The sequence below is a fragment of the Paenibacillus sp. SAFN-117 genome, from assembly GCF_051966115.1.
In the GTDB taxonomy this organism is placed as follows: domain Bacteria; phylum Bacillota; class Bacilli; order Paenibacillales; family NBRC-103111; genus Paenibacillus_L; species Paenibacillus_L residui.
In genome coordinates this window covers 115,343-161,706 of sequence record NZ_JBQCLK010000007.1, presented here as the reverse complement: position 1 = coordinate 161,706, position 46,364 = coordinate 115,343, and the positions used below count along the sequence as shown (strand labels likewise).

Genomic DNA, 46,364 nt, shown 5'->3' with positions numbered 1-46,364 from the left:
TCATACTGGTCGCCTCCCTAAGAAATACAATAATATATTGTAGGGTAGGACTCCAGTTTCGTTAGGGGGCCGTGGAGCTTTCGCCGCCTTTTCTCCGGAGTGGTCCAAATCGAGCCAAAATTGATGTATTATCGCAGGAATTTTGTCCGCTCTAATGCATCTAAGCCTAATCAAGATCACCCCCGCCTGGACCAGCGTCTAAACCAACGCCAAAAGCGATCTTCCCTTCCTGCCCCTCCTTCAAAAATACGTTACTTTGCCGTGAACCCCTCGCAACTCCACAACGTGACGGGTGGCCTTCGAAGTTTATTCTGTCCGCACCTGCCCGGACCCGCGTCTAAACCAACGTCAAAAGCGGTCTCCCCTTCCTGCCCCTCCTTCAAAAAATACGTTACTTTGCCGTGTACCCCGCAACTCTTCCACAACGTGACCGATGGGCTTCGATGGAGCCCCGGGAAATCCCCCACGATAGTGACGCATGCCTTCGAAGCTTACTCCAAATACTTTGCAGAGTGCCCCAATGCCAAAAAAGGACAGCCGTCAATCACAGCTGTCCCTCGTGCTCACCCTGCTCCGGATTCGTTATGACTAATTTTAACATATGCGTCCGTCCATGAATGTCGAATTTTGTCAGCGATCCTCAGTAATTATTGGGGCAGCGATAGCCGGCCGGCCTGGATCAGATTCCGGTACTGAATGGGAGTCACTCCTTCGAGCTTTTTGAACTTGCGGATAAAATTGGTCGGATCAATATAACCGACCCGCTCTATAATCTCCCCCAAATTCATATCGGTCGTCCTCAGGAGCTCCTTCGCCTTCTCCATCCGGATTTGGTCGATATAGCGCATCAAGGAATCCCCGGTTTGGTTTTTGAAGAAGCGGGTCAGATAGGATGGGGAAAATCCGAATTCCCCAGCAATCTGCTCCAGGTTGATGGTATTATCATGATAATGCCGGTCCACATAGGCGACCAATTGATCTAACAAGGCTATATTTTTGCTTTCCTTATGCCGCTCCACGTACTCGCATACCCGGTCGCAGAATTCGATCATTTTATGCTCCAGCGCCTCTACCGTTTCAAACCGGGACACGAAAAAACGCTCCATCGCCAGATCCGCTGCCTCGATTTTCATATCCATTTCCAGCAAGGTTTTCATGACCGTGTTGATCATATCGAAGCCTATAAACTCGACCTTCTCAATCGATATAGGCTGGTTGACCATGCTGCTCATCATATCCCGGATGACGGTCTGGACCTCATCGCTATTCCCCTGCTTAATCGCTTTGACAAGAAGCTTCTCCGACTCCAACGGATACCAGATGATGCTTTCCTTCGACTTCTCGACTTCGCTATAGCAGATGACCTGATTGCCTCCCTTGACCAGCCGGCATCGGGCCGCATGGTCCGCCTGCGTCAAAGATTGCGGAAGCTTGGTGATATTATTGAACATCCCGCCGATTCCAACCGTGACGCCAACCTGGTAGTGCTGATTGGCAAACAGCCTTACCTTCGTCCCCAGGTCGGCCAAATCGTTAAGCTCGTCCAAGCCTTCGCGGATATTGAGCAGGATGACGATGCCCCGCCCTTCCTTGTATTCCGCCCCCCATCCGGCGCCCAGCCTTTGGGACAAATTCTCGGCCATCTGGATCAAGCTGTACTTGATTATATCCTGCATAGGCTTTGTATTCTCTCCGACAAACCGGTCGTAATTATCAATCAGCAGCAGCATAACGGCATAATGAGGGTACTCCGCAGGCCAATCCAGAGCTTCCCGGATTTCATCCCATTCTTCGGTGCTTTTCACCTTGCCCTCTACAAGTGACAGAACATAACTCGCCTTTAACAAACTGGCTTGGCTGTTCAGCTTCTCCAGCAGCCCTTGGTTCTCCCGGGTCACCTCGCCGATCGCTTTCGAAATCAGGCTGATTTCATCGGTTTTCCTCGGCCATTCCTTGATGATTCGTCTGTCGGCCAGCCCGCCGGCCAGCTTGAGAAGAGGCCGGTAATTCCGGATCGAGAAAGCAAGGGCCAGCAGCAAGCCCAGCAACAGGACAGCGACCACCGTGTAGTGAAAAATAGTGCGGGTTTCATTCACCTTCCCCAAAAATTGATCCGTCGGCATAACCGTAATATAGGACCAGCCATTGGTTTCGGATTTCAGTTGAACCATGGAGTAATCCGTTCGATTGACGGATACCGACTGGATGGCCTCACCGGATTCCGAAGGCGGGAACGCTTCGAGAATGCTGCCCGCCTGCTCTTCCGAAATGTTGGACAGCACTTTCGTTACGGGTCTGCCGTTCTCGTCCAGTATGAATGTAAATCCGCTGTAATCCTTGAGAACCTTGCTGATCATCGAATTCAATTCGTCTTCCTTGATGATAAACAGAACAACCCCATACCCTCGGCTGGCATCGACCGACAACGGATGCAGATAAAGCACATAACCGGAGGAAGGCGCCCCTCCGGCGGCCGCTTGCTCCACGGAACGGATCACGGGCTTCTCCAGGGAAGACAAGGTGGAGACGAACTCCTCCTTGCCCCACTGGCTAAACGGGTAGGCGAATCTAAAGAAATAATCGATGCTGTGAATGCCGCTTGCCGCATACATCGTGGAGGCCTGCCCATCTCCATAGTACAGAACGACTTCATGAACAAAGTCATTGGCCGACCGGTATTTTTTCAAATCCTGAACCGCCTGATAAGTTCCGTAACCGCCTTCGGCAACCATGAATGGGGTCAGCAGGGGATTGGCGGCAATTTGCAGAGCCATCCGGTTCATTTCACTCGTTCTTGTGTCCATCGCCTCTTTAATTTGGGTCAAGGTCGCAATGACCGAGCCCTCGACTTCCTCCCGCAGCACCGAAATAAAGGAACCGTATATGACGCTGCCGACGATAACCAGCAGCATCACGATCAGTAATATATAAGAAAACAAATACTGATAGAAGCGTCCGGACCATGAGGGCACGCGAAATATCCGTTTCAGAACCGCTCGCATCATGAGCGCTTTCCCCCTTTTTGCAGCCTGATATTGGTCTTCTGTTGACTAAGGTTATAGATGAGAGCAGGGATGGCCTAAAAACTTTTTACCAGATTATGTAAGCGTATACACATGTAAAAACACGGGCTACAACAGGTATAATACACCACGAATTTGTAACCCATGTCAATTTTATGTTTAGATTTCGTTAAGATTAGCCTTTTAGTGATCCTATGAAAATCCCTTTGACGAAATATCGCTGCAGGAACGGGTACAGCACAAGCACCGGCAGATTGGCGGCAATCACGACGGCATACTTGATCGATTCGGCTTCCATCAGCTTCTTGGCCATGCCCTCCTGTGCACCGATATCCACCATTTGCGCGGTCTGGCCCTGGATGAGAATTTCCCGCAGAATGATTTGCAGAGGGAACTTGTCTCTTTCCGTCAAATAAACCAGCGCGTTGAAGAAGGCGTTCCAATGCCCGACTGCGTAGAACAAGACCATAACGGCCAGAATCGGGGTCGAAAGGGGCAGTACGATTTTAAATAATATTTTGATGTTGGAGCAGCCGTCGATCTGGGCGGCCTCCTGGATTTCGTGAGGCAGGCTCTGCTGAAAGAACGTCCGCATAATGATGATATTCCATACGGACACCGCATTGGGAATCACCATGGCCCAGATCGTATTGATCATCCCCAGGTCTTTCACCAGCAAATAAGTTGGAATCATTCCCCCGCTAAAAAACATCGTAAACACCAGAAACGCCATCACGCTGTTGCGGCCATACAAATCTCTTCTGGATAACGGGTAAGCGGCCAGCACAGTCATCACCAGGTTGATCGCCGTTCCCAGAACCGTGTAGAGAAGCGTATTTCCGTATCCTTGCAAAATATCTTTATTCGCGAACACTTTCTCATATCCGACGAGTGTCAGGCCTTGCGGCCATAACCATACCTTGCCGTTTAAAACGGCCATCGGGTCGCTGATCGAAGCCATGGCCACGAACCATAACGGGTACAGCACGACAATGAGTACCACTGCCAGCATGAACCCGTTGATGAGCCCGAACAGCCTGTCTCCCCATGATTCTCTGTCCAATACTGCTCTTCCCTCCTTACCACAAGCTCGTTTCACTCACTCTTCTGGACAGGTAATTGACCGAAACCAGCAGAATGAAATTGACTATCGCATTGAACAGGTCTACCGCTGCGGAGAAGCTGTACTGCGCCTCCAATATCCCGCTCCGATAAACATAAGTCGATAGCACGTCCGAAGCTTCCATATTCAAATCGTTCTGCATCAGAAGCACCTTCTCGAACCCGACTCCCATCAAATTTCCCACGTTCAGAATAAGCAGGATGACGATGGTCGGCATAATGCCCGGAAGGTTGATATGCCAAATTCTCTGCAGCCGGCTGGCCCCATCCACCTTGGCGGCTTCATGCAGCTGAGGATCGATGCCGGTCAGAGCGGCCAGATAAATAATAGAGCTCCAGCCCATATTCTGCCATACGCCCGATAACACAAAAATTGATTTAAACCACCCTGGCTCGGTCATGAACGAAACCGGTTCCAATCCGAACAGTTTGATTAACTGATTGATCAGTCCGCTGCCCGGAGACAGGAAAATAAATACCATCCCCACCATGACGACGGTAGACAGAAAATGCGGCGCGTAGGTAACAGTCTGTACCGTCTTGCGGAACCATGCAGCCCTTACTTCATTAATCATCAAGGCGAGAATAATGGGAACCGGAAAGCCTACCACCAGCTCGTAAATTCCGATGCCAAGCGTATTCTTGATGAGACGCCAGAAGTAATAGCTGTTGAATAATCTTTCGAAATGATCCCACCCGACCCAGGGGCTGTCCCAAATCCCTTTGGCCGCCATAAAATCTTTAAAAGCAATTTGCACGCCATACATAGGAACATATTTAAAAATGACGAAGTAGGCGATCACCGGAAGGAGCAGCAAATAAAGCTCCCAATTTCTCCAGACCGACCGGATCGCAGGATGCCGGCGGTGTTTCCGCGGAGGCATGGAGTTAGCCGTCTTGCGGATATTCGAATGCGTATAGGCCAATGACTCGTTCTCCTCCTATATATTTTCGTAGAAAACTATCCCCAAAGGTTTCAGGTTTCCACCCTTGCCCCCTAACCCGGTTCCCTTGACCATACGGACATCAAAGGAACCGATAAGTAGTTATAGGGGCCGCCCGGTGCTTGTCCATTGGCACTTAGCGTCCGGACAGGGCGGCCGGAAAGTCTTGGTTCAGGTCAGGATTAGCCGTTCTTGTATCTCTCATAGGCCGACTGATAAATTTTCATATACTCCTCTAGCCCCATCTTCTTGATGGTCTGTACATATTCATCCCATTCGGACAGAGGCTTGGCTCCGGTAATGAACTTGGCCCGCATCTCCGTCACATAAGTCCCGATATCCGAGCTCAAGCCCGCCATTCGGCTGTTTTCCTCCGAGGTGAAGGAGAAGGGCGGCCATACTTCGCTGCCGGCATAGGGCTCCAGCAGCTTGGCTGTCTCCATGGAGGTCGGCAGGCTCTCTCCCCCTTTGAAATACTGCTCGGAGATGATTCCCGGGGTTCCGCCTCCCGGCCAAATCAAATATTGCGAGACCGCCTCGTCCAGCGACAAGCCTCCCGGATGATTGGAGATTTCGTCCAGATATTCCGCCTTGCCGTCCGCCCCTTCTTTGTAGGTCACTCCCTCGAAGCCCATGAAGAACATCTTGCTGCCTTCCTCCCCGAAGAAGTGGTCGATCCAACGCATCGTCGCTTCAGGATGCTCATTCTTGTTCGTGATAACGAAGGTTCCCAGCGTAACCAGAGAGGAATTTTTGACGACCGTCTTATCGCCATGCGGTCCCTCCAGCGCCGGCGCTCCTTCAAATTGCTTGAGGTTCGCCCAGCCTACGGGGTCCCAGCCGATATAGGATCCGTACCGGCCCGACTGCATTCTCGCCAGAAACTCCGCGGAATTCATCGTGAAGATATCCGGGTCAATCAGCTTCTCCTGATATAATTTTTGAACATATTCCAGCATCTCTCTATAGTTGTCGTCGATGGGGAAGAAGCGCAATTCGTCCGTCTGCGGATTCACGTCCACATAAGAATGGCGCGACCCTCTGTTCTGCAAGCCCCAAGGGCCGTAAAACCATTTGATCAAATAATTGATGCTCTCGGACCCGAGCGGAATCTCGTCGTCCTCCCCGTTTCCGTTCAAATCCTGCCCCTTCATGGCTTTGAGAAATGAATACAGCTCCTCGGTCGTTTCGGGCTTCTGCAATCCCAGCTTGTCCGTCCACTCTCGATTAATCCAAGACTTCGGGTTAATCAGTACCGAGGTGAAGCCCGGATCATACACTCTCGGGATCGAGTAGATATTGCCGTCAGGCATCGTCAGCCCCTTCTTGATGTCCGGATTTTCGTCCAGCAGCTTTTTGATATTGGGGGCATATTCCTCTATCAGCTCGTTAAGCTTGATAAAGACACCCTGCTCTCCATATTTCATTACATCTTTATCCGACAACAGCGCCGCGTAGAAAGCATCGGGGAGGTCTCCCCCTGCCAGAATCAGATTCCGCTTCTCGCTTAAAATCTCTTTATTAATCATCTGCCATTCGACATCGATGCCGGTCATCTTCTCATATTCGTTAAACAGCATAATGTCATTCCAGTCCGGGCCGTTCGCCGTAGCCTTGCCCGCTACGATATTGAGCTTGATCGGCTCGTTCACGATTGGAAACCCGGTCTTGTTAACAGCGGCACCTGTGCTTTCCTGTTCCGAAGGGCCCTCCCCCTTCTTCTGGCCGGCTGCTCCGCCACCGCTTTGACATGCAGACGTTAATAACAGGACCGCCGCCATGGACAGCGACATCCAGCCTGCTCTTTTCCCCCTCATTCCTATCCTCTCCTTCTCAAAATTCATCCGGCCGGCCGTTGGCCAGCCCGTTAGCTTCGTTACGTAATTCACTGTGTTTTTCTTCCGCAATCCGGCTTTATCCGCGGCTCTTTATACTTGCTGCCGCCCACGCGCCCAGACCCTTATTCACCAGCATTCACAACGGATTCCTGCACTTTACCCGGTTCATAACGGACACGGATCTCTGCCGCCGAAGCCACCCCGCCGCTCCCCTCGGTCGCTTCCAAGCGAAGATATCGGGTGCCCGGAGCGAAGAATTCGATCTTCTTCAGATAGTAATCACGATCCCATACTCCGGAAGCGACCTCGGCAAATTGGGCTCCATCAGCGCTGGCAAGCACCCGGTAACCCGTAATGATGCCATCTGGCTTGAAATCCGCGCGAGTCTGGTAGTCCAGGCCGGTAACATCGTAAACTCCTCCGAGGTCGAGAGTAATCGATTGCGGCAGAGGGTCTTTCGGAGCCCACTCTGAATGCCACATCGTCTTCAGATTCCCGTCTATCGCTTTGGAGGCTTCGTAGCCTACATGCTCGCTGGTGGAGTAGGCCGTCATTTGACTATGCGGCACATAGGACGGCTGCGGCTCCGGCGGATCGGGAAGAGTATTCGAATTCCGAATGATCAGATCGGTGATGACCGCGGCATGATCGGAATAGAAGAGGCGATCCGTCCCATGCTCCGGCAGCCGCTGATCCCGGGTATGCGAGCCGAGGATCCTCATCTCCTGCCCGTAGGCCCATATGTAATCAATGCGTCCCGGAGCCATGCCATACCCGTGGTAAGGGCTCCAGGTGCTTCCGGGATAACGGGCCGCATCCGGGTTCGCCCAGCGGTACGAGTCGATAAATCCGGCTTCCTCCATCAGCGAAGTGACCGGCCACTGCAGCACAAGCCCGGCATGGCCCGGCGCATCGGCAAACCTCTCGCTCCAGTCTGTACTGGACAGAGTGTTGAAGTCTCCGGCCAGCAGAATCGGCGAAGTATCGCCCTGCAGAAGAGTGGGAAGATTGACCGTAAGAATCTTGCGGATATGCTCTATCCGGCGGACCAAGTCCGTAGCCACAATCTCCGCATTGGTGTAAGTACGCGGAAGTCCGTACGTAATTTCGCCCACTGTGCGGTTCACATAATCCCAGGCCCAGCCCTCATGGTAGATCCAAGTATTGAATACGTTCACCTCTTGCCCGTCGGGAAGCTGTACCTTGATTCCGCCGAAATGGAAGCTGTTCATCAGTCCCGGATGCTTCATAACGGGATACTGCTTGACCACCGGAAAACGGCTGAAAATCCACAGGTTATCATTATCCGGCTGATGCACCGGCTCATTCGTTACCTGGACCGCCGTATATTGCTGATCTTCAGGCAATCCTTCATTTAGCCCCGCCAATATTTTCTCCCCGGACCGGTAGGTCTCTACAGTAAACAGAATGTCCGGATTCTCATGGCGCATCACATCAATGATCTGCTGAACGTTCTCTTCCCCGCCGGCGGACCGGCCTCCTCCCCACAAATTCCAAACCATGGCGCGCACCGGAGTGCCCAACGGTCCCTCGGTGAATTCATGAGATACTTCTACGGTTAATTCCCCATGCGGAACATGGAAGTCGGTCGAAACAGCCTGCTGCCCATCCGGATAGACTACACGCCGGGCGAGAACATCCTCGTCTTGTCGAATCGTAAAGACAACTTCATTCCCCAGCACAGCGCCTCCATCGGTAGAAGCCTGGACAGTACAGAGCTGCCCTGCGGCATGATGCGGCAGATTGACCGGAGCCTTGCTCTGGGAGTTCAATACCGCCAAGGCTTCTGTTCTGCCGTTACACACCAGCTCCAGCTTGAAGCGGGGATTGCGGGGAACCGAGTCGCCGTTTAGTTCGACGGAGAAATTGACGGTGTCCTTGCCCGGGGCTGCCCCTGCTGCCGCCAGCCCTATGGCAGAATCCGTCGCCAGCATGCTGATCATCAGGATGAACGCAAGAATGGGCATAATTATGAAATTCATTCTGTTCTTACACATTGTTCTTCCTCCTAATCCATGGATAGGTCCATTCCAATCAGTTCGGTCACCTATTCCCTCCACTATCCATCGAAGGCATGATGCTATATTTGCTCTCCTCTTTATTTCTCTTTATCATTTCATCTTTGAGATTTCTTCTTTGAGATTTCTTCTTCGACTTTTGTTCCCTAAGAACTCCGCTCCCCCTTTCATGTTTCCACCACTGTACCTTGCATCGCGTTTTTTTGTCCATCGGCAGCACGGACGCCGATATGCAATTCTTTACAATGCCCGTCATTCCTGGCATTTCGCATCTTTTTTGCGGAGCCCGCCGCTTCGATGTTTCTTTCCTCCGTTCCTCCTTGAGGCGGCGAGGGAGCATTAATATCGGAGGTGGATTTTCATCAGAGAACAGACTATGAATTGCACATATTGATTCTCTGGACCAGTCTCTCCATCACATTACCTATCGCATCAGGCAAAATAGACAAAAAAATACCGGGAACCTGAATGGCCCCCGATTCAACAATCTTTGAGCATCTTCGAACGGCTGCGAAGAAGCGATCATATAATAATCCAATAATGCACGTTAATCAGCCCTTTTACTTATAAGCGGATTTTCTCTTAAAAATTGGAAGGAACGGCCAGAAAAAAAGCAGATTAAAGTGCACCAATCGTCAAAGTATGGACATACACCTCGAGTTGCGCGAAGCTCATTTTTGCCGACGGTTTTTCTCAGTTTCCCTGGTCTTTCTCGTTTTTTTTCGGTGCCCTTTGGTTTTTCCTTGTTTTTCCCAGTTTTTCTCAAATTACACCGGAATCCCTGATTTTCCCCGGTTTATCCCCGCTTTATTACTGGTTCTCCGCTAACCTCACCCGGCCGGAATCACGCCGTTAGCCTTCCGCACTACTCTATGAAATCTTCCACTTCATCAAGTTTATAAGTGTATACCTTCTTCTCATCCACATGATAGATGGTCAATAAGCGGCTGCTTTCATCGTAATTTAGTATCCGACACGGAATCCGTCCTCTCGCTTCGCTGTTCCGGTTGACTACCAGCCAAATTAGCCGGCCGCTGGCCATCCAACCGCGAATCCGTTCCTTATTCCGGTCCTCCTCATGATGCTGTTTAGATGCCTCGGCATTCTCCGCTCCTTCAGAGATGCCGTCGGGACGGTCCGGGATAATCTCCACATCTCTTACGCCCGCATGACGAAAGAGAACATGGAGATAATCTATCGCCTGCTGTTCATCCATGTTCTCGATCGATACATGAATGTTAAATTTATGAAACTTTCCGTTCGAACCACTGCTCTTTGTCATCTGATCCCGTGATGCCTGCCCTTCTCTGGATGAATTAATAATATTTGCGGTATAGCTCTTGCTTGGCCATTCCACGGGAATTCTCCCCTTTCCGTTGCCAGCCTCATTAACCCCCATTGTTTTCCTTATTGGGGAATTTTCCCCTCTATACACAAGATCAAAGCAAACCGGATTTGTCCGCAATAGCATCCGTCCGCCTGCTCTCAGCTTAGTAGTCCCATAGACTCAATAATACCCTTAAGGCCTATTATCCATCTTCTTCCCTACTTTAGCAAGACAACATTTTCCTGTCCTTCTTTGTCGAAAAAGGTCGATTTATAATCAATTATCAAAAAAATTCAAACTCTAACTGACCAAAATAAGTGATAAAATAACATTTTTTTTGCTTTCATTACAAAAGTCCTAGAAATAAATAGTTCTCAATGACTGTCACATTCTGGTATATTTTCCCCGATAATAGAATCTAGTGTTCATTCATAAATTCTAGGTATAGAAAGGACAACGGTCTATGGCAATGGAAAGGGCATAGGACAACGGACCTGCGCCCGGTTTTTTTTTGCAAATTGGAAAACATATCAGTGGAGGGTTTAACCAGAAAATGAAGATCATTCGAAGCACACGTATTTTTTTACACCTTATTATGCTTACCTTGGTAACGACATTATGGCCGGCTGCCGCATTCGCCGAGACAAGCAGCAATGATATCGCGGCAAAGCTTTCAGCTCTGAATTGGGTGGAAGGCAGCGGGCAAACAATAGAAATGGGCGATGGCCTCGCCGAACTGAAATTGAACGAAGGTTTCCTGTTTTTGAACAGCACCGATGCCAGAAGCTATCAGACAATCACCGGCGGCATGCCGTCCAACAAAGAGATCGGGGTTGTCTTCCCGGAAGATGAGAATCAGCTATGGGCAGTGTACTTCGAGTATGAAGAAACCGGCCATATCAGTGAGAAGGAAAAAGACAAGATCGACGCTAAGAAGCTTCTAAAAAGCTATCAAGATGGCACAGAAGAGAGCAACAAGTCATTATCCGAAGAAAACCGCTTATATGTAGATGGCTGGGATACTCCCCCCTTCTATGACGAGAAAACGCACAACCTATCGTGGTCCTTGCTGGCGCGCGACGGCATGGGGAATAAGCTGATCAACTACAATTCCCGTATCCTGACTCGCGTAGGCGTAGTTTCTGTCATCCTCGTATCGGATCCCGACAATTTGGAAGCCGATCGCAAAGTGATGGAAGAGCAGGTGCTTTCCGCATTCTCGCTGAAGGAAGGACACAGATATGACGACTTCGATCCAAGTACGGACAAAAAAGCAGAGTACGGATTGAGCGGACTCATTCTTGGAGGGGCCGGAGTTATGGCTGCCAAGAAATTAGGTCTGCTGTCAGCCCTGCTGCTGTTCCTGAAAAAATTCTGGATTGTCGTTATCGCAGGAATCGGCGCACTCTGGGGACTGTTCAAGAGATTCCTGGGCAAGAAGGAGACAGCGGAAGAAGCAGGGGGTTCATCTTCTGCAGATGCTTCCCTCGACCCTAATTCCGATCAGCGCGAAGATCGGCCATTATAAGGTAAGACAGGGGGTCCCGGCTAAGGGATCCCCTTATTGTTTCTTGCCAATAAAGCATCGGCCTCCATTGTCCCCGCCGGAAAGCCCGGCGCCTACCAGTAAAGCTTCCAATCCTTGAGCACACGTACGAGTGCCTCGAAATAATAGTAATCCCCCCAGATGCAGCACTCATCCACCCCGTTGTTTAACGGTTTGCCGTAAACGGCATGGAGGAGGATTCCGTTCGAATGGGGAGTGCTCTCCGTCGTGTAGCGCTCTGCCAGCGATTTTATAATATGAAGAGAAGCATTCTCATACAGGCGCCTGTTCTCGTTAATAACGGGAAGATGTCCGGCAAGCTCCAGCATCCCGCATACGGCTATGGCCGCAGCCGAGCTGTCCCTCTCCTCTTCTCCCTCGGTAAAAATCAGATCCCAATAGCAAACGTAATCTTCCGGAAGCCGGTTCAGGAAATAATGAGTCACTTTCTGCCCTAGATCGATGAGCGACGTATCCCCCGTATAACGGTAGCTCAGAGGAAAGCCGTAGACCGCCCAGGCCTGCCCTCGTGACCAGCACGAATCGTCGGAGTAGCCCTGCGCCGTTCTGCCGTATTTCGGCTCGCCCGTATCGACGTCCATATAGAAAGTATGATAGCTGGAGGAATCGTTCCGGATCAAATACCGGGCCGACTGCCGGACATGCCTCTCAGCCGCGCGATAATAAGCCGGACGCCCCGTTTCTTCGGAAGCCCAATAGAGCAGCGGCAGGTTCATGCAGCAATCGATAATCATCCGCCCGCGCTGCTGCGGATTATTCAGATTTCCCCATGCTTGAATGATACCGGCGGTTTCGAAATAACGCTCCATCAGCAGATCCGCCGCTTTAAGCGCGGTTTCCTTGGCCTGCCCGTTGCCTGTAAGCTTATAGGCGGCAACACAGGACAGCGAATAAATAAACCCCAGATCGTGGGTTTCGGTGCCGATCCTTTCATCGACCCGTCTGCGATACGTTTCCAGTTGGATTTCCGCTGTTCTGCGGTATTTGTCGTCCCCTGTCACCTCATAGGCAAGCCACAGCATACCCGTCCAGAATCCGGGAGTCCACTCGATATTTTCCCACGGCTCGTAGACGTTTCCCTTGCTGGCCGGGGACGGAAACCTGTCCGTAAACACGTCCAGATTGCGGTCTATTTGCGCAAGAACATAGTGGATCGCCCTTTCGACTGATGCCTGAGTCCATACGGGAGGCTCCGCATATTTGCTTCTGTCCAAAATCCCTTCATCCGCCACATGAGTTGTCAATGTCCTAATCCCCTCCATTATTTATGCCATAGAAACTTCCGCGACCCTTACGACATAATTGACTCCATAGGGATAACCGGTAGCATAGAAACGGAGCGTTCCGGCTTCCTCGTCTTGGGTGAATGACAGCTCTTCCCCGTTGTCCAGCCAACGAATGGACGCGACTTTCCGCTTCAGGCCGGTGAATGTTTTCTCCCCGGCCCCGCCCCCGTTAACGGTTACATTTGCGTGGCCGCTGATTTTAAGATGGTAAATGAACAGGTAGAGCTTCCCGTCGGGGGTCTCCAATACGAAATGATCGCCTTCCCCCTGTACATCGCTGGGCTTGCCTTCATAGATCGGCTTGCCGAATACGTTCAGCCAGTCTCCGATCATCTCGAGCATCGCTTGTTGAATCGGAAGAATGGCCCCCTCGGCGGTCGGGCCGACATTGAGTAAATAATTCGCTCCCACTTTGCGGCATGCGCACAGGTTCTCGATAAGTGCCGGCACCGACTTGTACATGAAATCGGCTCGGCCGATTCCCCAATGATCGTTGATCGTCTCGCACATTTCGGCAGCCACATACTTGCTCATTCCTCTGCGGTCCATCGGCTTCGGGCGCCCCTGCTCATAGGTGACGCTGTCGATCTCGGGATGCCCTACCTCGCCCCTATGCTCCAGTCCCGTGTTGTTGATGATCATCGCTTCCGGCTGCAGCCTGCGAATCATTCCGTACAGCCGGTCCAGCTTCCAGTCCGCATCGGGTCTGTCCCAATTCCCGTCAAACCAGAGGCCGCCTATGGGCCCGTAATGGGTACACAGAACTTCCACCGACCGGTACAGATAATCCAAATAAGCGTCAAAATCTAACTTATAGCTCTCCTGATGCCAATCGAGCGTCGTATGGTAGAAGACCGGCAGCAGCCCCTCTTCCCGGCAGGCGTGGACGAATTCGGCAATCAGATCGCGCTTGGCGGCGCTGTGGGGAGCATCATACTCGCTCAACCCCCGGGTATCATACAGAGAGAAGCCGTCGTGATGCCGGGTCGTGATCGTAATATAATTCATCCCGGCGCTTTTGGCCGTTCGTGCAATCTCCCGCGCATCAAATTCGGAGGCGGTAAAGCTCTCCTTCAGTTTCGCATATTCCGCTCCGGGAATGCCGCCGATCTTTTGAATCCATTCGCCCTGCCCGAGCTGGGAATACAATCCCCAGTGAATGAACATGCCGAAGCCCAGCTTCTCGAATCGCTCCACTCTCGGCTCCGGTACCGGAACCGCTTTCTCGCCCATTCCATCCATTCAAGCTCATTCCTTTCCTTGGATTTCCCCCTATTCTAGCATAAGCATCCGTACAAGCCATTGATGATTCCCTGCGGATAAAAAGATACCCGGATTTAACCCGTTTAAATCCCCTTATATCCGAACAAGCATGACCGAGCGCAGCTTCACCGGATCCGCCTGCCATATCTCGGTGAATTTCGAATGGCGCTCTTTGATCAAGGCCGATTTCAGCGTTAACGAATAGAGGCCCGGCCGAGGAATCTCCACTTCTCCCATTACGGAATGGACCTCCGAATAAGGGTGCTGGCAAGCCGGAGAATCCGTGATGATCCGGTCCTCCTTCGGAATGCCGACGAACGGCCGATCGTTCATGACAAGCTCCACTCCAGCCTTGAATCCTTCCTCCAGCACGGCATCTGTCCGCCTGAAGCTGACCAGCGACAACCGATAGGTTCCCGGCTGCGGAACCATAACGCTCCATTCAGCATTCCTCACCGGACCACCGCCTTCGAAACCTGCTATTACATACCCTTCCGTCAGGCGGCCGGACGGGATATCCATTTTGAGACTTCCGGAAGGCAGTACCGTAAATCCGCTGTCGATGTCGTTCTCTCCCTCCAGCTCAAGAACGACAACGGAAACATACGAATCCGGCGCTTGCGCGGGAAGGCCGATCGCAAGCGTATGAAGCTGCAGGCCATCGTCGAAGGTCTGCTCCGTCTCCAAGGCCCGCTTCCCGGGGTCGGCCAGCAGATACGCATGGCTCACCCGGTTGCGCACGCCTCTTAGCACGAGCTTGCCTGTCTTCGGCCACTTGTCATTGTGGATGTGCAGATACAGCTTCCCAGGCTTGGCCGTAATCGCTCCCCAATCGAATTCATACGGAAACGGACTGGCCGATGCCGCATAGATCGCCTCCGCATTCCGGCCGGTCCATTCTCCCAGCTCCTTCAGCCGCTCCACCGACTCTCCGGGAATCGTCCCCTCCGGAGACGGCCCCACGTTGAGAAGCAGGTTGCCTCCCTTGCTAACGATATGGACCAACTTGCGAACAAGCGACTCCGTCGTCTTCCACACCTGGTCCTTCGGGCTGAACCCCCAGGTCCGGTTCAGAGTCATCGGCGTTTCCCACGGCCGCTCATCCTCGCCATACATCGGAGTCTCATTATCTCCCTTGGACTGGTAATCGCCCATTCCCTTGAAATGGCTCACCCGGCTGTTAACCAGACATTCCGGCTGCAGGCTGCGCACATGAGCGACCATGTCTTCGCTGTCATCCTTGGACAAACCGCCCGCCGTATCGAACCAGAGGAGTCCGACGGGTCCATACTGCGTCAGCAGCTCCCGGATTTGCGGCTTCGCCAGACTGTTCCAATATATGGGGAAATCCTTCTCTTCCATCCGGTAATCCCAAGTATTGTTCGCCGCGTTATGCACCGAATGCGGATGATGCCAATCGATGACATGCGAGTAGTAGAAGCACAACCGAATGCCTTCCTCAAGGCAAGCCTCGGCCAGCTCTTTCATCGGATCCCGCTTGAACGGAGTGGCATCGACGATATTGAACGGCTCGACAGAGGAAGAATACATTGCAAAACCGTCGTGATGCTTGGCCGTTATGACGATATACTTCATTCCCGCTTCCTTGGCGATCCGCACCCATTCCCGTGCATCAAACCGTACCGGGTTGAACTGCCCGGCAAGCTTCTCGTACTCTTTCACGGGTATTTTCTCGCTGTACATCTGCCACTCGCCTTGTCCGGGGATGGCGTATAACCCCCAATGAACGAACATTCCGAATTTCGCTTCCGTCCACCACTTCATACGCTGTGCTTGCTTAACCTCCGTTGAGTTCGACAATGGCCTCCGTCCTTTCTCCCTTAACTATCTTTCGGGTAATCAACTGTTAAACGTTCCGTTCACATCGAGGGTTCGGGCGGTCGCCCCCGCCTTCATCCGGCTGCCCGCAATCTTCTCCTGCAGCTTCTCGTAATACAAGTCTTCGTCTATCGGGAATTCCACCCAGTCGTCCATCCATGTGGACAAATGCATCGCATTGGACAAAGACAGTCCTTTGATCCCTTCTTCTCCCGGAGCCAGCAGCGGAGTACCGCTGCGAACCGCGTCCACAAAGTTCTGAAAAATAACGATATGCCCGTCCTTGGCCGGTTGGCGCACCGGGATTTCGCATTTCCAGCATTCCGGCTGGCCGAATCCTCCGGTAAAGGTCCGATTGAACTCCGGCTCGGGAACCGTCAGCCGCCAGAACGTCATCGTTCCGTTCTCGATGACGATTTTCCCCCGGTCTCCGGTCACTTCATAGCGATTCGTTCCAGGGGCCTCCCCCGTCGTCGTCACGAACAAGCCGGTGGCGCCGTTCTCGTACTCGACATAGGCGGTCACATCGTCCTCCACTTCAATGTCGCGATATTTCCCGAAGTGGCAGAACGCTCTCATTCGCTTCGGCATCATATCGACGGTCCACTGCCACAAGTCCAGTTGATGCGGGTCCTGATTAATCAGGACTCCGCCCCCCTCTCCGGCCCAGGTCGCTCTCCACGTTCCCGAATCGTAATAGCTCTGGGGCCGGTACCAGTTCGTAATGATCCAGTTGGTCCGGCGAATATTCCCAAGCTCGCCGGCCTGGACCAGCTCCCTCAGCTTCTGATAGATTGGAAGGGAACGCTGGTTGTACATCATGCCGAACACTTTCCCGGATGCGGCGGCCGCCTCGTTCATTTCCCTGACCTGCTTCGTATACACCCCGGCAGGCTTCTCGGTCAGCACATGCAGTCCCCGCGCGAACGCCCGGATAGCTATCGGCGGGTGATCGTAATGCGGAGTGGCAATATAGACCGCGTCCACGCAGTCCGCCTCCAGCAGAGCATCCGCACTATTGAACAAGCGCACGCTCTGTCCCAGATGCTCCTTCGCCCAGGATAATCTCGCCGGATCGATATCGCAAGCGGCCGTCAGCCGTGCTCCCGCCACCTCATTTTTCAATAAATAATTGGCGGTCATCGAGCCCATATTCCCCAATCCAATGATTCCGATTCTCACTTCATCCATCATTGCTCACCCTTGTCAGACAAATTTGACTTCCAAATCAATGGCTTCCAAATCGAATAGCCGGGAATCGTTCGTGGTGCAAACCTATCCAGCTTCGCCCGGTCTTCCCCGTCGGCGTCCGCGAGGAGAAACCTGTTCTAATTACCGTGTGCCCTTTCTTTAAAAAGACGGAAGTCCAGCGGCCCATCTCCCTGGCGGCAAGGCCGGAATACCGTCACAAATTCAGCATGTCTGACCCCGGATCGTCTGCGGATCAGAGCGCTCCTCCGTCCGATTTCCGGCATAGCCGGCGATTCGGCCAAATAAAGGAGAGAGACTTCCCCATCCCAGCCGTATACCTGCATGCGTTCGTCCGCTCCTTCGCCCTCGTCCCATTTCCATTCCAGCATCCATTCGTTTCCGGTTCTGTCGATCCGGACGATTTCCTTAAGGAAAGGATATCCGTCCTCGAAGGACAGCTCGGACGCTTCCACCGGACACAAACGATGCGAAGAGTTAGGGACGGGCACCCCCGGAGTATGCACGACCCAATCGATAACCTGCTCACGGTCGCAGGCTACGGTGCAAATATCGATCAGTATCCCCTCAGCCAGCGTCACTCTCCGCTCGATTCTCGCCCCTTCGTAAGCGTCCGCGACTTCTGCGGTAAGCCGGATGACGCCGTTATCCTCCTCGGCGATCAGCAATGCCCCGTTCGAAGCGTTCTGCGAACGCCCCCCGATGACGATCGTGTTATGGGCGATCGTCTGCCGGAACCAGGCGTCATGCAGCGGATTGTTGTACGGCAGCATCCCGGCATCGGTCAGCCAGCTCCGTCCCCGCGCATAATACATGAGATGAAGCTTGTCGTAATGACCGTGCCAATCGCCATGCCCGCCGTAATCGAGATACACCGATTGCGCAGCCGGGCTGTCACCGGTCCGGGCCACCGCCATTCCCGGCTTGCGCAGCAGGCAGACCGATGACCTGCCTGCAGGACGGCTTGCGCCATCGCCGGCGGACACGCCGAGCTCCTTGCCCTCTCTGGATGCGAGCGGCCGCCCGAACAGCAGGCTGTACAGCGATGTGCGCTCCGACCTCTGCAGCAGCTCCTTCCCGATTCCATACTGCGCGAATGCGAATTCGAAGAGATGGGCGTGATCCCGCAAAGCAATTTCAACGGAATCGTGAATAGCCGGGAATGTATAATCCGGCCAACAGGCTTGGAGAGGAATGCGGAACATGGCCGCAAATCGGTCATGCTCATACAGCCTCTCTCCCAGGCCAAGGGCGGACCAGACGATCTGCAGCTGCGCCTCCAAAGTGTAAAAATGATAGCTCCAGGCCCCCTCGAACCAGAACCCATCGGTCCCGACGCTGCGCTCCATCTGAAACAGAAAACCGTTATCCGGGTCATGAATGGCGCGGTGCAGCAGCGGCCTGTCCTGTACGGCTTCGGCCACTGCAGACATGGCGAAATTATGATAAGCCTGCCAGTTCGACTCACGGCGCGGATTCCGGTTAATGACATCGATCGCCGGATAGAACAGCTTCCCCGCTATTCTCTCCTGCTTCTCCTCCGTAAGCCGGCCATTCAAGCGAAGCACGGTAAACGCCTGGGCCAACGGCCCGAGCCAGGCCGCCTCGGACAGCGTCTGATTCTGCACCCTCGCGCCGTACTTCCCCGCCTCTTCCCCTTGCTTGCCGAAGATATCGTGCAGGACAAAGGAAGAATACCGCTCAGCGTAGAAGAGCAGCACCTGTTTCGCCCAATCCGCCCACTTCTCTTCCCCGGTCACCGCATGGAGGATGGCGGCCAGCCGTGTGCGACGGCTGTACGAGCTGTGCTCCTGTTCAACGGCTGCTTCATCCCAGGGCGAACCGCTCCATACCTTCGAACAGAGGCGGCAGAGATGATGATGGCGATCTATTCGCTGAAGCCGGGCGCCATCCTCCGGACAGAAGTAATTATGAACGAAGCCGCTCGGCATTAGCGGAATATCGAGAGGAAGCTCCAGGACCGGCTCCATCTCTTCCTTCAGCAGGGCCAATGCTCTCCCGGCCCAGTCATAATTGGACACCCGCCATCTCAGGTCGTTCTTCCATTCCGCTGTTCCCAATGGGTACATCAAGGTCCCCTCCATCTGCAAGCCTGGCTGTCGGAGCCTTATGATTTCCCCGACAGCCGATCGGCCAGTTTGTTTATGCTGTCCGAGGAAAGCCGCAGGCTGTCCATCGGATTGCCCGTTTAGGCACGGTCATCCATAGTGCGGAAAACTTTGCTAGTGCTGCACATCTCGGCCCTGTTTTATGTATGCCGTCCTTGGGACGGCTTTTTCCCTGGGAGATCACTATCCTCTCGCACGGGAAGAAGTCTAAGTCATCGTCTTATTGCGTTAGCCGGACGGGCTCACCAGCGCAATAACCGGAAGACCGGAAGTTGGATGTCCCCACTTCCGGCTTCTCGTGTCGCAAGGACGGGCGAATCTCCCTTATTTCTTGCTTGCGTTATATTCATCCATATATTCCTTCAGAATTTGGGCGCCGATTCCGCTGCTCCAGGCGTCAATTTCCGCCTGAACGGCATCCCATTCCCCTTTGCCCAGCACATAATTGGTCGATGCTTCGGTCAGTTTTTTCGTATGGTCCGGGTTTTTGCCCAATGTCGGGGACAGAATGGACAGGAACGGATTTTCCACTCCCGCTTGTTCAAATTCGTCCAGCACCGCTCTCTGCGCTTGGCGGACTTCCGGAATCAGGGAGGAAGCATAGTAGTATTTGTCATATTCGTTCTGCAGAATGAGAATGGCCGGCTTCTCCTTATCGTAGAGCTTCTTCTGCTCTTCCGTCCGGTCTATCTCCCCGGAAGCGAGATCATACTTGTTGTAATGAACCCCTTCGATTCCCGCCTTGGAGATGATGGTGGCTTCCTCGGAGGCGCTCCAGTTCAGGAATTCGACGATTTTCTCCGCCTTGTCCTTGGGCACGTTGGACGGAATGACCCAAATGCCGAAATATCCTTCGATCATCTGCACTCCCTTATGACCCTTCGGACCCTCAAGAATCGGAATGCCGACCAATTCCGCATTCGGATCGGCCTTCTTCATGACGGACGTGTTGCTGTCGTCCAGCATCCCTACATTGTCCACCATGGCTCCGACCATCCCGGACTTGAATTTGTCCTTGGATTGGACGGTTTTCGTCACCGGCGCATCCTTGTCGATCAGGCCGCTCGTATATGCCATTCGGATCCAGTCCAGATACTCTTTATATTCCGGGGTTTGGAAATAGGCGACCGGCTTACCGTCCTCCACTTTGTACACATACGGCAGCCCGAAGGAGAATCCGATCGGGTTCAACGAACCGAACCACGGAGAGTTGAACGGCCCGGCCACCATAGGAATCGTATTGCCTCCGTCGGCAGGATCGTTCTCCTTGAACACCTTCAGAGCGTTCGTAAATTCATCCAGCGTCTTCGGAACGGGCAAATTATACTTGTCCAGCCAGTCCTTGCGGATGAAGATGTTGGAGTTTCCTCCACCGTATATCCCCCTCGGTCTCGGAATGCCGAATACTTTGCCTTCCACCATCGTATTGTTCCAGGTGTATTCGGGAATCTTCTGCAGATTCTCGTTCTTCTTGACCAGCTCGGTCAAATCATGGAAGGCTCCTTGCTTGGCCAGCTTCACATACTTGTCGTCCTTGCCGTCCGTCAGCAGGATGAGATCGTATTGGTTTCCGGCCGCAATCGCAATATTGACCTTATCGCTGTAGACGTCTCCGGGAACGACTTCCAGCTTCAGCTTGATGTTCGCCCGCTTCTCGATTTCCTCCAGCGTCTTATTGTTCTCCAGAACGGGCGGCTCTCCCGAAGCGAGGATGGTCAATGCTTTAATCTCCGTCGGCTGGCCTTCACCTCCCCCGTCCTTCACGGAAGCTCCCTGTCCCTCCTTGCCGCCGGAAGCGCATCCGGCCACGGTGCCCATCGTCAAAGTAAGCGCCAGGGAAATCCCTGCCCATTTCTTCATGTTCATATCGATTAACTCCCCTCTTTAAATATTGAAACCTAGCAGTTCAGTAAGCGAAGCATACCGGAAAACCTGTGTGCCCTGTGCCTACTCTTTAATCGATCCGAGCATCGCCCCCTTCGCAAAATGCTTCTGCAGAAACGGGTATACAAGCACAATGGGAATCATGGCCACGATAATCGCCGCCATCTTCACGTTATCGCCTACCTGGCTGGCCAGCTCGAAATCGAGATTCGCTTCATTGGCGAAGTTGGAATTGCCGACGACAACCATTTGCCGCAGCAGCACCTGGATCGGCCATTTCTCCGGATTGCTCAAATAAATAATGGCGGAGAAGAAATCATTCCAATAAGAGACCATAAAGAACAAGGAGAAAGTCGCAATGATAGGCATGGACAGCGGGATGACGACAGACCACAGAATCCGCATTTCCCCCGCTCCATCAATCCGGGCCGCTTCATCCAGACTTTCCGGCAGACTCTGGAAGAAGGTTTTCATCACCAGTATGGTGAAAGCATTCGTAGCGGCAGGCAAAATTAGAGCCCAATAGCTGTCCAGCAAGCCCAAGCTTTTGACAAGCAAATATTTCGGAATCATCCCGCCGCTGAAGACCATCGTAAACAGCATCAGCAAGAGCATCACTCTGCGTCCCGGAAGGCTTTTCCTGGAAATCGAATAGGCCAGTGTAATGGAAACGATCAGATTGACGACCGTACCAAGTGCCGTTAAATAGATCGAATTTCCGAGGCTGCGGACGAATTGGTTCGTCGAGAACAAGTACTGATACGCTTCAAGCGTGAATTCCTTCGGAAACAGATAGAATCTGCCGCCGACCGATTCGCTGACCGGGCTGAGGGAAACGGCAAGCATATACCAGAAAGGTATGATGACCAGCAAACAAAGCCCTAGCAGGAACAGAACATTCACGCCGTCAAATATCGATAGTTTCCGTAGCTTCATGGTTGGTCCTCCCTAGAATATTCCCTCTTCGTTGAACAGCTTGGCCAAGAAATTCGCGATCAGCATCAGGATCAGGCCGACCACCGAATTAAACAGGCCTATCGCTATACTGTAGCTGAATTCGAATCGCTGCAACCCGACTTTGTACACATAGAGATCGAATACGTTCGAGACGTTCTCGTTGAAGTTGTTCCACATCAGGAACACCTGCTGGAAGTTGGAGTCCATGACCGATCCGAGGCGGAGAATGAGCAGAATGATGATCGTGCTTCTTATACAAGGAAGAGTGATGTGCCAGATGTTGTGCCACCGGTTGGCCCCATCGACCTTGGCCGCTTCATACAGCTCCGGATTGACTCCGGCCAGCGCCGCCAGGAAAATGATCGTCCCCCACCCGGCATCCTTCCAGATTTGCTGGAACAGCACGACCGGACGAAACCATTCGTTGCTCATCAGGAACGGAAGATTGTTCTGAATCCAGATTTCCAGATAGTGATTGATCACTCCGGACGGGCCCAGGAAGATGAACGTAATTCCGACGATGATGACCCATGACACGAAGTGGGGAAGATACAGCACCGTCTGCACGAAACGTTTGTACAGGCTGGAACGGACCTCATTAAGCAAGAGCGACAGAATAATGGTAAAAGGAAAGTAAAACAGAAGATTATACAAGCTCAGCAGCAAAGTATTCCTCAGCAGCTCCAGGAAAGTGGTTTCACTGAAAAATCTCTGAAAATGCTCCAGGCCCACCCATTCGCTCTTCAAAAATCCGAGGTAGGGACTGTATTCCTGGAACGCGAGCAGCACTCCCCACATCGGTCCGTAATGAAATATCAGAAAATATAAGATGCCCGGCGCCGCCAACAAATAAAACCATAGATGCTTGCGGTGGGTATGCTTTCTTAATGAACCTTTCCCCGTATGCCGCGTATTTTTGTTCAAGGAAATCTCAGCCATGATTCAACCTCCACTCTGTCTAGTACCGGCAGAACCGACTATACATGAAAGCGCTATATTCGCTCAACATGAAAGATTTGTAAGGACTGCATTTTTTCGCTGTACAAAAAACTGCACTTCCTCCAAAAATATGCACTTGACCCGTTTTCCCTTATGCCGCAAGGGGTTGGGCGATTTCCGTCATGCCTGTAGTCCGCTTGCGGTGAAATTAAAAAAAAGCTCCTAACGGAGCCTCTTCGAAGACGAATAACCCGGTTTTAAAGGTAGCTTTTTATGCCAATTAGAAAGTTTGTCCCATTTTAATGCTTTAATGAACTTAAACTTTCTAATGTGGTAAGAACAGATATAGATGAAAACTTATACTTTCTTATATTTTAAAAAAGGCCCGTTAACGCAGGTAGATGCGTCACGGCCCTTCTCTGTACATTTCCCGGTATTTCGTCGGCGTAATGCCTTCATGCTTCTTAAATACCCGATAATAATAGGAAGGCTGGTAACCGACACGGTAAGCAATGTCGTTCACTTTGTCATTCGTCGTAAGCAGCAGCTCCTTCGATTTGTCCAGCCGCAGCCGGGTCAAGTAATCGATGAAGTTGATGCCCGTCACTTCCTTGAATCCAGAGCTTAGCTTGTATATGCTGACACCGAACCGGTCGGAATATGATTCCAGTGAAATATCCTGTGCGTATTCTTCTTCCATAAGGGCGATGACCTTATCCACCGTCTCCTGCATCCATTGGTCCTGGACCTGGCTCATCGTTTCGTTCAGGGAATTCATGTATAGGATGAGCTTCTCCTTGAACCAGGCGGACATTTCTTCCGGCTCGCGCAATTTGTTCAGATCGTTATACAGATCCGGGGAGTTATAGAGCCCCTGCGGACTGATCCCGGACAGAATGATTTGCTGCAGCAGAACGCCCAGCAGTTGGTTCATCCCCTGGCGGATGATCATTTCCTTCCCTCCGCTTGTAGTCAGCTCCTCCACGAAACGGTCCAACTTATGAAGAGCTTCCGTACGTTCTCCCGAGCGGACGCTGCGGATCAGGTCCTTCTCCAGGGCGAACGGATACAAGCTCTCCTGCGAATGCAGCCCCGCTTGCTCCAGATCGAGAATCTGGTTGCTCTCCTGCACATTCCGGAACCGGAACAGCAGACTAACCTCCCTGTGCGCTTCCGGCAGATCGGAGACGGCGGACGACTGTCCGGCCAGGCCGATGAGAATGTTCATTTTGAGCACCGAGGACAGCGACTGAATCAGGTTCTCGCCGAACTCATAAAGCTGCCGCTTGGCCTCCTCATGCCCGGTATCCTCCGGCATAAGCACGAGGACGCTGACCGCCAGCTCCTGTTCGTTCACCACTTCCGCCTGATCGAATCGGCCTGCCGCAAGCTCGGCAATGACATTGGAGGCGGCGAACGTCACCAGCTGCTCGTCGCCTTCGCCGAACCGGTCCAGCAGCTTGGAGAATCCGAGCAGGCGGACCACCATCAGATAATAGGTTCTTCCTTCGGTTTCCCAGCCATACTGCTCCATTCGTCTAAGCAGATCATCCTCGGGCAAATGGCTCAGATGATCATGCAGAAGCTGGAACAGGAAAATTTCCCGCAGAGTGGCCAGGTTCTGCTCCATCCGCTCATGCAGCAGTTGGCTTTCGCTGTTCAGGAACTGCCACTGCCGTTCAATAAACTCGATCTCGTCCTTAGGGAGATCCCCCGTTTCGTTCCTGGACGAGCGGAACAGCTTCATAAGCCGGACGATCGGCTGATACAGCTGGAGTGAAGCGAACCAGGAGAGGAGAACGGCGACAGCGATTCCAAGCCCGCCCGCTGCCAGCAGAATCCGGGACGTATATACAACCGGCTGCGTCAGGTTGGACAGAGAAGTGGCGGATACATAGATCCAGCCGGTCCGCGGAATCGTGCCGAAGGATACGGTATACTTCTCCCCGTTCCACTTCGTATAGAAGGAGCCGCTTGCCTGATTCTGCTCATTCACCTGCCTGCGCAGCATATATTCGAAAGGACGATACTCCGCCTCTTTGCTGTATTGTGGGTCCTTGTGGGTCCAGCCAATCCCCGTTGGCCCTGAGCATGAAAGCGGTCGACTGGGAATCGTGCTCCGTCTGAATCAGTTTATTCATGGCGGTCTCGTCTATCATCGTCAAGAAGTAGCCGTATGGCGCTTCGTCCGGAACGAGCCGCACGAGTGATAAATAGCCTTGGGCCACCGTCCAGTACTGGGGCATGTCTTTAATATACAGCGAGCGAAAAAACTCCAGCTCCTCCGGATTGTCGATCGGCACGGCCACGTTGGCTTTGAGCGGAGAAATATAGAGGCCGGAGTCAGGCAGAAACAACCGGACTTCGCGGATTAGCGGATTGGAGTCCCCCATAATCAGCAGCATTTTGGCCAAATCGTGGGTAAAGACAATCTCTTTCTTGAACGATTCGACCGTCATTTGTCCCAGGTTTCCTTGAAGAATCGGAAAAAAGGTCCACATCGTCGACATTTTCTCCAGCTGCAGAAGCTGTTCCTCAAGCTTGCCCGCCATCGTCTCCAAGCGGAACTCATGGGCACGGTGAACCTCCTGCTCGATCTGCTTCGTGCCTACATAATAGGTTGCAAGGGCGAGCAAGGCCGTGGGAATACTGGTAACCAGCAGCAGGATGATAAGGCTCTTGCGGTAAAATCCGCTTTGCCTTGTTCTGAACAGATTCGGCAGCAGCTTGTTTTTAAATTGGATGAACATGTGGCCTCCTGATGTCCATGGCTTCGAAGTCTCTTACCATATCCGGTGGATACATAAACTGGAAATGTAGATGGTCTTTCGGAGATTCCCGGCGCGCTTTCCCGGTCCTACCTCCCAAAGTAGAACAAAAGTGCAGGTCTTTTTGCGGATATTCGGCAAATCTCCGGAAAGACGGACAAATCTGCATGTCTTTTTCCGGAAAAAGCAGAAAATCGACGAAATCGCCAAATTCACATGCACTTTTGCTGGTCTTTTGCTGATTTCAGCTAAAATCGGTCCAAAGACATGCACTTTTGCTGGTCTTTTCGGATACCCGGCGCGCTTTCCCGGTCCTGCCTCCCAATATAGAACAAAAGTGCAGGTCTTTTTGCGGATACTCGGCAAATCTCCGGAAAGACGGACAAATCTGCAGGTCTTTTTCCGGAAAAAGCAGAAAATCGACGAAATCGCCAAATTCACCTGCACTTTTGCTGGTCTTTTGCTGATTTCAGCTAAAATTGGTCCAAAGACATGCACTTTTGCTGGTCTTTTCGGATACCCGGCGCGCTTTCCCGGTCCTGCCTCCCAAAGTAGAACAAAAGTGCATGTCTTTTTGCGGATATTCGGCAAATCTCCGGAAAGCTGGACAAATCTGCAGGTCTTTTTCCGGAAAATGCAGAAAATCGACGAAATCGCCAAATTCACCTGCACTTTTGCTGGTCTTTTGCTGATTTCAGCTAAAATCGGTCCAAAGACATGCACTTTTGCTGGTCTTTTCGGATACCCGGCGTGCTTTACCAGTCCTGCCTCCCAAAGAAGAACAAAAGTGCATGTCTTTTTGCGGGTCTTCATTCTTTGAGCCGTGGGATTTCAAAAAGTCCGACAAACTCGGATCTTCATTCTTTTGGCCGCAGGCCTTCTAAATGTCCGACAAACAAAAGAACGAAGCAATGTGTTTGCTTACGGCTAAGTTTGTCCCCTGCCTATATTTACTTTATTACATTAACATGTATGCGCTTACTTTTCAATCTAAGTGAAGACATATGCTCCGGGGTCCGCTCGGTTTCCTGCTCTGATCCTTCGGTGACTGGAAATCAAAAGCATGGGACGATGCTCCCGATTATGATTGAAGGTTAGCGGTTGCGCGACCGGGTTATCGACTCTTTGGCGGGATTTGAGGAAATGAGGGTGCATCGCAAATCACTATTTGGCGTCAATTGGGTAGAATGGGTTGCTTTGGTGACACCCATTTAGCGGAAACTGGAGGAATGGGGGTGCATCGCAAATCACTATTTGGCTCCAATTGGGTGGAATGGGTTACATTGGTAATCCCTTTTTGCGAGGATTGGAAGAAACGAGGCTGCATCGCGAATCACTCTTTGGCGGGATTTGAGGAATGGGGGTGCATTGCAAATCACTATTTGGCGCCAATTGGGTGGGATGGGTTACATTGGTAATCCTTTTTTCACGGGATTGAGGGAAAACGGGCTTGCATCGCGAATCCCTTTTCCCGGGATTGGGGAAATGGAGGTGCATCGCGAACCCTTTTTGGCGTGTATTAGGGAAATGGGGTTCGTTGCGAATCACTATTTGGTGGGAATCAGGGAAAATAGGTTGCATTCGACGAATCCCTTTTTCACGGGATTGGGAAAACGGGCTTGCATCGCAAATCACTATTTGGATCTAATTGGGTTTAATGGGTTAAATTGGTAACCTCTTTTTCACGGGATGTGGAGGAATCGGGGTTGCATCGCGAATCTTACAACGCGAATTCTGCGAGTATTTTATTCTTGCGGATGGCGGGGGAAACAGAGACGAATGGGAGGATCTTATGCTTATGCTCATGCTCCAAGGACTTATGATCCTCCAATTCTACGGCTGCCCGGACTCCCGTCCTCCCCGCAACGCGCTCTCTCTTCGGCTTGCCCGGAGGCGGAGATATACAAGGCTGACCAGCAGCAAGCCGATCAGTCCGCCGGACAAATCAATGAACACATCCTGAACGGCACCGGTCCTCTCGGCGCGATGCAGTTGATTCCATTCATCCAGAATGGCGGTCATTCCGATTGCTGCGAGGGTGAAGCAGCCCTTCGCCATGAGGGGCATCCGGTAAGGAAGCAGGGCGATAGAAGCCAGCACCGCCAGCATGGCGTACATAAAGAGATGCGCCCCTTTGCGAAATACAAATTCGATGAAATGAACGGGGTCCTTCTTCGCAGAAATAATACTCTCGCGATACGGGAAGGACACATCCGGGAGCACTTCCTGCAATTTATCCTGCGAGAACTGCTGGTTCAGTAGAGGCTTCAGGCTTTGCGCCTGATACGGCTGGGACGACAGAATGAAAATGAGCCCCAGCCAAAGCAAAACAGGAATGCCATAGAGAAGCTTTCGTTTGATCGGTTTACCCTCCAGAAAATATGTTTTCTATTAAGTATATCCATTCTACTATTCCGGCAGACTGAAGCAGACTGATAACTACTATCGGATAAAAACATGTCATTATGAGCTATAAGCACAAGGTCAAGGTTTATTTCTTCAACTGGAAATTTGACAGGATCTGAATTCTAAACGTGGATAAGGTATAAGCTCCTGCCGAGTAAATAATTAAAATAAAAGGGAGTTTTTTTCTGAACATATCATCTCCCCCGGATAAAAACTCATACCCCATGTCTCTATACATAAGGTTGCTATGGCCAACAAGCGTCAATACGCAAGCGTAGATCAGCAATGTCAGCCCGAATAAGCAATAGGTGGATCGAGTGTCTCTGTTTAAACAGAAATTGATAACAGAAAACAGCAGGATGAGAGCGGTAAAAAATGATTCGATCGTCGGAAGAAAGAAATTACTCCAGTTTTCCATCGACAACGGATTAGGACTGATCAATATTCTGGCCGACATCGGAAACGCGTTGATGACGCCGAGGATACCGGCGGTTTTAAGCGTCCACGCGAGGGATAACAGGGTTGCCGCTAGCGCCGTTTTATATTTCCGCTTTATAAACACCCAGTAGCAAAAAATATAAGCAACGGCATACGGTCTTAAAGCAATAGCCAACGCAGCAAACAGCAAACATCTCACATATTTCTTTCTTATCATAAAGTAGCAGGCACAACCACCTAGCATTAAACTTAGCGAGTCTTTCAAGAAAGTCGAGGACCAATAAGATAAAGAAGAACTGAAAAACAAAAGAGGCACGACCATTTTGGCATACTTAGAATTATCCGGCATGAATTCCGATCCTAATTTGCCCCATAAATAAATGACCATGATAATAAAAGCGCCATTAAGGATGGCTATGGCCTGCGGCGACTCTGCATTTAATAGGCTGTAAAAAGGCATGTACACTAATCCATACTGAGAATAAGAGGTGGCATTGAAGAAACCATTCCGTTGAATATCATTCACGACGGCAGTGAAGAAACTATCTAAATCCCCGAATCGGAAAGTTTGTGCATAGTACCTTGTGGCATCAGGGCCTGTAATAGGATCCAAAGTTAAAAAGAACAAGATTTTAATTAACCCGAAATAACATATGGAAATCATTAAAAAGTGTGATCGGGATTCCCAGTTTAATAACATGGATGCGATTGTCATTAGAAGGATTGAAAGCAAAAACCCCAGCGATTCATCCACCCTAAAAATGACAACGCAAGTAATGGCGGAAGAGATTAGAAAGTAAAGTAAAACAGACGGAAAAACTTTGCATGTCGTTATTCTTGCGGCTGGTGATATATTCAAAAAAAGACACCTCCTTTCTCATCAAATATACCGGATAGTTAGCCCGTTACTTTGACCGTACGGTTCAAGCATGCTTTAAGCAGATTAATGACCCGCATCTGATCCTCCGTTGTCAGGCTGGAGCCGGAAGGCAAGCAGATCCCTCTCTCAAATAATTGATCGGACACACTGAATCCCGGTTCATGGGGATAGAATGCGCAGCCCTCGAACAACGGCTGCAGGTGCAGCGGCTTCCACACGGGCCTGGTTTCTATATTCCTATCCGCCAGAACATTAATCAGCTCCCCGGCAGATATCCCGCATCTCCTCTTGTCCACGGTCAGGGCAGTAAGCCAGCGGGTGGAACGGCCAAAATCCATCTCCGGCATAAACTGCACCCCGTCTATTCGGGACAGTGCCTCGAAGTACCTCTTAAAGATGTCTCTTCGCAGCTGTATCCGATTTTCAAGCACTTTCAATTGCCCTCTTCCCACACCTGCCAGAATGTTGCTTAAACGATAGTTATAGCCCATTTCACTATGCTGGTAATGCCGTGCCCGGTCTCTGGCCTGGGTTGCCCAGAAACGGGCTTTCTCCAAAGCGGCCAGATCGTCGGAGACCAGCATGCCGCCTCCGGATGTTGTAATGATTTTATTGCCGTTGAAGGAGAAGATCCCAAACTTGCCTAGTGTTCCGCTCATCTTGCTGTAGTAAGTCGCCCCCAGCGATTCCGCCGCATCTTCAACGATAGGCACCCCATATTCATTGCAGATGCGGAGTAATGGTTTGAAATCCGCGCTTTGACCGTACAAATTGACGATGACAACCGCCTTCGGAAGCTTTCCCTGGGCCGCATGATCTTCAAATGCTCTACGCAACGCCTCCGGAGACATATTCCAGGTGTTCGGCTCCGAATCGATAAAGACCGGTTTGGCCCCTTGATATACAATTGGATTGGCACTGGCTACGAAGGTGAGGGAAGAGCAGAACACCAGATCGCCTTCCCCCACTCCGAGCAAACGGAGAGCCAGATGAATGGCGGCGGTCCCCGAGCTGAGCGCTACCGCCCCCCGGCTGCCCACATAGGCGGCCATTTCCTGCTCGAATGCATCGACATTAGGACCTAGAGGAGCAATCCAGTTCGTGTCGAACGCTTCCCCGACAAATTGACGCTCGAACCCTCCCATGTGAGGAGGAGATAGAAGAATACGTGTATTCATGAATTATCGCCCCTTATAGAGTTACTGATTTTGTTTATCGGCTTAGCGGGGGAGCCTATTACCGTAGCTCCCTGTTCTACATCCTTTAACACAACGCTGCCTGCCCCGATTATGGCATCCTTGCCGATCCGGACCGAGGGCAGAACTGCTGCATTGGTGCCGATAACTGCACGGCTCTCAATCTTGACATAGCCGGAAATGTTATTCCCCGGATAAATAGTAGAGTAATCTTCCATTACGACATCATGACCGATGGTCGAATTGAAGTGAATAAGATTAAAGCTTCCGATCTGAATATTCGCGGAGAAGACGACCCCCTCCGTCACGATATTTCCTTGTCCCATCGCAACGAATTCATTTAGCTCAACTCGTGGATGAACGATATTGGGAAAACTCAAATAGGGGTTGAGCTTCAACTTGCGGATGAGTCTCTCCTTCACCGCCGGATTCGCGATCGCCAGAACTACATCGGACGGCTTCTCCACCGTCAGCAAACGGTCTGTCGTTCCCTTTACGGACAAATGGTTGACCTTCCGGCCGACCGTCCCGGTGTTGTCATCAATAAAGCCTTCAATGATCCACCTCGGATCCGACGCATTGATCGATTTCAACAGCTCCGCTATCCCTCTGCCCAATCCCCCTGTCCCAACAATATAGAGAGAGCGCAAATTCATCAGCCTACACCTCTTTGCTTCCCGTAAATCTCTGCACAATGACTTCATTGCTTTGATTTACGCCATCGGATTTAATCACTTTGACAAAAGTAAGTATGATTATTTTCAGATCCAGCCATAGAGACTGGTGGTTAACGTACCATACGTCAAGAGCAAACTTCTCCTCCCACGTAAGGGTATTCCTTCCGTTCACCTGAGCCCAGCCTGTCAGACCCGGCTTGACCTCCAATCTTCTCGCCTGCTCCCCGTTGTACAGCGGTACATAATCCATCAGGAGCGGACGGGGACCGACGATACTGATATCACCTTTAATAATGTTAAAAAGCTGCGGCAGTTCATCCAGACTGTATTTGCGCAAGATTTTCCCCAGCTTGGTGACCCGTTCTTCGTTGGTGAGCTTCACCCCGTCTTTCGTCATTTCATTCCTCATCGTTCGGAATTTAATGATCTTGAACGGCTGGCCTCCTTGCCCGGCCCTAATTTGAGTATAAAAAATTGGCCTACCCATTCTGATGTAAATGCACAGAGCGATAAAGATCATCAGAACGGACAGCGCCAGGAGAGCCGCAATCGATATGGCCAAATCCAAAGTCCTCTTGATAAACATTCGTATCACCGCTATTCCTTATTATCACTATCGATAGTGAAACTATAAATTCCAATAAGAAATATGAGCAGGAGCCTGTGAAGCATCCAAAGCCGATTTGACGTCCACGAATACCCCGGATTCGCCGTAGAGGCATTTTTTCAACCCGTCCCATCCCAAATCTTTGTACTCTTGGTGAGGCACCGCCAGAATGACCGCATTCGCTTTGCGCAGCTGTTCGAAGGGAACCAGCTCTATTCCATAAATCCGGTAAGCGTCTTCCGCCTCGGCGCGGGCATCGGATACTTGAACATCTACCCCGAACTGCTGCAGCTCCCGGATTATATCGATAACCTTCGAATTCCGCAAATCCGGCACATTTTCTTTGAAGGTAAGGCCGAGCACCGTTACACGCGATCCCTGGATCGGATTTCCTTTCAGGATCATCTGCTTCACCAGGGAGGTGGCAATGAATTGGCCCATTCCGTCATTAATTCTTCGTCCGGCCAGAATCACCTGCGGATGATAGCCTACGGCATCGGCTTTATGCGTCAAATAATACGGATCGACCCCGATGCAATGTCCGCCCACCAGTCCCGGGGTAAACTTCAGAAAGTTCCATTTCGTCCCGGCGGCCTGAAGAACCTCCGACGTGTTGATCCCCAGTCTATCGAAAATAATGGATAATTCATTCATAAGTGCGATATTCAAATCGCGTTGAGTATTTTCTATCACCTTGGCCGCTTCCGCCACTTTAATGGTGGAAGCCTTGAAGACTCCGGCCTCCACTACCGATCCGTAAACATCGGCAATGATATTCGAGGCTTCCTCATTCTGACCGGATACTACCTTGGTAATTTTCTTAAAGGTATGCTCCTTGTCTCCCGGATTGATCCTCTCCGGAGAATAGCCCACATAGAAATCCTTACCCGCGGTTAAACCCGAATGCTTCTCCAGGACAGGGATGCATATTTCTTCCGTTGCCCCCGGATAAACCGTGGATTCATAGACGACGATCGTATTCGGCTGCATATTCCGGCCAACCAGCTCCGATGCGCTGATTAACGGGCGGAAATCAGGCTGCTTCGAATCATCAATAGGTGTAGGAACCGCCACGATAATAAAATCGCACTCTCTTAATTTCGTCTCATCCGCGGTAAATTGAATTTTGCTGTTCTTAAGCTCTTCCGAGGAAACCTCCCCGGTATAGTCATTATGCGATTGTAAAGCGGCGATTCTTCCTTCATTAATATCGAATCCGATCGTTGGATAAGATTCTCCGAAAGCTACTGCAACAGGCAAACCAACATAACCTAGTCCTACAACTCCAATAGTCCTATCCATTCTTCTCTCTCCCTAATTTAGAAATATTGACTTGATTTTGATTTAAGCCGGCCAACATGGATTGATAGAGCTGATCCAGCCCTTCCCAGATGATCTCTGACCGGAAGCAGGTCTTAACCCTCTCATATCCGGCTTCCCCCATTCTTTGGCGGGTTTCCGGCTCATCAGCCAATCGATGAATGGCCATGGCCAGCTCATCGGCATTCCGCACAGGAACGATGATTCCTGTCTCGTTATCCGCCACCGTATCTCTTGCACCGGTGGCGTTAGTCGTTATTACCGGCCTTCGGCATGCGGCGGCTTCGAGCGAAACATTCCCGAATCCTTCGCGATAAGTGGGAAAAATAAAAACATCCATCAAATAATAGTAAGGCGCGGGATTATTGACGCGGCCTACATAGATGATGGATGGCTCCTGTTCGATCGCTTTGACTGTCTTCTCCGGCAGAGCTGCGGCATTATCATACGTTCCTGCCAATAATAGTCTTGCTTCGGGCCGGGATTTATGAACCTGGAGAAAGGCATCTATGAGCTCAACTATCCCCTTATCCCGCGTAATTCGGCCTATGTAACCTAACACGAAGCAATCTTTCAGGCCGTACTTCCGTCTCAGATTATCCGCTTCTTCGCTGTGCCGGCATGCTTCGAATTTGCTGACTTGAATCCCGTTGCTGCTGCCATGCCCCAGAACTATCGTTTTGGCCCGGGGCGCAAGCTTTAATTCTATCGCACGTTCTTTCAAGCTCTCACTTATGCAGATGACCCTATGTGCGCATAGACAAGCTATTTTCTCCATGAATAGGAGTACTTTTCTTTTAAAGCCGCTTGTCGTTTCCAGCCGAAGCCCTCTCAACGTATAGATCCGGCACGGAACCCTGGTCAAGAAAGCGGCCATTCCCGCCAGCAAGCCGGCTTTCGGGGTGCCGACATTAGAGATGGCCGGTTTATAGCGCCGATAAAATCGGATTAACCGCAGCAGCGAGAGGATGTCCCGGCGAAGCGAAATCTCCCTCTCCATAGGCACTTCATAAGTAAGCGTCCCTTCTTGGGCCGCCGCTTCCAGTTCTTCTCCGGGCGAAGATACCAAAGTCATTTCATAGCCCCGCTCTTTTAAATAACCGATTTGGCTCTTCATTAAATTCAGGCTTTGTGAGATGGTCACTGCATGGACCACTTTAATTTTCATCGTGTCACCCCCTTGTCTCCCCTGGCGCCAATACATCAGGAGCTTATTTGGTAATATTGCTTATACCAATCTACAAACCTGCCGATTCCGTCTTCGATACTCGTTCCCGGTTTAAAACCGACATCCCGCATCAGGTCGTCCACATCGGCAAACGTTGCCGGAACATCTCCGTCCTGCAGGGGCAGGAACTCTTTCTTGGCCGTGAGCCCGATCTTCTCCTCGAGCACTGCTATAAATCTGAGCAGCTCTACAGGCTGATTGTTCCCGATATTGTATAACCTGTACGGAGCATAGCTTGTACCGGGGTCTGGATGATCCCCTGACCAAGCGGAGTTCGGTTCCGGCTGTCTCCGGGTCAGTCTGAATATTCCTTCCACGATATCATCGATATAAGTGAAATCCCTTCTCATTTTTCCATGGTTGAATATTTTAATAGGTTCTCCGGCTATAATCGCTTTCGTAAACAAAAAGAGCGCCATATCCGGGCGCCCCCAAGGACCGTACACGGTAAAAAATCTTAAACCGGTGGTCGGTAATCCATATAGATGGCTATAGGTATGGGCCATTAATTCATTGGCCTTCTTGGTAGCCGCATATAAGCTTAGCGGGTGGTCCACATTCTGGTGAACCGAGAAGGGCATCTTCGTATTGGCTCCGTAGACGGAGCTGGAGGAGGCATAGATCAGATGCTTTACGTTATTGTGGCGACAGGCTTCCAGTATATTCATGAAGCCTGCAATGTTGGAATCGATATAGGCATAAGGGTTCGTTAGACTGTAGCGCACTCCCGCCTGGGCGGCAAGATTGACGACCAATTCCGGTTGATGCCGTTCGAAAACAGCTTGAATCGCTTCCCGATTCTCCAACGATTCCTGATGGAAGATAAACGAGCTGCTCTTCTCCAACTGTTCCAGACGGTCTCTCTTTAGCTGAACATCATAATAGTCATTGAGATTGTCGACTCCGATAACCTGATCGTTGTTTTGCAGTAGCTTCTTGGACAAATGAAAGCCTATGAAACCGGCTGCTCCCGTTACCATTATTTTTTTGCTCATCCTTACAGCACCTCGAATTCATCCATTTTTGATATTGTCTCTACTCTATCTCTCCCGGTTCTGACCGCTGCCGCAAATTCATGCCAGAATTCATCCCTGATTTTGTTCAAATAAGGGGAGGAATATTGGGAGGCGTGGGCGAAATTTCTTCGGGCAGCTTCCGCCATGGAAGTTTGATCCTTCAACAAATGAAGCAGTTTGCCCGCCAACTGTCTGTAATCCCCAGCCGGATGAAGATGCTCCGGAGGCAGCAATTCGGGAATCCCCCCTACACTGGAAGCCACGGATGGACAGCCTCTGCTCATAGCCTCCACTAAGGATCTGGGCAGCCCCTCGGTCTTGCTGGGCTGAATATAGAGGTCTATTTCATCCAACCATCTCAGTACGGGGCCTCCCCCCGGCAGCGACCCATCAAAAAAAACTTTATCCTCCAGATAAAGTTCTTTGGCCAATTTTATATAACGGGCAGGATCGCCATTCCCTAACACTCTCAATTCCGCGTTATGCCCGGATTGACGGATGATATCCAGAGCTCGGATGGCCGTATCGATTCCTTTATATTTCGACGCATAGGAGCCGATGAGACCGATTCGAATTTTCTTGCCGGCCGTAGTAGCGTTAATTCTCTCCAATCTCTGCAGAAGAACTGCCTCATCGACACTTGGGATCTCTACATTAGAACAGCCGACTTGCCTTCCTGTTGTATTGGGGTAGATTTCCTGCAGCTGCTTCTGGGTGACGTATAGCACGAAGGGGGCTTGCTTCACTATTTTTTTGTTCTTCAGCATACTGATCGGGGCCAACAGCTTTCCGAAAATATGCCCATGATTCCATAACGAGTTGAAAACGTCCCCCACCAGCTCTACCCCGTACATCTTCTTGTTCCTGGCTGCAATTCGAATGGCGATCTCGGAATACTCGCTCGGCATTCTGGCGATGACCGCATCCACTTCACTGATTATTTCCTCCATACGATTAACTACAATTGCCTTGTTGCGAATTCTCCGCTTGATGTCCGTCAAAGAAGGCAGGAAAATATGCTTAACGCGATGACCGCTGGATACGTTCGCTTCCTTTAATATTTTATTGTCTTTGATTTTCCTCCCCCTTCCCACAACGACAAGCTCGTCGAAATGGTTAAGGTATCTTCGCCAGACCTCATAGGGCAATTTGCCGTCGGAATAAACGACACCCTCATCATCATATTGGAAAGTATGCGAATGAACAAAAAGCACCTTTATGTTAACCACCCTCTTATGACACATTTATCCGATCATAAATTTACCGGCAGCAAGATCATTTCATGGCCTTATCCATTAGTTGAACATATTGCTCAGCGGCTTTGTCGATGGTAAAGGGAGTATTCCGAAACTCTTCATAAGCATGATCTTTGAAAGACATTCTCTCGCTTTCTCCTATTAACCCGACCGCTTCGGAAGCCCACAGCTCGTCATTTGCCTCTAAAGGCAGATACTTAAGAACTTTAAAGTAGGAGGCCAATTCCACTATAGGATCAATGCTACTGCCCAATACCGGAACCCCGCAAGCCAACGCTTCGAGAACCGCACCGGGAAGCCCTTCACGGATTGAAGGGTAAATCATCAGATCGGCTTGCTGCAATAATTCGTATACATTACTCTGAACTCCCAGAAAGAAGACTCTGTCCCGGATCGCATACTCTTCTATTTTCTCCCTTATCAGACCGGCTGTCGGTTCATTTTCCTTGCCAACCAAGAATAAATAATAATCCCCCTTTCGCAACATTTCTTTGAATACTTTAATTAATTTAATGTGGTTTTTCGCTTCCACCAATCTCCCGATATGAATAACGATTTTACTGTCTTCCCCTAGGCGGTACTTACTTCTCAACGATTTTTCCTCATCCACCGGCCCATTAATTTTGTTCAAGTCGATGCCATTATAGATAACCTCTGTCCGCTTGTCGTTTACTATATCCTTGCCCATGCTGGATACTATAGAGGACCTGCTCACGCCCAGGATTATCGTCGCATAGCGATTGATCAAGGACTTCATCAGATTGTACTTGTACCGCTGCAGCCTGCCTCCCTTTTTGCCGCTATCCGTCGTTCTGAAATGAGCGATTCTTACTTTAATTCCGGCGATTTTCGCCAACATTAATATTAATCCGGAGAAATAGTACATGTTGGAATGGACGACATGAATGCGATGTTGTTTCAACAGTTTGATAAACCTGTAAGGAAAAGTGATGCTTCTAAATTTACAGTAGGTCATTTGTCCGCCCATGCCGGCAATGAGATCATCCAGCTCGCCGCGTTGACCGCTTAAGGCGCAAAAATAAAAGGAGTAAGCATCAAGGTCGATTTTATCCAGCAGATCGATCGTCCTCAGCTCGGCTCCTCCCCGGTTCATTTTACTGAAAATATGAAGAATGTTTATTTGGTTGTTTGCCACATTATCACGCCTTATATTGGATACTCTTCCCTATTCGATAGGTTTTCTCATAAATTTTGGCCTTCAATTTGGGAATATCGATTATACTCCTCTTCACCCGCTGGCTGCGGCTCTGAAGTCCGTAATGGTTGACGAACAACGATAAGACCGTAATCCAGCTAAGGCGGTCGCCCAGCTTGGAATGGATGGCCTCGGGTTCTTTTCTCCATTCCTTGTACATAAAAGCCAACTGCTTCATATCAAATAAGTTTAATTTGTGCATTTGTTGATTAAACAGATGTTCTTCCATGAAATCCGAGCAATGCTTTCTCAACCATAACCCGTAATCATGATGCTTCTTGGACAAGGTGTCCCCCTCGCCATCTCCCCCGTATTTATTTCCCGTACGGGCCCAGGCAAGATCTAACAGTTTGGGCTCGATCATTTGCAGCAGCTCGAAATATATTTGGTCATTACGCACGGTGTGTCTATATTTCCACATTAAAGTAAAAACTTCTTTGGCGGTAAAAGCTTGATAGAAATGGGTCCAATTCATGATCAGGTTGGCCGCATTGCCCAGCATTCTTCGCAAATAATGTGCCTGCATCTCGTATTCGTTAAGCTGCTCGTAAGAAGCTTCCTTATATCTTGCTCTAAATTGGGCCAGCTCTTTCTTAAGCTCTGCATCGACGTCATTAAGAAGCTCCGTATTCAGCAGACTGTATCTTTCTCTGGGGCAATGCGGCTTCAGCCTTGAAGCGTGAACCGATGAATACTCGGCTCTCCCGATACTGTCTCCATAACTGCCGGCCAGAACAATGCTGTCCTTCCCCAATCGCTCGAACCAATTAAAACGATGCAAATGGGCAGGGCTGATTTCCGCGCCAAGCTTCACAGCGGCCAATTCAAAATTGGAAAGGAGATAGCTTTCGTTCAATTCCGCATAATGCCACTCCCATTGGAACAGCTCGCTAATTTTTTGCGCATACACAACATCCCGGCTATTGTTCTTCCCCCAAGTCACCGCATGAATGCGGCCCTGAATTTCCCCGTTTTTCTCCAATTGCCTAAGAATTGCGGCTACAACACGGCTATCCATCCCGCCGCTTAATAAGAGATAGATATGATCATAATTTTGGCACTGCTCCCTAATTTCCTTAGATAAAGCTGCGATTAATTGTTTGGCGATTTCCTTCGGCGGACTTTCTTCCAGATTATACGGCTCTACGCTGTGATGAACCAGCTCTCCGGAGGAGTGAAATTCGGTTAGCCAAGGCAAGCGAAACAAGTTCCGGATCAAGGTACGATCGCCGCAAATATACCCATAACATAGCATAGAGTAGACCGATGCCTCGTCTATTACTCTTTCTTCTTCCGATAGTAGGCTGACGGCAGACTGGCATTGATCCGAGTAATAGATCCCATCCTCTTTCTTAAACATATATGGGTACAATCCGCCCACATTATTCTGCATTAAAATTTGCCCATCCATCAGTTTTTTCATATTCCTACCTCAACTTGTCGGATATTTTTCAAGCCTTTATGAATCAACGTGGTGTAAAAGACCATGGAAACAAAAGCGGCAACAGCCAAAGTCCATGCAGCTCCATTCAATCCGTAATCTTTGATCAGCCATACGGAGCAAATAATCGTGACAACCAGCTTCGTAATGTGAATGGGGACCTGTGAAGTAAAAATCCTCATAGACGTGGCCCCGACTCCCAACGCGCTTCCCAGAAAAGAAAATAGAGAAATAAGCATTACCCATACAAATAAATCCGAATATACCGCATAGCTTTCCGTATAGACTAGTGTCAATATAGGTTCGCCAAACAGAACTGCGGCGGCAAGCCCAACCATTCCCAGAGCACCATTGACCAGCAGCACGAGCGCCAATAGTTTGACGAAAGCTCCCTTATTCCCGCTTGCGTAATATTTGGCTAAACGCGGACTTACCGTCTGGGAGATCGCTGTCGTAAACCTCGATGCCCCAACCAAAATGTAGGAAATCGCCCCGAATATCCCCAATTGTTCTATGCTTAAATAATTCTCAATAAAATATCTTGGAATATTCGTGCTCAACGCTCCCATCATCATGATGGCTCCCAAAGGCAGGGCCAGAAGAAACAGCCGCCATAGCTTGTTGTAATTAAACGTCAAATAGGGTTTGTCGATATACTTCATGGCATTAGGAAAATCATAAAACAGCATGACGAGAAGCCAACCCAGGACAAAACCTAGAATCGCCAGATAAAAATTGCGAGTAGCCCAGTAAAAGAGAACGAACAATAATAAACTTATCGCCCCTCTGGAAATCATGGACACGGCCACTTTATTCATCACTTCGTGTCTTTGCAGCAAACCATAGATGACATCGCTGATTCCTTCGATCATCTTGCTTATGGCAATTAGAAATATAATGATTTTCGCTTCGAAGGAATAATCGCTTAAGAATGAAACCGCTATGCAGACAAGCAGAGCCAGGAAAACTCCGATAACTCTTAAGGAAAAATAGTCTCTGAATTGGTAATCATCTCTGGCATCTGTAGCTTGAATCCCCCGTAATTGAAAGCTGAAAAACAGCATAATGGGAGTGGTGGCCGCAAGAGCTAATGTATAGTAGCCGACAAGCTCTTCGTTACCCAGCTTCGCCATGATGATCAGCATCAGCCACTGCAAAAAAGCGTATAGGAGATTTGCCGCAAACATCCATTTGAAATTTCTCTTCAATGATATTTTTTTGCCCATTTCTTATCCCTTTTCGTCAATTATTTTGTATAGATGATAAAACCTGAAGCTGTCTTTTGTTGTGTGAGAATTAACGTTAAAAGCAGAACCAAAACCGTTTGATGCTGTTTTTAACGTTAATTGGTTCATGCTGACATAGGGCATTCAACCCTTCCTCACATCATACCCTCGACGATTTACGTCTAAGGCGCCGGGCGCCCACAGCATGACCGAGTGCCTGCAGTGATAGAGGTGCAGCAGACTTTACCTGTTTCCTTGGCCTTCGCAGTTGGAAACCGCGAAATCGCCTTTATGTCGAAACGGTTATTTTTTATTAAAAAATTATTATTAAAAATATGTGAATACTTGGTATTGGGCGGACAGCAGGCCTCATTCCAACTGGTTCAGCTACTCTTCGGCCCCGTAGTAGTAATAATAGCTGTCCTCACTGCGGCGCTGATCGACGTTGTTCAGGACGACTCCCAGCATTCTGGCCTGCACCAGCTCAAGACTCGCCTTGGCTTTCAGTGCGGACTCCCTCTTAACCTTCCCCGAATCGATGACCATCAGGACCCCGTCGCTTTTGGCGGCAATCAGTTGGGCGTCCGTCACCACCAATACGGGAGGAGTATCCATCAGAATGACATCGTATTGGGTGCGAAGCTCCTCGAGAAGTGCGCTCAATCTCTTGGAGGAGAGCATCTCCGACGGATTGGGCGGAACCGGCCCGGAGGTGAGCAGATCCAGATTGTCTATATGCGTTTTCGCAATCACTTTGGCGAACGGGGACTGCCCGGCCAATACGCTCGTTAATCCCCATCGATTGGTCTTGACGAAGGTCTGGTGCATCGTCGGCTTGCGTAAATCCGCATCGATGACCAATACTTTCTTCTCAGCCTGTGCATACACTGTGGCCAGATTGGCCGTCGTCGTCGATTTTCCTTCTCCTGGCCCAGGCGAGGTAACCATAATGACTTGTATTTGATGATCGATCGACGAAAAATCGATATTCGTCCGCAGCGTCCGATAAGCTTCAGAAATCGGTGACTTCTTGTTGATATCGGCTATAATCGGTCTATTCTTGCTGTCCAAGCGTGACATGCGGCTCACCTGCCTGTTTGGGAATGGCGGAAGAAGCCACATTAATAACATCTTCCGGTTTCATTTTATTAATGATAGACAGTACCGGCAGACCCAGATGATGGTGAACATCTTTTTCTGTCCGGATCCGGTCATCGAGGTATTCAAGAAGGAATATCAGCCCTAGGGCCGCCATTAGCGAAACGACGAAGCTGATGGCAATATTCATTTTCACGTTAGGCTTGATAGGAGACGGATGACTCTGCGGCTTGGCTTCACTCAGAATGGAAACATTGTCTACGGACATAAGATTCACAATTTCCCTTTCGAAGACGTGAGAAATCGCATTCACCAGTTGAACCGCTCTTTCGTGGGAACCGTCTGTAATCGATACAGTCATCACCTGGGTGTTGTTGACCGAGCTGACCTTCACTCTGCGGATCAACTCCCCAGCCGTCACTCCAAGCTGTTCCTGTTCCTTCGCGACTATCTCCATAATATAGGGAGATTTAATAATTTCTTTGTAGGTATCGATAATCTTGATATGGAAATTGATTTCGCTTAGTCCCAATTGCTCCAAGGAAGCGGATGAATTCGTTTTATTCACAATTATTTTGGTGGAAGCCTGATACACCGGCTTCAGAAAGAAGTAGCTGACCACTCCGGTAATGATCGTAGCCAACAAGACTATCCCGACAAGCCACCAGATTCGTTTGCCAATTACCCGAATGTAATCGCGGATCTCTAGTTCCATGTTGCTCCTTTCCCTTACACCACAATTAGTTTCTTGGTTTGCTTTCGATTGGCCAACTGCAGCAGCCTATCCTGAATCACCAGCCGGTCCCACTTCTCATAATGCTGCAGAATCTCGGTAATCTCCGCCATCTCATCGCTCAAAGTAGCTTTGCCGATATAGATCTTGGGATGGACCTGCTCCTCATGAACTTCATTCTCGTTAAGAAGCTCTTCAAACAGCTTCTCCCCCGGGCGCATCCCGCTGAACTGGATGCCGATCTCGTCCAGATCATAGCCCGACAGCTTGATCAGATTCGTTGCGAGGTCGACGATTTTCACCGGTTTCCCCATGTCCAGGACGAAAATCTCCCCTCCCCGGGCGAGTGCTCCGGCCTGCAGGACGAGACGGCTGGCTTCGGGAATGGTCATAAAGTACCGGACCATATCGGGATGAGTAACGGTTACAGGACCTCCCTTGCGAATTTGTTCCTTGAAGAGGGGAATGACGCTCCCGCGGCTTCCCAGCACATTGCCGAAACGGACCGCCACGAACCGGGTACGGCTGCGGCCATCCAGCTCTTGAATGATCATTTCGGCAATCCGTTTGGACGCTCCCATGACGCTGGTCGGATTGACGGCTTTATCCGTGGAGATCATGACGAAGGTTTCCACCCCTGCCTCATGACTGGCCTCCGCCGTGTTTTTCGTGCCTATAATATTGTTCTTGATCGATTCTTCGGGATTCCGTTCCATTAACGGAACATGCTTATGCGCCGCCGCATGGAACACAACCCTGGGCTTATGCATCCTCATGATTCTGAACATCTTGGCCCGATCCTGAATGTCGGCAATTTCGGTAATTAACTCTATCGAATCTCCCACAATGGAGCGCAGCTCCATCTCAATCGTATAGATGCTGTTCTCGCCGTGTCCGAGCAGAATCAGCTTTCTTGGAGAGAAAACCGCAAGCTGTCGGCAAATCTCGGAGCCGATTGAGCCCCCGGCCCCGGTAACCAGAACCGTGCTGCCCGTAATATATTTGCGGATCGATTCCGTATCCAGCTCTACCGGATCCCTGCCCAGCAAATCCTCGACTTGAACATCGCGCATCTCATTGACGGATACCTTGCCCTCTACCAAATCCTCGAACATAGGAATAATCTGTACCTTGGCGCCAGTCCGGCTGCATTCCTGAACGATTTCGTTCAATTCTCTCTTCTTCAATGACGGTATGGCGATAACGATATTCGTAATGGAGAGCTTGTCCACCGTTTCCCTGATTTTGTCCCGCCCGCCAAGCACCGGCAAGCCTGCAATCTCGAACCGATGCTTCGTCTCATCGTCATCGATGAATGCCAGCGGATAGAGCTCCACATCCGGGTTCTGCATCAGCTGTCTGGCTACCAGCGTCCCGGCGGAACCGGCTCCGACAATCAAGGTTCGCTTGCGGTTGCCTATTCTATGGACAAATTTGTCGCGGTACATCCTCCAGGAGAAGCGAAGTCCGCCGATCAGGATCATGTGCATCATCCAGGTAATGAGCATGATCTTCCAGTAAATTTGTCCGGCCAGCAGTCCCTGAACCAGCATCGTGATCGCTGCAGAGAAAGTAACCGCTTTGAAAATCGAGAGCAGCTCCATGACGCTTGCGTATCTCCACACCTTTTTGTACAGCTTGTACCTATAGGCAAACAAATGATGGCATGTAAACAAAGTTGCTGCGCTAACCGCCAGTGTGTAGGAGAATGGGCTGAAGGAAGATGACGCAACATAATTGCTTACGTAAATCGCGAAGATGACGATGACAGAATCGATACCCATCAGCAGTATCAATCTTTTTGAATAACTCAATCCCTAATCCCTCCTTAGGAGCTTTTTCATAAAGAAGATCCTGCAGTGTTGTTATTAACCAAAACCGACAACAAGAAACAGACATGCCGCAAAATTCGTCTTAATCTCCTAAAGTTGATTCTTAGGACCCTATTAGTGTCCCGAATGAAATCCTTCATTCCGCAACCATTCTCCCGGTTCATACTACTAACCGGCAGTCGTCGGACATGCCGCTCGTCGCCGCCGCAGACGGATCGAAGTTGTGTTCCAACAAGAGATTCCGTAGGTATCCTTTCAAAGATGCTGTCGAATCCATGCCATTTCATAACAATCTCTTCCGGCGTTCATGCCCGAGGGACTTTCTGAAGGAGCTTACTCACAGACTGCTTCCTGGCCAGACCGTTAATTCTCTACAAAGAGATTAACCGGAATGGCCTCCCTGCCTTGTTGTCTCTTGTCAACAGATGTCGGCTTGTCCGGGACCATGCTATCCGGTTCGACCTAATTAGCTCGACCGGAGAGCTAACAACCGCTTTATTTCCAAGATTATACATAGGGAATAAAAAGCTCACAAGCTACAAACAGACTATAGTAGCTCCGATAGAAATTAGTTCCGCTGGCATAAACTAGGATGTGTTCCCATCAATAATTAATCGAAAAATCCATAAATCGTAGAGCGTTAGTCACGTTTTTTGTTGAAAACCTGTGACTGCGTTGTCTTAAATCCATGTAGAAAATTGTTGAGTAATCTTATTAAATTAATAAGAACTTTACATAAGTCTTCTCAAAGACGTCTTCGCAGCCAACATAATCCCACAAAATGGAGCCCAATTGTTAGATTCCTATCCCGGATGCTATTCGGGGACCAGACATTCAGCAGCGTTTCCAAACAAAAAAACATGCCTCTAAGGCATGTTTCGATAAAGCAATTTCCGAAAATTGATTTTATTGCTGTCTCCTGATTTAAGCAGGTCTCTGTTCCTGGCCCAGATTTGGTAATGGGAAGCGCATAGACCTCTGGCCCGATGTTTTTTGCCGCAGTTCTCGACCGTACATATACGGATAACTTCACGCACATGATTCGGATCGCCATGCTTTCTCCATCTGGCATAATGTACAGAACAATAGCCTTTGCATTTGGCCGGCTCCCCGCAGTCCTTCACTTTGCAAATCTTCATGATTTGCTGTTTCAGCACTAACGGATCGCCATTTCTCCACCATCTCTGGTGATGCATAGAGCATAGCCCTCTCGCCTTCAACGGCTTGTCACACCCCGGGATGGTACACTTTCTATTCATCATCTCACCTTCTGTTCCTTTTGTCCTTTTACTGCGGATGAAGCTATGCCTGCCTGCTTGATTTCACAACCCGTTGCCCTGTCTGCCGGTCTCGCTCTAAATTTTCTGCCCTATGTACAGCCGGGATAAGCGATCCGCTCTCTTTATAGAGAACGGCAGCAGCCTAAGGGATCGGTTCATTCTTGATTAAGCAGCGGCTAATTAATACTTCACGCCAGGTTCGGACGTCCCATCTTAAGTTAATCCTCAGATTCCTTATACAATTTATGAATGAATTACCACAGGAGTTGAAATCCGATGATAAAGGCGTTCCAAACCTTCTACTTAATTCCTTTCCCCATGCTTCAAGGACATACGAACTAAAGCTTGTTTGCCCCTTTGAAACAAAAAACCATCTTTCG

The 46,364-nt window shown here is 50.2% G+C and carries 34 protein-coding genes; 2 read left to right on the top strand and 32 right to left on the bottom strand.

The annotated features are described in order from the left end of the window. Window positions 1-647: 647 nt before the first annotated feature. The 6 genes from ACTHRH_RS07020 to ACTHRH_RS06995 all read right to left on the bottom strand — a co-directional run bounded on the left by ACTHRH_RS07020 (window position 648) and on the right by ACTHRH_RS06995 (window position 10,323). On the bottom strand, window positions 648-3,005 hold the full coding sequence (locus ACTHRH_RS07020; RefSeq protein WP_440414762.1) for a helix-turn-helix domain-containing protein: 2,358 nt from the start codon (window positions 3,003-3,005) through the stop codon (window positions 648-650). A 193-nt stretch (window positions 3,006-3,198) separates the two neighbouring features. After that, window positions 3,199-4,086 (bottom strand): carbohydrate ABC transporter permease, encoded by an 888-nt coding sequence (locus ACTHRH_RS07015; protein ID WP_225312572.1) that lies wholly within the window; start codon window positions 4,084-4,086, stop codon window positions 3,199-3,201. 16 nt (window positions 4,087-4,102) lie between these two features. Next, a complete protein-coding gene (locus tag ACTHRH_RS07010) occupies window positions 4,103-5,029 on the bottom strand; it encodes an ABC transporter permease (RefSeq protein ID WP_144936414.1) in 927 nt (308 codons plus the stop codon). A 242-nt stretch (window positions 5,030-5,271) separates the two neighbouring features. Beyond that, a complete protein-coding gene (locus ACTHRH_RS07005) occupies window positions 5,272-6,906 on the bottom strand; it encodes an extracellular solute-binding protein (RefSeq protein WP_144936382.1) in 1,635 nt (544 codons plus the stop codon). A gap of 143 nt (window positions 6,907-7,049) precedes the next feature. Continuing rightward, window positions 7,050-8,945, bottom strand: coding sequence for a discoidin domain-containing protein (locus tag ACTHRH_RS07000; protein WP_144936379.1), 1,896 nt, complete (start codon window positions 8,943-8,945; stop codon window positions 7,050-7,052). Window positions 8,946-9,831: 886 nt separating this feature from the next. After that, window positions 9,832-10,323 (bottom strand): hypothetical protein, encoded by a 492-nt coding sequence (locus ACTHRH_RS06995; protein ID WP_144936376.1) that lies wholly within the window; start codon window positions 10,321-10,323, stop codon window positions 9,832-9,834. A 523-nt stretch (window positions 10,324-10,846) separates the two neighbouring features. Here ACTHRH_RS06995 and ACTHRH_RS06990 point away from each other — a divergent pair. Next, a complete protein-coding gene (locus tag ACTHRH_RS06990) occupies window positions 10,847-11,821 on the top strand; it encodes a DUF2167 domain-containing protein (RefSeq protein ID WP_144936373.1) in 975 nt (324 codons plus the stop codon). Window positions 11,822-11,913: 92 nt separating this feature from the next. Here ACTHRH_RS06990 and ACTHRH_RS06985 read toward each other — a convergent pair whose 3' ends face one another. The 10 genes from ACTHRH_RS06985 to ACTHRH_RS06940 form a co-directional block, all read right to left on the bottom strand. Next, window positions 11,914-13,122 carry a glycoside hydrolase family 88 protein gene (locus ACTHRH_RS06985; RefSeq protein ID WP_440414759.1) on the bottom strand — a complete coding sequence of 403 codons (1,209 nt, stop codon included), beginning with the start codon at window positions 13,120-13,122 and terminating at the stop codon, window positions 11,914-11,916. A gap of 3 nt (window positions 13,123-13,125) precedes the next feature. Continuing rightward, complete coding sequence (locus ACTHRH_RS06980) at window positions 13,126-14,388, bottom strand: alpha-L-fucosidase (RefSeq protein ID WP_440414757.1); 1,263 nt, start codon at window positions 14,386-14,388, stop codon at window positions 13,126-13,128. Window positions 14,389-14,502: 114 nt separating this feature from the next. Continuing rightward, window positions 14,503-16,230, bottom strand: coding sequence for an alpha-L-fucosidase (locus tag ACTHRH_RS06975; RefSeq protein WP_440414755.1), 1,728 nt, complete (start codon window positions 16,228-16,230; stop codon window positions 14,503-14,505). 39 nt (window positions 16,231-16,269) lie between these two features. Continuing rightward, window positions 16,270-17,439, bottom strand: a complete 1,170-nt coding sequence (locus tag ACTHRH_RS06970; RefSeq protein ID WP_150959505.1) for a Gfo/Idh/MocA family protein — start codon at window positions 17,437-17,439, stop codon at window positions 16,270-16,272. Window positions 17,440-17,576: 137 nt separating this feature from the next. Then, window positions 17,577-19,547: a heparinase II/III domain-containing protein gene (locus tag ACTHRH_RS06965; protein ID WP_186328339.1), complete on the bottom strand. Its 1,971-nt coding sequence runs from the start codon at window positions 19,545-19,547 to the stop codon at window positions 17,577-17,579. Between the two features lie 363 nt (window positions 19,548-19,910). Further along, complete coding sequence (locus tag ACTHRH_RS06960) at window positions 19,911-21,452, bottom strand: extracellular solute-binding protein (RefSeq protein WP_440414752.1); 1,542 nt, start codon at window positions 21,450-21,452, stop codon at window positions 19,911-19,913. 81 nt (window positions 21,453-21,533) lie between these two features. Then, complete coding sequence (locus tag ACTHRH_RS06955; protein WP_440414750.1) at window positions 21,534-22,406, bottom strand: carbohydrate ABC transporter permease; 873 nt, start codon at window positions 22,404-22,406, stop codon at window positions 21,534-21,536. A gap of 12 nt (window positions 22,407-22,418) precedes the next feature. Next, the gene (locus tag ACTHRH_RS06950) at window positions 22,419-23,366 is read right to left on the bottom strand and encodes an ABC transporter permease (RefSeq protein ID WP_440414748.1); all 948 of its coding nucleotides are present in this window, start codon (window positions 23,364-23,366) and stop codon (window positions 22,419-22,421) included. Window positions 23,367-23,772: 406 nt separating this feature from the next. Next, a complete protein-coding gene (locus tag ACTHRH_RS06945; RefSeq protein ID WP_440414746.1) occupies window positions 23,773-25,362 on the bottom strand; it encodes a helix-turn-helix domain-containing protein in 1,590 nt (529 codons plus the stop codon). Next, the gene (locus ACTHRH_RS06940; RefSeq protein ID WP_440414744.1) at window positions 25,355-26,116 is read right to left on the bottom strand and encodes a hypothetical protein; all 762 of its coding nucleotides are present in this window, start codon (window positions 26,114-26,116) and stop codon (window positions 25,355-25,357) included. The genes ACTHRH_RS06945 and ACTHRH_RS06940 overlap by 8 nt, the downstream gene beginning before the upstream one ends. Before the next feature lie 70 nt (window positions 26,117-26,186). Here ACTHRH_RS06940 and ACTHRH_RS06935 point away from each other — a divergent pair, with 70 nt between their 5' ends. Then, window positions 26,187-26,954 (top strand): hypothetical protein, encoded by a 768-nt coding sequence (locus tag ACTHRH_RS06935; RefSeq protein WP_440414742.1) that lies wholly within the window; start codon window positions 26,187-26,189, stop codon window positions 26,952-26,954. A gap of 1,013 nt (window positions 26,955-27,967) precedes the next feature. Here ACTHRH_RS06935 and ACTHRH_RS06930 read toward each other — a convergent pair. From ACTHRH_RS06930 to ACTHRH_RS06855, 16 genes are all read right to left on the bottom strand, one after another. Beyond that, window positions 27,968-28,462: a VanZ family protein gene (locus ACTHRH_RS06930; protein WP_191964313.1), complete on the bottom strand. Its 495-nt coding sequence runs from the start codon at window positions 28,460-28,462 to the stop codon at window positions 27,968-27,970. 163 nt (window positions 28,463-28,625) lie between these two features. Continuing rightward, a complete protein-coding gene (locus ACTHRH_RS06925) occupies window positions 28,626-29,837 on the bottom strand; it encodes a hypothetical protein (RefSeq protein WP_440414740.1) in 1,212 nt (403 codons plus the stop codon). 38 nt (window positions 29,838-29,875) lie between these two features. Continuing rightward, complete coding sequence (locus ACTHRH_RS06920) at window positions 29,876-31,036, bottom strand: DegT/DnrJ/EryC1/StrS family aminotransferase (protein ID WP_144936337.1); 1,161 nt, start codon at window positions 31,034-31,036, stop codon at window positions 29,876-29,878. After that, a complete protein-coding gene (locus ACTHRH_RS06915) occupies window positions 31,033-31,710 on the bottom strand; it encodes an acetyltransferase (RefSeq protein ID WP_186328337.1) in 678 nt (225 codons plus the stop codon). The genes ACTHRH_RS06920 and ACTHRH_RS06915 overlap by 4 nt, the downstream gene beginning before the upstream one ends. A gap of 4 nt (window positions 31,711-31,714) precedes the next feature. Beyond that, entirely contained in the window at window positions 31,715-32,317 is a 603-nt protein-coding gene (locus ACTHRH_RS06910; RefSeq protein ID WP_144936331.1) for a sugar transferase, read from the bottom strand. Window positions 32,318-32,359: 42 nt separating this feature from the next. Next, a complete protein-coding gene (locus ACTHRH_RS06905) occupies window positions 32,360-33,640 on the bottom strand; it encodes a nucleotide sugar dehydrogenase (RefSeq protein WP_144936328.1) in 1,281 nt (426 codons plus the stop codon). Further along, the gene (locus ACTHRH_RS06900) at window positions 33,633-34,826 is read right to left on the bottom strand and encodes a glycosyltransferase family 4 protein (RefSeq protein ID WP_150959493.1); all 1,194 of its coding nucleotides are present in this window, start codon (window positions 34,824-34,826) and stop codon (window positions 33,633-33,635) included. Before ACTHRH_RS06900 ends, ACTHRH_RS06905 begins: the two co-directional genes overlap by 8 nt. Window positions 34,827-34,861: 35 nt before the next feature. Then, a complete protein-coding gene (locus tag ACTHRH_RS06895) occupies window positions 34,862-35,881 on the bottom strand; it encodes an NAD-dependent epimerase (RefSeq protein WP_144936322.1) in 1,020 nt (339 codons plus the stop codon). Between the two features lie 2 nt (window positions 35,882-35,883). Beyond that, window positions 35,884-37,116, bottom strand: a complete 1,233-nt coding sequence (locus ACTHRH_RS06890; protein WP_186328336.1) for a glycosyltransferase — start codon at window positions 37,114-37,116, stop codon at window positions 35,884-35,886. Window positions 37,117-37,177: 61 nt separating this feature from the next. Continuing rightward, a complete protein-coding gene (locus ACTHRH_RS06885; RefSeq protein ID WP_144936316.1) occupies window positions 37,178-38,314 on the bottom strand; it encodes a glycosyltransferase in 1,137 nt (378 codons plus the stop codon). A gap of 4 nt (window positions 38,315-38,318) precedes the next feature. Next, on the bottom strand, window positions 38,319-39,797 hold the full coding sequence (locus tag ACTHRH_RS06880; RefSeq protein ID WP_440414736.1) for an asparagine synthase-related protein: 1,479 nt from the start codon (window positions 39,795-39,797) through the stop codon (window positions 38,319-38,321). Next, on the bottom strand, window positions 39,794-41,041 hold the full coding sequence (locus tag ACTHRH_RS06875) for an oligosaccharide flippase family protein (RefSeq protein ID WP_144936310.1): 1,248 nt from the start codon (window positions 41,039-41,041) through the stop codon (window positions 39,794-39,796). Before ACTHRH_RS06875 ends, ACTHRH_RS06880 begins: the two co-directional genes overlap by 4 nt. Before the next feature lie 387 nt (window positions 41,042-41,428). Continuing rightward, on the bottom strand, window positions 41,429-42,121 hold the full coding sequence (locus tag ACTHRH_RS06870; protein ID WP_144936307.1) for a CpsD/CapB family tyrosine-protein kinase: 693 nt from the start codon (window positions 42,119-42,121) through the stop codon (window positions 41,429-41,431). After that, window positions 42,096-42,854 carry a YveK family protein gene (locus tag ACTHRH_RS06865; RefSeq protein ID WP_144936304.1) on the bottom strand — a complete coding sequence of 253 codons (759 nt, stop codon included), beginning with the start codon at window positions 42,852-42,854 and terminating at the stop codon, window positions 42,096-42,098. Before ACTHRH_RS06865 ends, ACTHRH_RS06870 begins: the two co-directional genes overlap by 26 nt. Before the next feature lie 14 nt (window positions 42,855-42,868). Beyond that, window positions 42,869-44,686 (bottom strand): polysaccharide biosynthesis protein, encoded by a 1,818-nt coding sequence (locus tag ACTHRH_RS06860; RefSeq protein WP_144936301.1) that lies wholly within the window; start codon window positions 44,684-44,686, stop codon window positions 42,869-42,871. Window positions 44,687-45,570: 884 nt separating this feature from the next. Then, on the bottom strand, window positions 45,571-45,963 hold the full coding sequence (locus ACTHRH_RS06855) for a hypothetical protein (RefSeq protein WP_144936298.1): 393 nt from the start codon (window positions 45,961-45,963) through the stop codon (window positions 45,571-45,573). Window positions 45,964-46,364 lie beyond the last annotated feature (401 nt).

Coding starts and splice junctions, on each gene's coding strand:
- ACTHRH_RS06895 (WP_144936322.1), bottom strand. CDS start 35,881: ATGAGCAAAAAAATAATGGTAACGGGAGCAGCCGGTTTCATAGGCTTT.
- ACTHRH_RS07000 (WP_144936379.1), bottom strand. CDS start 8,945: ATGTGTAAGAACAGAATGAATTTCATAATTATGCCCATTCTTGCGTTC.
- ACTHRH_RS06865 (WP_144936304.1), bottom strand. CDS start 42,854: ATGGAACTAGAGATCCGCGATTACATTCGGGTAATTGGCAAACGAATC.
- ACTHRH_RS06915 (WP_186328337.1), bottom strand. CDS start 31,710: ATGAATTTGCGCTCTCTCTATATTGTTGGGACAGGGGGATTGGGCAGA.
- ACTHRH_RS06985 (WP_440414759.1), bottom strand. CDS start 13,122: ATGGAGGGGATTAGGACATTGACAACTCATGTGGCGGATGAAGGGATT.
- ACTHRH_RS07010 (WP_144936414.1), bottom strand. CDS start 5,029: ATGCCTCCGCGGAAACACCGCCGGCATCCTGCGATCCGGTCGGTCTGG.
- ACTHRH_RS06905 (WP_144936328.1), bottom strand. CDS start 33,640: ATGGATAGGACTATTGGAGTTGTAGGACTAGGTTATGTTGGTTTGCCT.
- ACTHRH_RS06855 (WP_144936298.1), bottom strand. CDS start 45,963: ATGAATAGAAAGTGTACCATCCCGGGGTGTGACAAGCCGTTGAAGGCG.
- ACTHRH_RS07005 (WP_144936382.1), bottom strand. CDS start 6,906: ATGAGGGGGAAAAGAGCAGGCTGGATGTCGCTGTCCATGGCGGCGGTC.
- ACTHRH_RS07020 (WP_440414762.1), bottom strand. CDS start 3,005: ATGATGCGAGCGGTTCTGAAACGGATATTTCGCGTGCCCTCATGGTCC.
- ACTHRH_RS06910 (WP_144936331.1), bottom strand. CDS start 32,317: ATGTTTATCAAGAGGACTTTGGATTTGGCCATATCGATTGCGGCTCTC.
- ACTHRH_RS06875 (WP_144936310.1), bottom strand. CDS start 41,041: ATGGGCAAAAAAATATCATTGAAGAGAAATTTCAAATGGATGTTTGCG.
- ACTHRH_RS06950 (WP_440414748.1), bottom strand. CDS start 23,366: ATGGCTGAGATTTCCTTGAACAAAAATACGCGGCATACGGGGAAAGGT.
- ACTHRH_RS06900 (WP_150959493.1), bottom strand. CDS start 34,826: ATGAAAATTAAAGTGGTCCATGCAGTGACCATCTCACAAAGCCTGAAT.
- ACTHRH_RS06920 (WP_144936337.1), bottom strand. CDS start 31,036: ATGAATACACGTATTCTTCTATCTCCTCCTCACATGGGAGGGTTCGAG.
- ACTHRH_RS06870 (WP_144936307.1), bottom strand. CDS start 42,121: ATGTCACGCTTGGACAGCAAGAATAGACCGATTATAGCCGATATCAAC.
- ACTHRH_RS06955 (WP_440414750.1), bottom strand. CDS start 22,406: ATGAAGCTACGGAAACTATCGATATTTGACGGCGTGAATGTTCTGTTC.
- ACTHRH_RS06940 (WP_440414744.1), bottom strand. CDS start 26,116: ATGTTCATCCAATTTAAAAACAAGCTGCTGCCGAATCTGTTCAGAACA.
- ACTHRH_RS06960 (WP_440414752.1), bottom strand. CDS start 21,452: ATGAACATGAAGAAATGGGCAGGGATTTCCCTGGCGCTTACTTTGACG.
- ACTHRH_RS06990 (WP_144936373.1), top strand. CDS start 10,847: ATGAAGATCATTCGAAGCACACGTATTTTTTTACACCTTATTATGCTT.
- ACTHRH_RS06980 (WP_440414757.1), bottom strand. CDS start 14,388: ATGGATGGAATGGGCGAGAAAGCGGTTCCGGTACCGGAGCCGAGAGTG.
- ACTHRH_RS06935 (WP_440414742.1), top strand. CDS start 26,187: ATGGTCTTTCGGAGATTCCCGGCGCGCTTTCCCGGTCCTACCTCCCAA.
- ACTHRH_RS06880 (WP_440414736.1), bottom strand. CDS start 39,797: ATGAAAAAACTGATGGATGGGCAAATTTTAATGCAGAATAATGTGGGC.
- ACTHRH_RS06965 (WP_186328339.1), bottom strand. CDS start 19,547: ATGTACCCATTGGGAACAGCGGAATGGAAGAACGACCTGAGATGGCGG.
- ACTHRH_RS06970 (WP_150959505.1), bottom strand. CDS start 17,439: ATGGATGAAGTGAGAATCGGAATCATTGGATTGGGGAATATGGGCTCG.